The organism is Paenibacillus alba (genome assembly GCF_013204855.1).
Classification (GTDB): Bacteria; Bacillota; Bacilli; order Paenibacillales; family NBRC-103111; genus Paenibacillus_E; species Paenibacillus_E alba.
In genome coordinates, this window is sequence record NZ_JABMKZ010000049.1 from 1 (window position 1) to 46,031 (window position 46,031).

Genomic DNA, 46,031 nt, shown 5'->3' on the forward strand with positions numbered 1-46,031 from the left:
GGCGGAAAACAGGGTAAAAGCAGCATGAGAGGGAACTGTGGTCCGCTATTTAGGCGAAAAGCGTTGATTCTGAGCGGAAAATGCTCAATTAGCGGATCGTAGTTCACTTTGGAGTGAGATTGGCGGTTTTCAGCCATATAGCGGATCACAGTTCCTTTTGAGACTAGGTAATGACCACTGAGAGTGGTGGATGACCAAGATGAGCCTCCCCAAAAGGGAGGCTCAAAGGTGTGTCGTCTATTTAGTGTCTTCAGCAGCCCTATTCTTTGCGCTTATAAAACAACCGAGAGATCCCAACCCCGATCGCTCCAAGTCCGATAAACAGAACAGCACGGATCGCTGTAGATACATCAGGCAGGTCGATGAAGATGATTTTGAGTAAAGTAATGAATAAGAAAATGATGCCGACCAGTCGGGCTTTGGGCTTGTGAATCAGATGACCTATGACGATGAGGAGTATCGCATAAACAGCCCAAACCGCGGAAAGGACCGAATGCTGGTAGTCAAAGTCAAGTGAGCGAGTCAGCGCATTCGTCAACTGTGTGAGATAAACAAGAAGAAGGACTAACGCCAACCATACGAGCGACAGGCTGAGTTGAACCCGGACAAGTCCTTGCTGAACTTTGAAGCGGAAGTAAGCGTACATACCGAAGATAGAGGCTACAAGGATAAGCCACGCCAAAGATTCCTCGGACAACACGTCATGCAAGGGATGAGCGAATACAAACAGCATGCCGATGAAAAAGGTAATCGCACCACTGATTTGCTGCAGCTTGCTTCGGAAGGCGACCCCAAGGCATAACGCGAATGCGCCTTCGACCACAATAGCGGAGCCTGCTTCATTCCCATGAAGCACATAAATGATCCAGAGCAGGGCACTGAACGTTGCGATGGATGCCTGTACGGAAAAGGCATTCTTTTGCCGATGAAGCCAGAAGGACGTACTGCCATAAAGCAAGAACCCAATGACCAGCAGCCATTCATAGACGTTACTATGGTTAGAGCTGCCGTAAAGCCCGTATGACCAGGTAGCAAGTAAGCTGAAACTTAAGAACAGCAGGATTCGCTGGCCAATTCGCGGTTCCTTGGCGCGGACTACGGAGATCGTAAAGATCAGCAAGTGCTGCAGAATAACGATCGTTAGAAGGGCTGCACGGTCATTGGTCCCATAGTCAAATAGGGCAATAATCAGCAATGGAAGATGCAGAACCCAAAATGCGGTAAAATAAGCACCGCGAAACGAGTAGCGTAATGACAACACCATCATGGACATCGAAAATAATCCCTCATAGCCAGCGAAAACCCATATATGGGGGTTGATGGAGTCAACGAGGAAGGGAACCAGATACCCGGCAAGCAGGGTGATGATCATGAGTGCTTGTGAGCGATGGCGGACAGCAGAGTAGACACTAAGCGCAATTGTGATGATGTACAAAATAAAAGCCCAGTTTGATGGAATTAATTCGTAAAGCATATGGGCGGCGAACAAGGATAAAATCAGAACTCCCATAGCTCCGCCTAGGAGTACTTGCCCGAGCGCGGCATGCTTATGGCGAATTTGCTTTTCTCCTTGCCAAATCATGAAGCACGCTGCTGCAACACCAAGCATGCAACGCACAGGTTCTGTAAGGATGCCAGCACTCACGGCGGCGGTGAAACCCCAGAGGACGCCTAGCAGGAAGACGACGATGAAGATGCGTGGCAGCCATACACGGGCAATCAAATGCTCCCAATCCCTTGGAGGCACGGTTTTCTTAACCGCTGGGCGAACCTCCTGTGGAGGGGGTTGTATGTGCGGTGGTACTGGCTCTGAAAGTGGCGGTGTTCGTTCAGCTTGATTGGGCTCCGGTATGGTGTGATTCGGTTGATTTCGGAGCAGCTCGCCTACTTGTCGTTCGAGTTCCTTGACTTTCTTTTCCAACTCAGCAACACGTGATGTTAATTCCATAAAGCCTCCTTCTGCCATTGCTTGATATAAGGAATGTTTTTCCATTAGCTCTATGTTAACATGACTTGCTTCCTTCGTGGGAGGAATATGAGAAATAGACAAGAAGGACAACTATGCTACAATAGGCTTAAAGAACATGAGGAGTTGACCTGAGTACATGAGTGGGCAAGTAAACGAGCAAGAGCTTTTACAATTTATTGTTGCGAAAGTGAAGTTAGACCCGAAGCAAGTTCAACTGGTTTTGAAACACGAAAAAGCATTTATTGCCAAGGCGGAGGCAAGTGCCAAGGGACAAGCGGATATCGACAGCGATGAGCTGATTGATCATATTTTGAGCAGACCTGATGTGAAATTGACAGAACTTGATGTCGATACGATTTTGGAAGTAGAGATGGATTATTTAATGAAAAATGGCTTTGCCGGCTATATCGATTGAGTTGATGCCAAAAAAACCTCCAAACCACTGCTCAAGTGGGGAAGGAGGTTTTTCATTTTATCCTTTCACAGCGCCAATCATGACGCCTTTGACGAAATACTTTTGCACGAACGGGTACAAGATCAAGATCGGCACGGAAGCTACCATGATGGTCGCATATTTCAGCGTTTCCCCGATCTGGAATTGCTCGGCCGCATTCGCGCCTGCTGACATGCCGTCCGTATTGTTGGCAATCAGAATTTCGCGCAGCGTAAGCTGGAGCGGGTAGAGCTCGCGATCTCGCAAGAAGATGGAAGCATAGAACCAGCCATTCCATTTCTCCACAGCATAATACAGAATCATCACCGCAATGACAGGCATGGAGAGAGGGATAATAATTCGAAACAGGATGACCAAGTGGTTGGCGCCATCTATTTTGGCAGATTCCTCCAAGCTTTCGGGAACGGCCATGAATGCGGTACGCATAATGATCAGATTGAAAGTGTTAATGGTAAAAGGGAAGATGGTCGCCCATAGGGAGTCAAGCAAGCCGACGCCTTTGACCACGAGATAGAGCGGAATCAGTCCCCCGCTGAAGAACATCGTCAAGACGACCATGAAGATAAAGACGCGGTTCCACATCACATTTTTACGCGAAAGCACATAAGCCCCCAAGGACGTGACAACCAGATTCGTGATGACGCCAAATACGAGAATAAAAAGTGTATTCTGATAGCCTTTCAGAATGGCGGGATTATGAAACACGCTTTTGTAAGCTTCCAAACTAAAGCCCAGTGGCTTGAATAGAAATCCTTTGTGCGTAATCAAGAGGCTGCCGTCACTTAGTGAGGCAAAGGTGACATACAGGAGCGGGTATAAGGTAATGACGACGAGCAGCAGTAGTAAGATATGAATAATCGTAACGAATATTTTATCGGATGGACTTGTTCTCACTTCAGCACCTCCTTTCCTACCATAAACTGTTTTCGCTGACGCGTTTGCTTATTTTATTGGCCGTAACGAGCAAGGCAAGATTAATAACCGAGTTGAACAAGCCAACTGCCGAGCTGTAGCTCCACCCGAATTCAAGCAGCCCTTTCCGATACACAAAGGAGGAGATGACATCTGCGGTATCATACGTGCTGGGATTATAGAGCAGAATAATTTTCTCGAAGCCCACGTTTAATAAATTCCCCATCCGCAGGATGAACATGATCGCAATCGTAGGCAAAATGCCGGGCAATGTGATATGCCAAATCTGTTTCCACCTGTTGGCGCCGTCAATTTTGGACGCTTCATATTGCTCCTGATCGATACTCATCAAGGCAGCTAAATAAATAATGGATTCCCACCCGATCTTCTGCCAAATCTCAGATAAAATATAGATCGTACGGAACATTTCCGGCTTTTGCAGCATGGCTGTATCATTAAAACCGACATGCGTGAGTAGGTTGTTGATCAAACCGCCGCTGTTCGTGAAGTCCTTCACCATCCCGGCAATGACGATAAGTGAAATGAAATAAGGCATATAGGTAACCGTTTGAACAAAACGCTGAAACTTTTTATTGGCAAGCTCATTAATCATAATGGCCAAAATAATCGGAGCAGGAAATTCAAAGCATAGCGAGTAAAGGGAGATAATGACGGTATTCTTGAGAATTCGCCAGAAATAGTAGCTGCTAAAAAATTCCTGGAAATGCTGGAAGCCAACCCATTCGCTGCCTAGAATACCCTTGTTAGGCGTATATTCTTTAAAGGCGATCAGAGCCCCGTACATGGGGGCATAATGGAAGATCAAGTAATAAGCCACTACAGGAACCATCATCAAATATAAATATTTATTCAGCAAAAAATCGCGCCTAAAGCGTGTCGGGAAGGTAGCTTCAGTTCCTTTACGCATATAATCTCTCCTTTCGCCGCTTCGGTTTCTTCCTAAAGAGGGAGAGCGGACGCCCTCCCTATGCCTTCGTTATCTTTTGTTATAACGATCCAGTGAAGCCTTTTTAATTTCGAGCGCTCGGCTCAGCTTCACGGATTTAAATTTTTCTAAATATTTATCAAAGCTGTCGACCGGTTCTGTGCCTAAAATGATTTTGAGTGTCATCTCGTCCACTAAGGTATTGAGATCGGTCATAATTTTGGCAAGCTCCGTACTTTCTTCCGGTGTAGCTGTGATTGGAGGCAGCTTGTGCTTATCCACGTCTGTCTTCTGCCAAGTCGACACGGCATCCCGCTGTGTTTGCAAAGCTAAATACTGCTCGATATAGCGTTTATCCTGCACGAAAGGACCGTTGTAATTTCCACGGATATAGAGAGACAAGGCTTGAGCCGGTGCGAGCTTATCCGGATTTTTCATGAGCAGATCGGTGTATTTCGGATAGCCGTTTTCCATTTTATAAGAAACGCCCTCGGTGCCGAAGTTGAAGTACATGTGCCCTTCATCCGAATAGCCGTAGTCCAGCAGCTTTGTTGCTGTATCAATGTTTTTGGAAGAGGCAGTGATCGCGACGGAACCGCCGGGAGCGTTAGCCGGGTCCTTCTGACTGTACATGGCGATATCGCCTTTTTTTAGAACCGGATACGGAGCGCCGATCAACACCGCTTTAGGATCTTTGGCTACAACAAGCGGCTGCCACTTCCCGATGCCACCGCCGGCATTCTGAACAGTAACGCCTGTTGCTCCAGAGGCGATATTGGCATCCAAAGCTTTGCTGTCCGCTGTCGCGAAATTTTTATCAATAAGACCTTCTTCGTACCATTTGTGGAAAGTAGCGAGGAAGTCTTTGTAGCCTTTTTCAGCTGGTCCAAATTTAATCGTGCCGTTATCAATGAAGAAATCACGCGTCACGCCAAAAGCGCTGGCAAAGGCGCCGTTGACAAGCTCATTAAAGGGTCTTGGAACGCTTACAACGGAGAAGCCGGCCGTCGCTCCTTTTTTCTCCTTGAAAGCTTTGAGCGTTGTATACCAATCATCAATGGTCTCAGGAACGGGAAGTCCAAGCTCATCCAGCCAATCCTTGCGAACAATAGGGCCTTGGAACACACGGAGATAGTCATCGCCACGGATGAACGGGAACGCATAATAACTGCCGTTATCGGTCTTCACTTGTTTATCTACTTCCGGATGTTCTTTGAGGTATTTCTTGAGATTTGGCGCAAATTTATCAATCGTATCATTTAATTTGAGAATATAACCGTCTTTGATCGCTTTCTCCGGTCCGCCTGGGAAGGCGCTTTGCCAATCAAATTCAATCATATCTGGCAAGTCGCCGGATGCGAGCATCACGTTAAGCGCCTGAGCCGCTTGATTCGTTGGAGGCGCGATGAACTTTAGATTTACGCCGGTTTTCTTTTGCCAGTCCTGAAAAAAAGGAATATCCGTATGAGCTGATTTCACCCCTACCACATTGCCTGTGAGCTCTCCCCAATACGTTAAGGTTTTGTCTGATTTGATCGGATAAGTGACAGCTGCACTTGGCGCTGTTGTTCCACCGGAGGTAGCTTTGGGACTGGCAGTATTGACAGCAGTTGGGGGATTAGATGTACAAGCGACTGTTAAGCTTCCCATTAAGGATGTTGCCACCAGCACTGTGAACATGTTTCTTTTGTTCTTAATCATACGTTGACCTCCTAAGAGTTTTCGTTGGGGTAGGGTGCTTGATGTCTTACCCTAACTATATGGTAACGCTTACAATTTCACTATCTGCAAAATATCCAATTACCTCGTGATTTCTGTTTCTATGTTCTACAAAATATCCAATTTCGTCTTGAAAAAAGCCAATTCCAGCGTGAAAAACCATTCATTGGGCTCATTTTGAAGGGCAGCCCGAAGGCTGCCCCGTAAATTATTTATCTGCCAGTTCCTTATATTTGCCTGGCGTGATGCCTTCGACTTTTTTGAAAACACGAATAAAGGCATTAATATCATTAAAACCTACCCCATAAGCGGCATCTCCGACAGATTGCTCCTGCTGCCTGAGCAGCTGCTTCGACTTGTTGATTCTCACTTTGTTAATGCGGTCGAGCAGCCCTTCTCCGGCATAATCCTTAAAGAGCTTGGACAAATAAGTGGCTTTACGGTCAAAATGGCTGCCGATCATCGTAACGTTCAAATTGGCATCGGTATAATTGTGTTCAATGAAAGTGGACACTTCCTCGACTAGCTGCTGCATCGCCTTTTGCCGTGTTTGCGAAATGGTAATTTGCCGCTTGGCTGCTGTATACGTACAGACTTGCGCAAGCATATCATTCAGCTGCTTTTGCATCTCTTGAACAGTTTTACTGCCAAGCAAGCGATCTATGAGTTGCGGGTTGCGAATAAAAAAGCTCTCTTGAATATCGCCCGTTTCGCTGATGCTTTTCATCATCGTAGTGATCAGGCCTAGCATGAGGCATTTGGCCAGAGAAACAGAGATATCGCGGCATTCAAAATTTCGGTGCATGATATCCGATAAAATCTGCTGTGCTTCGGCCAGCTCTCCAAGCTTGAGCGTATACAGAAATTGTTGTTCAACCTGCTGGGGATAATCATACCCCGTATTCGTTTCACTAATGATAGTGGTCTGCAAATCGTCATAAGCGAGAATTTCACGTCCCCCCATAACCATCTTGAAGGCCATGGAATCAAGTGCTTCAAGGAAAGCCTGTGGAATATCGGCCAGTTGTTCATGGATGCTGCTTATCGCAATGGTAAGATGAATGTTGTATGTCGCTGAAAGGAAAGTCTGTGCTTCTTCGGCAATACGAAGCAGTTCCTCTTTGGAACTCCTCCCATTGTCGGTGGTTAGATTGACTAAACAAGCTAAGGTATCGTCAATTTCCGCTGCATAGCCCCGGTGCTGCCCAGCCAATAGCTCCTCTACCACATTCATCACAATGAACTGAAGAAATTTCCAGGATTCTTCTTCCGACAAATGAGTGATCCGTTCCGTGAACGTCTCGTTTTTATCCACAACGAACAGCATAACGGCATAATCAAGCCGATCTAGCTTCATTTCGAACGTTGTTAAAGCTTCATGTATCGGAATCTGACTGTTCAGTTTGCCTTTGAGCAGCTTTTCAATAAAGTGGGAGCGGACAATTCGGCGCTGCTGCTCCATTTTCGTTTTGGAATCGGCGACTTCAATCAAGGTTCTGTCTACGGCTTCTTGGATGAAATGAAATTCATTGAATCGCTGATGAGACGCGTTGTTCTGTTTCATAGAGAAGGCGTGAACAAGGCGGCGTACAGGATTATAATTCCTTCGCAAAAAGATATACGTCAGAATGCCTCCCCCAAGCAAGCTAATCGCCATGCTGATATAGGTCAGATTGCGGACATGCGCCGCTTTTTGCCAATAAATTGTGCTGGGCATGATCGAAACGTACTTTAATTTGGAACGCGGGGATTGGATATTGAAAACTTCATATTTCTCACCATCTGAACCGGTGTAATAGAACTGGGCTTTATTGGCTAATTGTTCAAAAGGGAAACCAGAAGGCAGCTTACTCGTTGAATTGGAGGCAAGAATTTGATTTTCTTCGTTGAGAATGAGGACATGACCTTTGTTGAAAATTTCCATATTCTGAATGGCGCCAAGAATACGTGATTGATCCACCATAATGACATTAGTGGCTACAGGATTATCATGCTCCGTTGGATAAGTGCTGATATATGCGACCGTTTTGAGCAGCTTATTTTCACTGCCGATGCGGTACATGGGAATGAAGCCTTTGAAATTGCTGCGATTGAGTGTGGATTGCCACGAAGTGTAGCTAAACTCATCACTTTTGTGCAACGTATCGTAAGCAAAGCTGCTTGTTCGAACGGTAGCAGGAAGAATCACTGATTGATCCTTATTCAGATAGACATAGAAGGAATCAATGAGTGGGTAAGAGGTTTGATATAGGGTGAGGCTGCGGGCAATCTGGTACAGATCATACCTGTATTCTTTGGGATAAGCGTCATATTTATTGGAATAGAGCAGCTCCTGCATGTTCACATTCCAAGTCAGTTCGAAATTCAGCTGCTCCATCGCTTTGAATTGGTTGTCCATAACTTCGCGTACTTGCTTCAATAAGGAATCATTCGCTTGTTGAATTTCTTCCTTCAGCGTTCGATTCGATTCCACATATAATAATAAGCCAATGGCTACGGGTAAAAGGAGAATGACGATATAGGAGATCATCCAGGGTAAGACAATACTTTGTCTATTGATGATGACTTTATTCCGCATGACAGGTAACCCCCTTATAACCGTTACAAGAAAATGAGCTTAAAGCTTCGAAATGAATGCGCTGTCATACTATTGTATGGCCTTTCCATCGTTGAAGTCAACGACGGAAAGAACCATTCTAACTGGATTCATCGACAGGTTTAAAGCGATTTTTGCCGAAAAAGAAATAAAATAAATAGGAAATAAGAGAGTAGACGACAGCTGTGATACAGAAAGCATACGCATAGCCATAGTAAGAGCCGTAACGGAACACGAGGCCTGTACTCACCGGAGAAGCAAGAAACCAGCCCAGATTAAATACGGCTTCGCCTGAACTGGAGGCTAGTCCGCGGAGCGAACGGTGAACATAACTCATTTTAATCGAATTGTAAAAAGGGTTGGCTGCGTTCATTAAAGCTTGTCTGAACAAGTAACCGCCTGACGATAGGTAGAAGTTAGCTGAGAAAGCCGTCAGCAGCAGGAATGGGATTGAGCTTAGCTGCAAATAAACGACAGATTTCACTTCCCCATAGCGCTTAACGATCATAGGCCCAATGAGAAAAGCGATAGCCGTAGCCCCTTGTCCTAATGCCACCACGATACCGATTGCTGATTTCGACGCTTCAAACCGATCCTCAAAGTAGACATTCAAATAAGGAACGACCATTCCGCCAGCTGTTGAGGACAAAAGCCCCAGCAAGCAAAAAATACCAATGACTTGAATCGACGTTTTGTGGGAACTCCACAGCTCTTTAACGTGCAGCTTTTCGCGTTTTGGCTGAATTTCCTGTTCGCTTTTGTCAAAAAGAGCCATTGGAATGACGCCAAGCGCGGCGATCCCAACGCCAATCAGCAAGGTATATCGCAAGCTGTGTATTTCGTCAAACCCAATCATGAATTGAAAAAAATCGCAAAGCACACCGCCAAGTGCAATGCCGATGACATTCGCAAGCATGACCAGCGCCATATTGAAGCTGAACAAGTGAACCCGCTGCTGGGGTGTAGAGTTGTTCGCCATAAAAGGCAAAATCGTTGCAGAGACCACAGCAAGAGCCATACCGCCGAAGAAAGCGCTGACGAGCATCCCCTGTTGGCCTTCAATTAAGGAGCGTGCCGTCAATGCGGCTAAAGTGAAAATAAGTCCAAACGTAATGACGCGCTTCGGTCCGAGCCGATCGTTCATAATACCCGCCGGTATTAGAATGAGTGCGGAGGCAAGAGCTGTCATGCCAACGATACTTCCTACGGTCGTCTGCTCATAGCCCAAACTTTTCACATAGAGATTATAAACGAGACCAAACATGCCCAAACCTAAATTCCAAACAAAATTAAACCAAAAGAATAGCAAAATATTGCGGCTGTACCCGCTAAATTGCGTCTTCCACTCCTGAAGTAAATGTGTCATGAGTTGTTCCTGCCTTTGGATTCTGTGTCTAATTTGTAACCGCCTTATCCATTCTACCACCGGTAAATAATTTTGAACACGGGAAAGACTTGATATTCGAACTGATCTGTATAATAATAAGTAGTCTAATCTACGAAACAGGGAGAACATAACTGAAATGTCTACATCAACGAGTGCCGTGACGGAAGAACAGAAGCCAGAAGTCGAACAAATTGAGATTTGGAAATGTAAGGAGACGGATTGTAAAGCATGGGTTCGCAAAGAATTCGTTACGGAAGCTTTACCGTCTTGTCCATTATGTAAAAATCCGATGGTGCGCAGCTATAAGCATGTGCCTGTGGCGGCTAAAAAAGGAAACAAAAAGTTTTTAGTAGGAAAAAAACGGTTCTAAGTTGATTTTTTCCAAGCATACATAGACCAAAGCATCTTCGACCTAACTTGAAGAGTGATGCTTTTGGTCTTTTTTTTATGGCAATAATCCTTGGGGGCAAGCATACGCTGATAGAGAGGGGGAGTGTCTATGCAAAAGTGGCCCGAACTTAATCTAAGCGACGATGCCAGCAAGCTGCTCGTGGAGCTGAGGGACAGGAAAAATAAATGGGACAAGCTCAAAGCCACCCAGCCCATCTATGCCATATTGACGGCAGTGTTCATTCTCTATTTTGTCATTACCTTCTATCGGAAAGTGCTGCTGCCCTCTGGCGGCAATGCGCTGTCCATTCTCGATTTGGTCATCTCCAACTCGCTTCTCTCCGGCTCGCTGCTGGCTTGTATATCGCTTTTTCTGTTCACAAGGAATCGTGTCATGCAAATTGAAAAAGCGAAGACGAAATATGAAAATTTGCGCATCGAAACGATCGAAAAGCTGGACACGTCCTGGCTCAAGGATGTAAAGTCGGAAGCAAGGGATCAGATTTCAAGCTTTTTATATGACGAGTATGATATTAATATTGTGTTTAAGAGCTAGAGATGGGAGACAAATTGATGACTAAGATGAACTATGAATGCGGCTTTATCGAGGTTTTGAATATTCCTTGGGAGAAAATGCAGGCTCATTCACTAAGCGAAGTTGTGACAGGCCAGAAGCTTAGACTTGCGACGCAATTCCGAGCATGTTGGACGAAGGAAGCCTTGCATGTTCGTTTCGAATGCGAGGATGATCATGTGGTGGCGACGATGGAACGTCGGGACGATCCGCTTTATTTGGAAGATGTCGTTGAGGTGTTCATCGATACCGTCGGTACGGGCAGTGTCTACTATGAGTTCGAGGTGAGTCCTCGGAACGTAGTCTTTGACGCGCTGATCCACAACGATTTGGTTGGGGACAAAAAGGTTGATGTGTCATGGGATGCGCCAGGCTTCCATACGGAGGTATGGCTGCGAGAGGATGGCTGGCGGATTTACGATCTGCGCTTCTCTTTTGCGGATCTGGGACAGGCTACGCCAAGTCCTGGTGCTGAGTGGGGCTGGAACCTTTATCGGATTGATGACGATGTGGAAGGGCAGCGCCACTATGCCGCGTGGTCTCCAACGGGTGAAGTCAACTTTCATATTCCTCAGCGATTTGGAACGCTGACATTTGTGAAGGGATAACAGGGTAAACAGCATCGTTAGCGAATGCGCGCTACCCCTTTAAAGGCTGAATCGCGGCTTAGTGATTTCGAAAAGCCTGCAAAAGTGCAGGAATTTTCGACCAAATCGTGTGAAAACATGAGAAAGCCTGCGATTATGCAGGCTTTTTAAGCTATTTCCCCCTGGAATCGAAAAATGGTCCCAAAAGGATGCATAATCGCAGGCTTTTCCCTATTTCCCCCACTTCCGAGACAAAAAGGATGCATAATTGCAGGAATTATGCGGAATATACGGACCGGCCTGAGGCCATCTGCCAGCGTGAGCTAACTCATGCGATTCAAGCGACTCATGCGACCAAGCGGATTCAAGCTACTCAAGCGGCTCAAGCGACTCAAGCAACTCAAGCAACTACACAAGCTACCCCAGCCAACTCAAGCTATTGAAGCAACCCAAGCAACCCAAGCAACCCAAGCAACCCAAGCAACCCAAGCAACCCAAGCGGCCCAACCGCTGCGCAAGTGTGGAAAAAGGCGTTTTTGGATAGGTTCAAAAATCCAAAATGATTTCTGGGACAGCCGCTTATCGGCCTTGCTGGCGGCAAAATATGATCTGCTTATTCGCCCTGATGAAGGACATCGGCCACCTGCTGCCAAGCCCAGTCCAGTTCCTCTCTAGTAATCGTCAATGGAGGGGCAAGACGTATAATATGCTCGTGAGTTTCTTTGCATAGAAGCCCCTTAGCCTTTAAGGCTTCACAGTAGGGACGAGCGGCAACTGTAAGATCAATACCGATGAACAGACCGCGGCCGCGCACTTCAGCGATAAGAGGAAGCTTGATCTCCTGCAGCCGCTTCAGGAAATAAGTGCCAAGCTCATCTGAACGCTCTGCCAGCCGTTCGTTCTCAAGCACTTCGAGTGCTGCGATGGCGACGGCGCAGCCGAGCGGATTGCCTCCGAACGTTGAGCCGTGCGAGCCAGGCTCGAAAACTTCAAGAACCTGCCGATCACCGGCGACGGCTGATATGGGAAACACCCCGCCGCCAAGCGCTTTGCCCATGATGTACAGGTCCGGCGTTACGCCTTCCCAATCGCTGGCAAAGCGGCGGCCAGTGCGGCCGAAACCTGTTTGGATTTCGTCCGCTACGAACAGGACATTATTCGCTTGGCATAGCTCATAGCAGGACCGCAGGTAGCCTTCCTGCGGAATAACAATGCCGGCCTCGCCTTGTATAGGCTCGAACAGAAACGCAGCCGTATTGGGCCCTATGGCAGCTCTAAGAGCCTCGACATCACCATAGGGGATGATGCGGAAACCTGGCGTAAACGGCCCGAAGCCTCGTTGATATTCAGGTGACGAAGAGAAGGAAGTGATCGTCACAGTCCGACCGTGGAAATTCCCCGTGCAAACGATAATTTCAGCTTGGTCGGCTTCGATGCCTTTCACCTCGTAGCCCCATCGGCGGACAGCCTTGATTGCTGTTTCAACGGCTTCGGCTCCTGTATTCATGGGAAGAATCATCGGTTTTCCCGTATAAAGGGCTAATTTTTCATAGAATGCTCCTAATGTCTCACTGTGGAAAGCTCTGGATGTCAAGGTAACCTTCTCGGCCTGTTCATACAGCGCCTTGAGAATATGGGGGTGGCGATGTCCTTGATTCAAAGCGGAATATGCGCTTAGCATATCCATATAGCGGTTGCCTTCCGGATCCTCGACCCAAACGCCTTCAGCTTTCGAAATTACAATCGGTAACGGGTTGTAGTTGTGCGCTCCGTATTTTTCGGTTTGGTTGATAATGATCGAACTCTTCGTGTCCATAACCTATTCCTCCTTCGACAGATTATTTGGGTGGCGGGAAGCTGGGAAGTAACCTGATCACAACATAAGCGTATAATGCATTGTATTCCGCACGTACAATCAGTGCCATTAACCTTCTATTTTGGGAATTTCATATAAAAAAATTGGAACGCATATCCTCGGCAATTAAGCTAAAAATAACCCATGTTCATAGCTTTAGCTGCTGCCACTATTGGTATTCGTCCCAAAAAAATAATTACTCCGCGAGCTGTCCGCATACGAAAGTTGAGACTAACAATTGAAAAATATAACAGATGATGTTAGATTTGAAGAGTCAACAAGAGAAGTATACTTTATCCAGACAAAGGAACGGTGTGTACGATGACATCTCGCATTGAGAAAGATTTTTTAGGTGAAAAGCAAGTTCCGGCCGAGGCTTATTATGGCATTCAAACGATGCGTGCCGTAGAGAACTTCCCCATTACCGGTGTGAAAATTCACGCAGAACTCATCACGGCACTTGCCGAAGTAAAGAGAGCGGCTGCACTGGCCAACATGGATACGCACATGCTCCCTCGGAAAATTGGCGAACAGCTCGTCAAAGCGGCTGAAGAAGTGCGGGAAGGTCAGTTGCTTGACGAGTTTATCGTTGATTCCATTCAAGGCGGAGCAGGTACCTCGATTAATATGAACATGAACGAAGTGCTGTCCAATCGGACTTTAGAGCTTCTGGGCGAGGAAAAAGGCAATTATTTTCACTGTAATCCGAACAATCACGTGAACATGTCGCAATCCACCAACGACGTTATTCCTACAGCCATCAAAATTGCGGCTTATCGGTTATCCGAGCAGTTGATAGAGGCACTCAGTTCATTGCAAAGCGCTTTCGCGCGTAAGGAAACGGAATTTGATGATGTTATAAAAATGGGGCGTACCCACCTCCAGGATGCTGTTCCGATTCGGCTGGGGCAAGAATTTGGCGCTTATGCGCGTGTTTTGCAGCGTGATGTTAATCGGATTCGACAGGCATCACTAGGGCTTCTCACTGTGAATATGGGGGCAACTGCCGTAGGAACGGGGCTCAATGCCAAGCCGGAGTATGTAGAGCGAGTCATGTTTCATCTGAAAGGACAAGTCGGCATTCCGATCGTACTGGCGGAGCATTTGGTTGATGGCACTCAGAATATGGATGCCTATACGGAGCTTTCCGCATCGCTCAAAGTATGCGCGGTTAATCTTTCGAAGATCTGCAACGATATTCGAATGATGGCTTCAGGCCCGCGCGCGGGTCTAGGCGAGCTCAAGCTGCCGCCAAGACAACCGGGGTCATCCATCATGCCGGGGAAAGTGAACCCGGTAATGCCCGAGGTTGTGAATCAAGTGGCGTTCCAAGTCATCGGAAACGACCACACGATTTGTTTGGCATGTGAAGCGGGACAATTCGAGCTTAACGTCATGGGGCCTGTTCTTGCTTTCAATCTGCTGCAATCGCTGAAAATACTGCGGAACGCAGCTGGCGTCTTCGAGCGCTTCGCCATCGAAGGCTTGGAGGCCGACCGTGAACGCTGCGCGAACTATGTGGAGCAAAGCTTCGGCATTGTCACGGCGTTGAATCCGCATCTCGGCTACGAGGTCGCCGCGCAGTTGGTCAAAGAAGCGGTGCGCACCGGTATGACGCTCAAAGAGCTGATTCTGGAGCGCGGGCTGCTCACCCAAGAGGAGATCGAAGAGATCCTTAATCCAATTCAAATGACCACGCCAGGCATTGCTGGAGAAAGACTGCTGCAGCTAACAGACTAAGCGCATACACTCATATCAAAAGAGCTGCCTCACAAAGGTTAATCACCTAGAGGGCAGCTCTTTTTTTATCTTATATTTAACGGATTCCCGAACCCTCACTCCAACCATACCTTTATTCATTTATGATGGAGTTTTTATTGTTGCCAAAAAACATTTGCTCCCATAAGCCTTCGTGTTTATACACTTCCTTCACGCCATCTTTTTCATGAGTCAAACGAACTTCGCCAAGAATACGAGTGTAGGTAGGACTGAGTCCTATTAGTTTGGCGACGGTGGCTTTAAAACGAGCTACTTTGCCCAAAAGACTTACCGAGACGATATCTCTTTTTCTTATAAATTCAACCGTATAGGTCTCTGTCTTGGAAATGGGTTGTTTGTAAATTAAATGGTTATCCATAAATTTCTTGGTTGTGGGATGTTCAATGGTATCTTCTCTTGTAATTTGGGTAAGGGATTGATCGTCTGTTAATATTTCACCATCTTTAGCAATCATGAAGACGGGAAGCCGTTTATAATGATATTTTTTCTCCGCAATAATATCACAAGCAATGATGTCAAAGCCCGCCACTTTTGCCCGTCCCCAATACCAGTGATTCATCAGTTTATCCATGCCGATATTTCCCCAGTTATGGTCATGATAGCCGGTTCCTTTTAGTTGGGTTGTTGTGTCCCCAATGGTTAAAGAAGCCTCAATAGCGGAGGAAGGCTGGGCGACAAACCACGCAAAGAAATGCTCATCCTGATCGCCATAGAACCAGTGTCCTGTGTCGGGTCGCCACATAGGCAACTTTGAAGTCATTGCAGCGTGGTAGATAACATTGCCTTGTTCAAAATGCAAGATGTATTGACCATCTATATATTTCAGATAGGAGTTGCCTATGTTGACGTCACATATGTCTTTTTTTGCGTTGATGTCAGCTCCTTTGGATTGTTGAAAAGACTGTAAGGTTTTTGTGCCATCGGGATGCGTGATATCAATATCAACGGTAGGTTGTGCAGGACCGGGAACGTCAAAGTAATTTTTGGTATAAAAAATAGTGACGATCGTCGTTCCATCTTCAAATTCGGCATCCGTGTACCACCATTCATATGAACCTTCACGACCATTGGTTCGCATACCATCTTCTCTAGGCCGCGGCTGCTTAGGACTAATATTTAATTTATTATAGTCAGAATCTGAATTAGCAAGTCTAGCACTTTTAATGGTTTTTCCCATTTGGTTAACCTCCATAAGTTTAGAATTATGCTCGTTACATCTGTCATAAAATTGACATGTGTAATTGTTGTGACTATAGTATATTTATGAAGTGTGACAGGTGTCAACGTTTTTGAAAAAGTATGACAAATTGGAGGAAGTGTCATGTATTCAGGTACAAATCCGTCAGCTATCAGATCACAGAAATGGATTAGAGACTCGTTATTGCAATTGCTTGAGGAAAAGCCATATAAGAAAATTTCGATAAAAGAGATAAGTGATAAGAGCGATCTTGCTCGACAAACGTTCTATCAATTGTTCGATTCCAAAGAAGAAATCATAGAGTACCACTTGGATAGTTTATTTCAGGAATACCTTTTGGAAGTACAAAATCTTGAGGTTGCGACTACCGTGGAGTTAGCCCGAATATATTTTGTATTCTTTCAGAACAATGGAGAATTCATAAATCAGCTGATCCAAAATGACTTAATCCATATTTTGAATCAAAAGTTCTTTTTTTACTTAGGAGAAATTCATACTGTACTTCATCACACACTAAACATAACAGAATATGCATCAGCCTTTATTTCATCAGGTTTGGTAGGCATCCTCGTTTATTGGTTTAAGCAAAATAGGCAAATGCCGATTGACCAGCTGGCGGTATTGATTAGCGATATTCTTAGTCCATTTCCTAATTCCAAAGGTGAGTCGGGAGGTGTTGCGGCTTTCGCTTGCAACGTAGCGGCAGAGGAAGCCAAAAAAAGGAGCTAAGCAGTGCAAGCCGCTTAGCTCCTTTTCTATTATTGAGACAGGTTATTTTACCAATATCAGTGGTGCTGATCGGATCTTGCGTTTGTTCCTAGGCCATTGATGATGAAGTAGAAGGTTGCATAAACCATCAAAACTACAAGGCCCACCACGAAACAGAAGAGGACGGATTCTCTGCTCAAGGTCATGCGCAAAACACCCCAAATGTTAGTGTCCAACAAGGCATCCCAGCTGTTCAAACGATATTCTCTTCCTAATAGAATCCCATACCCGCACAGGAGTGAAGTCACTCCGATTCCGATCCAGGACAGGAAAGCATTGAACATTCTTCTGGCGATAAGATGCATGATGTACATAGAACTGCAGCCCAGCAAGAGGCCATTCCAGGCAAATAAAAAGATCGTATAGAAATCATACCAATAGCGATAAGTGAGATTACCGTTCTGTGCATACGTATGTTTCATAATCGTTAAGTGGATAAAATCCGTTAACACATAAGGCGAGTTGGGGAGAAACAACAACCATCCAAGCGCGAATACCAACAAGAGGATGACTTGCAAAATCGTAGATTTTTGCTTGTGGATATAAGAGGCTGCCAGAGCAAGCAGATAAGGAATCCAAGCAAGAAATAGATTCCAGATCAGAAATTCATAGTACGTTTGATCCTTGAAAAATTCGTATACGCCTACTGTAATGATCGAAAATAAACCTAAAAATATAAACAAGTATCTGTTATTCAAAGTTTTCATCATAGACTCCAAAGTGTAATTATTTCTATTTGCTAGTGTAATTCTCTCTATAGTTTACCTGTATTTTCCATATCTAGCAAGCCGAAAAAATCCCCCGATGTGCGGGGGACTATAATCTTATAGAATCTGCTTGCCTAACAAGGAGCTAATTAAGCCTACAGCCAAATGAGACGTTTTATTATTATCATCCAGCAGCGGATTTACTTCGACGAATTCAGCGGAAGTTATAATGCCTGCTTCAGCAAGCATCTCTACAGCCAAATGAGCTTCGCGGAAATGAAGCCCGCCTTTGACCGTTGTTCCCGTACCCGGAGCTTCCAATGGATCAAGAGAATCTACATCATAACTAAGATGAACGCCGTCTGTTTTGGTACTTATATAATCAATGGCTTCCTGCATCACATGTGCCATGCCTTTGCGATCAATATCATACATGGTGAAACATTTGATTCCGAGGGAACGAATGAGTTTCTTCTCGCCTTCATCCAATGAGCGCGATCCGATGAGGACGATATTTTCGGGTTTGAGTTTAGGCTGCTTGTTATGGATCTCCGTTAATAGCGGATGTCCCATGCCTAGACTAACGGCTAACGACATCCCGTGGATATTGCCCGAAGGGCTCGTTTCTGCTGTATTCAGATCCGAGTGAGCATCAATCCAGATGACGCCCAAATTGTCGTAATGCTCGGATAATCCAGCAATCGTTCCAATAGCTATGCTATGATCGCCACCTAGAATAAGTGGGAAATGTCCTTGCTGAACGACCTTGGAAACTTCTTTCGCCAGCCTTGTGTTCACCTGAACCACTTCTGCCAAATACTTGAGATTGGCATGATCCACATCAGCGGCTAAAGGAGCGGCTTGGTCATCAGGCAGCTTAATTTCACCCGTATGCTCGGCAGTGATGCCCATCTGCTGTAAACCGCGCAACAATCCAGCTTGCAGGATGGTTTTGGGTCCTTTACTGGCTCCGCGTCGGCCTGCCCCTAGATCAAATGGCACGCTAATCGCACTAATTTTCGGTATGGTACTCATACGATCAACTCCTCTTGACTAAGATTCCCAGTAAACAAAAATTCATGCTGTCTTATCGCTATTAGATTACCAGCTTTTTCGTGTGTACGTATATGGTTCAGTATATGAAAGCCTGCTTGCATTGGTTATCTGAATTCAATTTGTTTTTGTGACAGCCAACCTGGTGCCGATATGTTATACTATTATGAGAATGATTATCATTGGTTCGGTGAAGGTGGGATTTGACTTGAATAGCGATTTAAATCAAGAAGCGTATCTAGCAGGAACCTTGCTGGAGCTGAGCAAACTTGAAGTGATCACCTATACAGCTAATTGGAAATTTGAAGTAGAAAAGGCTGATAAACATACATTGCTTTTTTTCGTAAAAACAAGAGGGCAGCTTCTTATGAATCAGGAAGAAATCCCGATTTATGGAAAAACGCTTTGTTTGCTGCTGCCTGGAATGAGCGCCCAGACGTTGAATTTGTCGGGCAATGAACACAGCTTGATCTATCAGCTTGAATTCGAATTATTTCGCATAGGGGAGAAAACGAATTTGCGCAAGGTCTTTGACCGTGTGCTTGATTTCCCGGTGCAGGGCTTGCTGCAAGCAGATTTGCTGCTGTTTCAACGTAAAATACAATTGCTTGCATCCGCTTATGGCGTATCAACTGTTAGAGAACATTTGCGTCAGCAATATGTCTATGAATTGCTGGAGCTGATTCTTAAGGAACAACCGCCAGTGATTACAGCGCCTAAGGATGCGGATGCCTCGATCCAGTTGACCATTCAATATATGCAGGACGCTTATGCAACAGATTTGAATTTGGACAAGCTTGCAGAGCTTGCAGGGATGCATCCAGCTTACTATTCGCAGCGTTTCAAGCAAAAGATGAATAAAACGCCGATTGAATTTCTAACCCAAGTCCGTATGAACAAGGCGAAGGAAATATTGCTTGTATCAACGCCGAAGATTAGAGATTTAGCCGGACTTGTCGGATATCGCGATGAATTTTATTTCAGTCGTCGATTCAAGGAGAATGCTGGTTCTGCGCCTACGCAATATGCCAATGAGCCTTTGACGAGTATCGTCTCTTTGTCTTATCCCTATACAGATCACTTGCAAACGTTAGGCATTGTTCCAACGGCCGCGCAATTTCATCGGGCACCTTATTTGCCTGTGAATGCAACCTCCTTATCGCTGCCTCTTCATGCCAAGGATGCTTGGGAAATCGGAAGACAGGCCTTCCTGGAAGTCAAGCCAAGTCTAATTATATGCAAAGATAATGTTGTTCTGAAAGCGAGAGAGCATATCAGTGACATTGCACCCATTATTTCGATTCCGTGGGCGACGCAGGATGTATTCGACCATCTGGAAGCAATCGGGCAGCTTGTGGGCCGTAGAGAAGCTGCGAAGGAATGGATGGAACGTCATGCATATAAATCGGAGCTGGCCCGGAAGCGGGTTCAGAAAACGCTCGGAAGCCCATCTTTAACGATTTGCAGAATGACACGCAGTGGTTTGAGAGTATATGGTGCCCGGAATGTGGGACATATCTTCTATCGCTCTTTGGAATTAACGCCACCGGATCGACTGGCCCATGAGATGAGTCAGCACCGTGCGGGCACGAATTTCAATTGGTTGTCGGTTAACCCAGAGGACATGAATCAGTATGAGTCGGACTTTATTCTTTTCTTCACTTCATCTGAACAAGCGGCGTGTCAACTGCGGCAGCAGCTGCGGACAGATCCAGTTTGGCTGCGTCTGTCGACGATCAGACAGGGGCGTTACTTTCTTTTGCCATGGGAAGAATGGATGGTGTATGCGCCTCAAGCGATTCAGCAGCTTCTGGAGAAAGCGGTATCGTTGTTGTCGAACGCGTCGTTATCGAATCGCCATAACTAGATCCAAAAATAATCCAAGGATAATATCTTTGAATATGTCATGGACGAAATCGTGAGAGATTTCTATAATTACTTTATTGATAATGATTATCAATATTAATGAGAGGTACGGATTCTATCCATGAAGTTGAGTCGTGCAAACATGAATGGTCTTACTAATGGAGGGATAGGTCTCCTAACGATCATCGCTTTACTGTTCATAATGTTCATCGCGATTTCTTACGGGGCTAAGGATTTGACGCTGAGTACCGTATGGTCTGCGGTTTTTCATTATAATTCAGAGCTGACTACACATCAGATCATTCATGAATTACGTCTGCCTCGGGTTCTCGGTGCGGCGATTATCGGAGCAGGCTTCGCGGTAGCAGGCACTTTGATGCAAGGCATTACGCGCAATCCGTTGGCAGATTCGGGAATCCTCGGGATTAATGCGGGGGCAACGTTCATGGTTGCTTTAAGCTTCGCTTTCTTCCCTGATATGCCTTATTCCATGCTGATGTTGGTTTCATTCCTTGGCGCTGTGCTCAGTACGGCATTTATTTTCTTGCTGGGTGCTTCTACGCCAGGCGGTTTAACGCCTCTAAGGCTGACCCTTGCTGGATCGGTGGTAGCTGCTCTGCTTCATTCTCTTAGCTCAGGCATTGCTATCTATTATAACCTGAACCAAGATCTTGCTTTTTGGTATGCGGGCGGGGTGGCCGGAGTGAAATGGCAGCATCTGAAGCTGCTTGTCCCGATGATTCTACTGGGTATCGTAGGTGCTGTGCTGATCAGCCGTTCTGTTTCCTTGATTTCTTTGGGGGAAGAGGTTTCGGCCGGTTTGGGGGTCAAAACAAGGCGGATTCGCCTGCTGGGCATCATATTGGCCGTTATTCTTGCAGGTGTCGGGGTGTCTGCTGTAGGATCCATAGGTTTCGTAGGGCTTGTTATCCCGCATATCGCAAGAAGGATTGTAGGCGTGGATTATCGTTATATTATCCCGTTATCCGGATTGTTAGGAGCTGTTTTGCTGGTGCTGGCTGACTTGGGAGCACGCATGGTTCATCCTCCCAAGGAACTGGCGATTAGCTTGATGGTCGCGTTGGTTGGCGTACCTTTCTTTCTGTATTTGGCTCGGAAAGAAAGGAGGGGATTGTAAGTGTTTTCCCACAAACAGCTTGAACGCAGGAACAAAAGCATCATTGTTGGCATTTGCCTGCTGCTAATGAGCGTGGCGGTCGTTATGATCAGCCTGAATACAGGTTCCATTCGGTTATCGCCGCTGGAAGTATGGCAGACGTTCCTAGGGCAGGGAAGCCCGGATAGTCAGTTGGTTTTGTTTGAATATCGTTTGCCCCGAATTCTTATTACGATGCTCGCCGGCCTTGGTCTTGGCGTATCCGGTGCCATTCTGCAAGGCATTACCCGCAACGGTCTCGCAGATCCTGGAATTCTTGGCCTTCATGCAGGAGCTGCTTTTGGTTTAATAGTTTTCGTTAGCTTCTTTCATTCCATGAAAGGGATGCCATCGCTGCTTATTCCCATCTTTGCCTTTGCTGGCGGCATCCTAACGGCTATTCTGATCGTGATGTTGGCATTTGACCGTCAAAAGGGGATTATCCCCATACGGCTAATTCTTGTAGGTATTGCAATTGCCGCAGGGTTTGGTGCGGTAACGCTCTTCCTCTCCTTGCGCTTGGATGAAGCCACGTACAGCTTTACCTCCAGATGGCTGCTTGGCAACGTGTGGGGAAGAGATTGGGTTCATGTTTATGCGCTTGTGCCATGGATTGTTGTTTTCTTTCCGTATGTTTTCTCCAAATGGAAGGTTCTGAACGCCTTTTCGCTGGGTGATGAGGTTACATCAGGCATGGGGGTTGCTGTCAATCGCGAAAGGCTGATGCTTCTCATGAGCGCAGTCGCTTTATCCTGTGCGAGTGTGGCCATGGCCGGAGGCATTGGCTTCATGGGGCTGGTCGCGCCGCATCTGGCAAGGCGTCTGGTCGGTCCGATGCATCAGTATTTGCTGCCAACGGCCGGTCTGATCGGATTAGTCATCTTAGTCGCAGCGGATACGATCGGTCGTTCGATCTTTCAGCCGAATGCGATACCGGCAGGCGTGGTCGTAGCGGCAGTTGGGGCGCCGTATTTCTTATATTTATTAGTCAGATCCAAATAAAGATGCAGAGGGGTTTTATTGTGAAAAAGAAAAACATAGCATTGACGGGTATTATCAGCTCCTTATTTCTACTGGCTGCTTGCGGGCAGGCTGCGGCACCGAAACAAGCAGCTACGCAAGCACCGGCAGCATCAGCCTCGCCAGCCGTAACAAGCACGGCAAAACCTGTGGAGAAAGAGCCTCGTGTGGCCTCCATGTCGATTCATTTGACGAATGATCTGCTTGCACTGGGCATTACGCCTGTCGGTTCTGTGATGGGGGGAGATCTCAAAGCATTTCTTCCGCATGTTGCCGATCGCCTGCAGAACACCAAAAAGCTGGGTGTCGTAGTTGAGCCTGATATGGAAGCCTTGCTGGCATTGAAGCCGGACGTGATTTACTTGGATCAACAGTATGCGGGCAAAGATGTTTCCAAATATGAAAAAATCGCCAAATCAGAAGTGTTTAATCTGGATGAAGGCACATGGCGCGACCATTTGAAGAAAATCGGCAAACTGGTCAACCGCGAACAGCAAGCAGATACGTACATCAAGGATTACGAGACACAGGTGACGAAAGTAAAAGGTCTCATTAACGCCAAAATCGGAGACGGCAAAGTAATGGCGATCCGTGTGACGGCCAAGGAACTGCGTGTCATGGGAATGAAGCGACCACTGGGACCGATTCTGTTTACGGATTTGGGCTTGAAGCCTGCCAACGGTGTTGAGAAGATTGATAAAGCGTACGAAACGATTTCACAAGAGGTTCTTCCTGACTATGATGCGGATGCGATTTTCGTCATAGTGAACAACGAGGATTCGGCTAAAAAGCTGTTTGAGCAATTGTCCGCCAATCCGATTTGGAAAGGACTTAAAGCCGTTAAAGCGGGTCATATTTATCCGATTGCCGATCAACCTTGGCTTGATTATTCAGCCATCGGCAATAAGATGTCGCTTGATGCCGCTGAAAAGCTGTTTGCCAAATAAATAACGCTTTTTTTCTACATAGCAAGAGGCTGCCCTTGAAGTCAATGACTTCGGAGCAGCCTCTTTGTGGTATTAAAATGCCCAGTTTCCTTTGCGGAAGATGGGCTCAATACGGCCATCTGCATGTTCACCGTCAATATCCATGTCAGCGGAGCCGATCATGAAGTCAACGTGAATCAGACTATCGTTAAGCCCTGCTTGAATTTGCTCCTCTTTGGTCAGGGAAGTTCCACCCTCAATACAGGTAGGGAAAGCTCTGCCCAAAGCCAAATGATTCGAAGCATTCTCATCATACAGCGTATTAAAGAAGATCAAATTAGAACTAGAAATCGGTGAAACATGCGGCACAAGTGCGATTTCTCCCAAGTAATGCGCGCCATCATCAATTTCAATCATTGCTTTAAGCGATTCAAACCCTTCTTCAGCCGTGTAATCGAGGATGCGCCCGTTTTCAAAGGTGAGTGAGAAATTGTTAATCAATTTGCCTTGATAGCTTAATGGTTTAGTACTGCGCACGACGCCTTGGGTTCCCAAGCGATGCGGTGAAAGGAAAACTTCCTCTGTTGGAATATTAGGATTGAAATCAAAATCTCCCCTTCCGTTCGTTGCGGAACCGCCACGCCATATATGGTGGGGAGGAAGCTCAACGGTGAGTTCTGTCCCTGGAGCGCGGTAATGAATCTTATGGAAGTTCTTCGCGTTCAGCTGCTCTCTTTTGCTGCGTAGAACAGCATTATGCTCGTGCCACGTTTGCACAGGGTCAGCCTGATCTACACGTGTTGCATGGAAGATCGCCTCCCATAAAGCATGAATAGCTGCTTCCCCATCCAGATGAGGGAACACTTTTTGTGCCCAAGCTTCGGATGGAGCGGCAACGATGGACCATGTCATCGTATAAGCGGACATATGCTCTCGCCATTTGAGCAATTTCGGGCCAGCCGCTTTGGAGTTTGCCGAAATGCGAGCAGGATCAATATCCTTGAGCAGCTCTGGGTTATCCGCATCAATCCATAAATAGGCGCCGTTATTTTCGGCTAGTTCGGTAAGTCCCTGAGCTCTCCAGGAGGGATACTCGTCGAAAGCTTCATCTGGCGCGCAGGCATATCTGATTTGGGTAGAAACTTCATCCTGCCATTCTATATGTACATGTTTGGCTCCGGCTTCATAGGCTTTGCGTGAGATAAGACGCACAAGATCAGGGTGGAGAATAGGGGCGTTGATCCATAGCGTTTGACCGGATTGGATGTTCAGGGCAACGCGGACGATAAGCTCCGCATATTGATTAAGATGATGTTCAAAAGTCATAGGAATCCTCCTCTTTTTGTTATCTTGCTAGCAGTTTATCCTGCAATTAACCAACTGTCAAATAAATTTTACCGTTGATTTTTCATAAAAGTACTTGGGGTCATCCCATGCCATTTGCGGAATTGATTCGTGAAGTGATTATAGTTTTGGAAACCGACATCATAACATACCTCCGAAGCGCTTCGGCCGTTATGCTCCAGCATCAGAACCGCTTGTTGGATGCGCATCCGATTCAGTGTATCGATAATGGAATAGCCTGTGCCGGCTTTGAAGAGATGGGACAATCTCGAAGGAGAGAGCCCGACAGACCGCGCTAAATCCTCAATTCGAATCGGTTCGCGCATGAATCGCGAGAGCAAATGAAGGACTTCCTCAATCCGTGGGTCCATTTTGCGTCTGGTTTTCTGCGCCATGAGGAGCAGTATCTCCCTTAACGAGCTGCTGCACAGTTCAAACCAATATTCGCCGCGCTCGCGGGAATCTGCCAATATGCGGTTGAAGGCCTGAGAAACACGATCTCGAATGGATTCATGCTCAAAAGTCAGATAAAACTGATCTTCCTGAGGAAGCAGACTGGTTTCTGTGAAAATGGGAGGGAAATGCGCCCAGAGGAACTCCCAGGTATGGGCTGGCTGCGTGCCATAATGATGCGGGCTACCCGGAGCCAACAGGATCAGGTCTCCTGCTTTGCATGTTTGCACCTCACCGTCTCGCTGGACATAACCTTCCCCTGCCAGTGTAAACATGACCAACCAATCACTCCGGCCTTGAGGCCGTTTGACGACATACGTATCTGGTTCATGATAATGTCCTGCAAACAATTCGTTAAATTCATATTCCAACGTCATCTTGTTTGGGTTCCTTTCGAGTCTATGGTGAGAACTTAACCTTAGTATATCAAGAAACAGCAGGATTGTATGACTATTTAGCAACATTCTTACTTCTATGCAAGCTATGAATTCGATATGCTGAAGTCAGGAAATACATGATGATCCAGGAGGGAAAGAACATGCCGCAATCACAGTTCAGGTTGACGAAGCAACAGAAGCAGCATTTTGATACAGAAGGTTATGTCATCGTGAAAGGGCTATTCTCAGAGCATAATCTGAAGGAGATCGATGAAACCTTTGAGGCAATGAGCCACCAGATCATACCTGGCTATTTCGAGCCTGACCTCCATTCGGACCTTGCAGATCCATTGAAGCGATATCCCCGTGTCATGCATCCGCATAGGTTTAGCGAGACGGCGAAGTCCTACATGCTGCATCAACCTATTATGGAAGTGCTAGCAGATTTGTATGAGGAAGAGGCGTTGGCTGCGCAAAGCATGTTTTATTACAAACCGCCGGGTTCCCGCGGGCAAGCGCTTCATCAGGATAACTTCTATCTACAGGTGGAGCCGGGCAACTGCATAGCAGCATGGACCGCCATCGACCCAGCCGATGAGGAGAATGGAGGTTTGCTCGTAGTTCCCAAAACGAATACACTCGACCTATCCTGTCCGGATCTGGCCGATGCGAAGGAGTCGTTTACGACACATTATGTGAAGCCGCCTAAGGATGAGAAGGCAATGCCAGTCATCATGGAGCGAGGCGACGTGCTCTTTTTCAACGGCAATCTGATTCATGGCTCTTATCGGAATAAAACGAAGGACCGCTTCCGCCGGGCATTCATTTGTCATTACGCCAACGCGTCAGCAACGCATATTGGCAATCACTATCGTCCTTTGTACCGGCAGAACGGCCAGCCCGTCTCGCTTGAGGTAAATCCGAACGGTGGTCCGTGCGGCGAAGAGTTTGAGAATGTTTATCCGCATTAATTCGGTAATAAAAAAGATGAGAAGGATCGTAGCTAAGGCCGATGGAGTGGCTGGTGTACGGTCTTTTTTTGCGCAATAAAAGAAGAATTGTTTTACATAGTATGGAATGATTTCAATTGTTTACAATAGGGGAGGGGTGATAATCATGATGGTCGGATGGATTGTTGGCCTACTGCTCCTCTCGCAGCAGAATGTGGCTCCGGATCGAATAACAATCGATGAAAAAAGTGGACAAATCATTGCCAATGTAGAAAGGGGGGCTTACTCGATTAATTATGTGGATGTTCCTCTGATTGACAATGAACGATTGCATCAGCTGACAGATGAAGTGACGAAGAAGATATTTCGCAAGCCTAAGAATGCCATCATCAACGATGCAGGAGCGATTGTTAAAGAAGTAGCAGGCGTGCAGCTGAACCAAAAGGCGTTTGTGGAGTCATTTTATAAGCATTTTTATGGCGAAGGTCCTATGACCTTTGAAGTTCCGCAGAAGCCGATATATCCTAAGGTGGACAGTGAGCTGTTAGCGAGCATTCGCGTAAATCCGATTGGTTACTATGTGACCTATTTTAATTCAAATAATCACCATCGCTACAATAACATTAAGCTTGCGACCCAAGCGATTAATAATTATGTTGTTCAACCTAATGAAACTTTTTCGTTTAACAGAGTTGTTGGCGAACGAACCCGGGGGAGAGGTTATATGTCGGCGAAGGTCATTGTAAGGGGTGAATTTTCGGAAGGAATCGGCGGCGGGATTTGCCAGATTTCATCTACCTTATACAACGCGGCTGACCGTGCCGGTCTGACCATCGTAGAACGTTTCTCGCACAGCAGATCGGTTCCCTACGTGCCATCGGGCAGGGATGCTACTGTAAACTGGGGAGGACCTGATTTCAGCTTCAAAAATAATTATAATCAACCGATCTTGATTAGGGCGCATGCGATGCCGGGACGCGTCTATGTAAGCCTGTTGTCCTCGGACAGCATTAACCACAAGCCGCGGCATGTGCCAAGCGCTTCTGAATCTTTGCCGGAAGAGATTAACGCTGGAACCGATGTCGGACAACCCGTGCCCTAAGATGCATATTTCACATGCTTGCAGGCAAAGGTCAATATATGCACATATTTGTAAAAATAAAAGCAAAAAATCGCAAGATTTCCGGCTAACCTTTCGCTAGAATAGAGGCAGATCATTCAGCTTGAGAAGGGTGGAAATCAGCTTCATGAAAACATTTTTGGATGAGAACTTTTTGCTTACGAACGATACGGCTGTTCATTTATTCCATGAATTTGCCAAAGATTTACCCATTATTGACTACCACTGTCATTTAAGTCCTAAGGAAATTTATGAAAATAAACAATTCAGCAACATAACCGAAGCTTGGCTGTACGGCGATCACTACAAGTGGAGAATGATGCGTGCCAATGGCGTAGAAGAGACGAAGGTTACGGGAGAGGCTAGTGATTACGATCGTTTTGCTGCATGGGCCGCGACACTTCCGATGGCAATTGGCAACCCGCTGTATCATTGGTCCCATATGGAGCTTCAAACGTATTTTGGCGTTTATGACTTAATTAACGAGCAGAATGCCCCTGTGATTTGGGAAAAAGTAAATGCCAAGCTGGCTGAAGGCGGCTCGCGTGCGAGAGACTTGATCACCAATTCCAAAGTAACGGTTATCTGTACGACTGATGATCCGGTGGATTCCTTGGAATATCACATCAAAATCAAAGAAATCAAAGATTTCGACACGCAAGTATTGCCGTCTTTCCGTCCTGATAAAGCGCTTGAAATCAACCGGGCGACTTTCTTGCCATGGATCAGCCAATTGGAGAAATCCGCGGGCATCACGATCAGCTCCTATGATGATCTGTTGGCGGGACTTGAAAGCAGAGCCGAATTTTTTGCTTCTGTTGGCTGCAAAGTATCTGACCATGCCTTGGATTATGTTCCTTTTGCGACTGCGACCAAAGAAGAAGTGGATGAGATCTTCAAAGCCGGATTGGCAGGCAAGGCTGTCAGCTTGGAAGACGAGAAGAAATATAAAGCGTTTACCTTGCTGTTCCTAGGCGGCATCTACAAAAGGTTGGATTGGGCGATGCAATACCATATCAATGCTTCCCGGAACAATAACGGACAAGCGTTCGCTAAGCTGGGTCCGGATACGGGCTTTGACTCGATCAATGACAGTCCGGTTGCCAGCGCTCTTACAGGCTTGCTGTCATCTCTGGCGGTTGCGGATTCGCTGCCGAGAACGATTTTGTATTCGCTGAATGCACGCGATAATGAAATTCTGGCTTCTTTGATGGGCAGCTTCCAAGGCGATGGCATCCCAGGCAAAATCCAGCTCGGCGCGGCATGGTGGTTTAACGATACCAGAGACGGCATGGTGCAGCAGATGAAATCGCTGGGGAACTTCGGCTTGCTCGGCCGTTTCGTAGGGATGCTGACAGACTCCCGCAGCTTCTTGTCCTACACGCGACACGAATATTTCCGCAGAATCCTCTGCAACATGTTCGGCGAGTGGGTTGAAGCGGGTGAATTCCCGAATGACGAGCAACTGCTGAAACAGCTGGTTCAAGGGATTTCCTATCATAACGCGAAGCAATATTTTGGATTTTAAGATAAGCTAACCTCTGTGCTTGCGCTGAGGCTGCTGAAATCGTTGATTTCAGTGGCTTTGGCGTAGGGTGGAGGTTTTTTGTTTTTTTGGTGGGGATGAGAGTGTGGGTGGGAGGAGTGGAAGTGGAAGTGGATGTAGATGTAGAAGTAAAAGTAGAGAGAAGAAGTAGAAGTAGAAGTAGAAGTAGAAGTAGAAGTAGAAGTAGAAGTAGAAGTAGAAGTAGAAGGGGAGGAGGTTTAAAAGTGACCAATTTGTTGGACGTTCATGCAGAATGGACGGGAAAGAGGAGTTGAGAGTGGTGAGTTCTAAATGAAAAGGAACTATGATCCGCTAATTGGCGGGAACTGGGGTAAAAGCAGCATGAAAGGGAACTGAGATACGCTATTGAAGTGGAAACTGCTGATTACGGCTGGGAAATGGTGGATTAGCGGATCATAGTTCCCTTTGGAGTGAATTTAGGCGGTTTTCAGCCATATAGGGGATCATAGTTCCCTTTGGGCTATGCGGTGACACAGAACTTAGTGTGAAAAGGGCGTAGGGTGGGTTTTTTTTTGTTTTTTGGTGGGGATGGGAGTGTGGGTGGGAGTAGGAGTGGAAGTGGATGTAGATGTAGAAGTAGAAGTAGAAGGGGAGGAGGTTTAAAAGTGACCAATTTGTTGGACGTTCATGCAGAATGGACGGGAAAGAGGAGGTGAGAGTGGTGAGTTGTAAATGAAAAGGAACTATGATCCGCTAATTGGCGGGAACTGGGGTACGCTATATAAGCGGAAAATGCTGATTTCGGCTGGAAAATGGTGAATTAGCGGATCGTAGTTCCCTTTGGAGTGAAATTAGGCGGATTTTAGCCATATAGCGGATTCTAGTTCCCTTTGGGCTATTGGATGACACAGTGAGCGGTGGATGACCAAGCTGAGTGGATTGCGGAAACCGTGACTAGTTTGATGAAAAACTATGGTCCCTTAATTGGCGGGAGAGGGCGGCAGCATTCCTTCGCGTAGTCCTCCCCGTCATCTCACGGCACGTGCCGCATCAGCTTTCGTCATTCTCCGCGTAGTCCTCCCCGCCATCTCACAGCATATGACACATCAGCCTTCGACATTCGCAGCGTCCCCCCGCCCCGCCACCTCACAGCACATGCCGCATCAGCTTCCGGCACTCAAGCGGCGTCTGCGAGGTGACTTGCTTGAACACGCGGCCGAAGTGGGCGACGCTGTCGAAGCCGGATTGCTCGGCGATGTGGATGACTTTGAGCTTCGTTTCACGCAGCAGACGCTGCGCTTCGCGGATGCGCACGTTGTTCAAGTATTCAACGAACGAGAAGCCGGTTGTTTCCTTGAACGAGCGGCAGAAGTAGCTTGGGCTGATATAAAAGGTTTCGGAAATCGAGGCGAGTGTCAGCCGATTGCGAAACTCCTCATTGATGTAGGAGACAATTTCGTACATTTTGGGATTGTGTGGTTGTGGTTGTTCGTCCACTAGATTTAGTTTGTCTGTGAGCCGCGAGCAGATAATCAGCAATTGCGTAAATAAGGCTTTGCTGTTAAGCTGCCAACCGCTTTGTTCTTGCTGCTGCTCTCGCAAAATATGAAAAAGCAAATTCTCCACAACGGTGCGATTCGTGCCCGAGAGGGAGAAGACATGATGGTTCTGCTGAAAAAGAACGAGCAGTTGTTCAGCGGCATCTTCGCCAATGGATCGAATGAAGCGATCATCAAAGCTTAGTAGAATGCGTTCGTGCGGTGCTGCATCGACATTTCGAGTTTTGTGAAGCACGTTTTTATCGATGCAAACGAGGCCGCCTTCTTGAATATAATAAGAGCGGTCTTGTATAAAATAGTGGCGTTTCCCGCTGAGTAAATAATAAATTTCATAGGTATCATGGAAATGATTCACGTTCATGGAGAAAGCATGATCTCTGCGAAGTCGTTCAATCGCGAATTGCTGCAAGGCTAGCCACCTCTTGTCTCAATTAAATCTGTTCCTTTTATTATAGCAAGATATGCAAGGAAAGAAACTATAAAGGTAATATTTGAATAGAAACACAGCAAATATTGTATTACTCTTGAAGTAGGACATATTCACATTCGAGAGGGGTACTAACGGAATGAAAAAACGTTATGCAGTAGTCGGCACAGGTGGAAGAGCGGAGTTTTTCTATGGAGCGATTGTGAAAGATTTTCAAGAAACGTCCGAATTGGTTGCGATTTGCGATATTAACCAAACGAGAATGAATTATACCAACCAACTATTGGTTGATAAATATGAGTACAATGCGGTACCAACTTATAAAGCAGATCAATTCGAGGAAATGATTCGCAACGAGAAGCCTGATTATGTCATTGTGACATCAGTGGATCGGACACATCATACTTACATTATCAAGGCGATGGAGCTTGGTTGTGATGTCATCTCCGAAAAACCGATGACGGTAGATGAAGAGAAATGCCAAGAAATTCTCGATGCAATTAAACGTACGGGACGCCAGCTTCGCGTGACGTTCAATTACCGTTATGCTCCGCACAATACGAAAATTCGCGAGCTGATTATGGATGGAGCCATTGGGGATGTTCATTCGGTACATTTCGAGTGGCTGCTGAACACAGAGCATGGCGCTGATTATTTCCGCAGATGGCACCGTGATAAGCGCAATGGCGGCGGGTTGCTGGTACACAAGTCGACGCATCATTTCGATCTCGTTAACTTCTGGCTCGGCACGCGTCCTGACACGGTATTTGCGATGGGAGGCCTCATGTTCTATGGCAGAGAAAATGCAGAGAAACGCGGCGAAACGAAGTTCTATCAACGGGCTACGGGGAATGAGAATGCCAAGGATGATCCGTTTGCGCTGCATTTGGATACGAATAAGCATCTAAAAGGGATGTATTTGGATGCGGAACACGAAGACGGCTACCAACGCGATCAAAGCGTTTTCGGCGATGGGATCAGCATTGAAGACACGATGGGGGTTATGGTTCGCTACAAAAATAAAGCTATTCTCACTTATTCTTTGAATGCCTACATGCCATGGGAAGGCTTCAATGTCATGATCAATGGCAGCAAGGGCCGTATTGAATTGCGGGTAGTGGAGAAATCGTACGTGAATTCCGGCGGGGACAAAGCGGACGAAGGCGCATTGAAAACCAAATCAATCAAGGTATTCCCGATGTTCGCAGCTCCATACGAAGTGGAGATTGAAGAGCTTGCTGGGGGACATGGGGGTGGTGATCCGATCTTGCTGCGCGACATTTTTGATAAGGCGTCCGATGACCGCTTTGCCAGAGCAGCCTCCCATGTGGATGGTGCGATGTCCATTCTGACTGGCATAGCAGGGAACATTTCATTGCGTACGGGACAGCCTGTTGCGGTAGATAAATTGGTCACTTTTTAATAAAGGTTGGAGGCGAGCGGCATGTGGAATCCGGATGCTATCATGGAGAACCTTTATAACACGTATGCCGGCAAGCGGCTTCAAGAGCAAGAATATGAAACGGCTGCTTCGTATAAGCTGCGGTTAAAGGCACAATTGACTGGCTCGCTGACGCTTCGAGAAGGACAGGATGATCTACATCCTGTCCTTCTTGAACGTATAGAGCTCAGTGATCATATTCGTGAGCGAATTGAATTTGGAACTTACATGGGCTTTCGAGTTCCTGCTTATGTATTGATTCCACTAGGTTTGAAGGAAAAGAGAGCTGCTGTGCTGGCCTTGCATGGTCATGGGTTCGGGAGCAGGCAAATCGTAGGATTGAATGCGGATGGCACTGAGCATACAGGCAAACCGGACATTCATGGCAATTATGCGCTGGAACTCGTTAGGCGCGGCTTCATCGTGATTGCTCCTGAGATGATAGGCTTCGGGGATCGAAGGCTAGCTGAGGATCAGAAAGACGGAAAAGTAGGGAACTCTTCCTGCCAAACCCTAGCATCACATTTGCTGTTATACGGGATATCGTTAGCGGCATTGCGCGTTCAGGAAGCGAGGCGAGCGCTCGACTACGTGTTGTCTCGTGAAGATGTGGACAGCGGCAGCGTTGGCTGTTTTGGTTTCTCGGGAGGCGGACTTATCGCCGCCTACACAGCAGCTATCGATGAACGAGTGAAAGCGACGGTTCTGTGCGCCTTTGCCAATACATTCAAAGGCAGCATTATGCCTATTCGCCATTGCATCGACAATTACTTACCGGGTGTTTTGGCATACGCGGAGCTGCCTGAATTAATTGGTTTGATAGCTCCTCGTCCCTTGTTTATCGCTTCTGGCAAACAGGATCCTATTTTTCCTGTAGAAACGGTAGAAGTTGCTGTAGCGTATTTAAGGGAATTGTATATGCAAAGTGGTGCGGAAGACCGATTGCATGTTCATCTCTATGATGGGGTTCATGAAGTGGATGGGAGTCAGGCTTATCCTTGGTTGGTTGAGGCGCTTGTAGAGGCTTCTAAACAGGCGTGATGTTAGAAACTGTTATCTGTTCCATTTAGTTTTAAGGTGTCGTACTTGCGGATTTCTTCACGCCAGGAGAGAAATCCATTCTCCATGGCGCGGATCAGCATTTCTGCGGTCGCAACATTCGTAGCAAGAGGAATCCTCTGAACATCACATAGGCGAAGCAAGGCAGAAATATCTGGTTCGTGGCCAAGCGCTGACAGCGGGTCGCGAAAAAAGATCAGTAAATCAATATCATCCATCGCAATCATTGCTCCGATTTGTTGATCTCCTCCAAGTGGCCCTGAGCGCAAGCCGGTCACCTCTAGTTTGGCAGCCTCACTGATTCTTCTCCCTGTCGTTCCTGTTGCAAATAGCGTATGCTTTTGGAAGATATGTTTGTAAGCAATAACGAAGTCTACGATTAAGTTTTTGTGAATGTCATGAGCAACCAATGCGATATTCATTTACTCTCCACTCCTTTATTGTATGTTATGTATTCTTACATAAAATTGTTGTTGAATTCAGAATATCCTAAATTTCAAATGAATTCAATCATTATTTTGGAATATTTAATCATCTTCAAAATATTATGTCATGTTTTCGAACATTAAGATAACGCAAAGTGAGCTAATCAAGCAGTTTACAGCTCGTTTCCTTCCTTTATATAGGGAGCTAACTATGTTAATCTGTAAGAAGTGTCAACAAGGCGGTGGTCATCACTTGAAGCGAATTTTGATTACAGGGTACAAAGCATCTGAATTGGGCATTTTTTCATTAAAGCATCCGGGAATTCCGATTATCAAAAAAGCGATCCAGAAGAAGCTCATTGCTCTTGTCGAGGAAGGTTTGGAATGGGTCGTTGTTAGTGGGGGTTGGGGTGTTGAGTTGTGGGCGGCTGAGGCCGTGCTTGAACTTAGAACGAATACATGTCCGGAGCTGAAATTAGCGATTATTACGCCTTTTCTAGAGCAGGAAGAGAAATGGAGCGACGATAAGAAGAATTGCTATACGAGTGTGATTGAGCGTGCTAATTATGTGAACAGCATAACGAAGACCAAATATGAAGGTCCCTGGCAGTTTAAGGAACGCGACAAGTTTCTGCTGCGCAACTCGGATGGCATCCTGCTTGTCTATGATGAAGATACAGAGGGTTCTCCAAGATTTATGAAACAGCAAGCTGCGCAATTGGCGGCCAATCACGCTTATCCGATCTTAACCATCAATGCGTATGATTTGCAAAATATAGCGGAAGACGAACAAGGGGAGCAGCACGGGGAAGAAGATTTGAGCGGAGATCAATGGGAAGATCTAGATACGTATAAGGATAATACAGATTTCGAGGAAATCTAAATATGGAAAGCCAGATCCGATGCGGATTTGGCTTTTTTTTGAGCCTAGTGCGTTAAGAAAATCTTAAGAATTGTCCCCACAATCTGTTAAGATTCAGCACCTATACTAAGTCTCATGATAGCTATCAACATTTTGATTGTATTTATCAGATCAACTTGATACGTTTAAGGATATCCGCAAAACACGGTACATAGGGTTATAACTAGTTTTGACTTACAAAACAAATATAAAGGAGGGTACCTTGGATGGCAATACCTACAATACTCCTTGTTGACGACGAGAAAGAAATCATAGATATGCTGGCCATTTACTTGAAAAATGAAGGTTATCAGCTGCTTCGAGCGTCTGATGGCATGGAAGCCCTGCAGGTTCTTCAGAAGGAAGAGGTAGATCTGATCGTCCTCGACATCATGATGCCGAAAATGGATGGGATCGAGGCTTGCTTCAAAATCCGCGAGCAAAAAAATATGCCGATCATCATGCTCTCTGCCAAAAGCCAGGACATGGATAAAATCTGGGGCTTAAGCTCTGGTGCTGACGATTACATGAGCAAACCATTTAATCCCTTGGAGCTGATCGCTCGAATTAAATCTCAACTGCGCCGTTACACTAGGCTTAATGTGCCGCATGTGAACAAGGACCATGAGCTCGAAGTGGATGATCTGACGATCAATACACAGACGCATGAAGTCAAGCTGGAAGGCAAAGAAATTAAGCTAACCCCTAGGGAATTCGCCATTCTTGAGCTGCTTGTCCGCAATCGTGGGATGGTATGGAGCTCGGAAAAACTGTACGAAACTATCTGGAAAGAAGCCTACTATGACTCCGATAATACGGTCATGGTGCATATTCGCAAAATTCGTGAAAAAATTGAACCAAATCCAAGAAACCCGAGATTTATAAAAACGGTTTGGGGGGTTGGCTACAAAGTTGAATAATAGAACCGATATCGATCCCTACGCTAAGCTGAACCGATTTCCATTTCGCTTTTTCCCTTTTAACCTGCTTCGAAAGCTGATTATTTTGGTTCGGACGCTGTATAAGATTAGCATAGGCCATGTGAATCGAAGCGTACGAATGCAGTTGATGCTAACCTTTGCTATCTGTTTGTTGGCGGGATCACTGACGTATGGCATCTCCTCCAAATTGTTCGGAGAAATGCGACGGGAGGCGGTTATTGACTATAAGTACGGAATTGAACGAATCGATAGTGAAGCCCGCAGCTTGGTTAGTGAACTATCGTTCCTCCAAAAACAAAGAGAGCAACCCAATAGCGAAAGTTCGGGAGGCAGGCCGGAGTTTTTCGAAGATCATGTAAACCGAATGAATGATCAAAAGTTCAAGGTTCTAATAACGGATCTGGAAGGTCGAGTTGTCTTTCGAAGCCAAAATGCTGCGGAAACAAATGTCGAAATTCACAATGTGATAGGCAACGCGATGAATGCTCGTACGGATCAGGATTATGGCCGAAAAGAATTTTCCAGTTTTTACCCTGTCAACTATCTGGGGCAAAAATCATACCTGATTGTCTCCGGCATCCCGGAACCGCACATTACGTATCAGAGGGGGGAAAGCCCGCTGTCCTTGCTGAGCGCTGTGGCTGTTTTTATCCTTTTGTTCTACTTCATAACGCAAAAGAAAATGCGCCACATTGAGGAGTTGGCTGGTGGTCTGCGCATCATTGCAACGGGGAATTTGGATTACCGTGTCGTTGAACGCAGTCAAGATGAGCTTGGTTCCCTAGCTCGGGATCTGAACTTCATGGTAGAGGATTTGCAGAAAAGGATTGAAGAGGAAAGAAGGAGCGAACGTTTGAAGCGTGAGCTGATTACTAATGTTTCTCATGATTTACGTACACCGCTGACGCTCATCATGGGTTACTTGCGACTGCTGCATGATAAGGGCTACGAAACACCTGAGCAGGCGTCTGGCTATATTAGTATTGCTTATCATAAGTCCGAAAAGCTGAAGCTGCTCATCGATGACTTATTCGAGTACACGAAATTATCCAATCGCGATGAGCCTCTTTATCGTGAAGGTGTTGCAATCAACGAGTTATTAGACCAATTGCTTGAGGAGTTTGTCACACCGGCTGAGGAGCAGCAGCTAACGATCATTCGCACGATCCCGAAGGAGAAGCTGCTGGTTCGTATCGATGTGGATAAGATGATTCGTGTCTTCGAGAATCTTCTGGGTAATTCGCTGAAATACAGCTTGAAGCCGGGAGCGATTACTGTCAGTCTGCGCCATGATTATCGGTATGTCACCCTGCAAGTTAGCAATCAAGCAGAGTTGCTTAGCGATGATGCCTTGCATCAGTTATTCGATCGGTTTTATCGGGTGGACGCTTCGCGTTCTTCCAATACCGGAGGGTCGGGCCTAGGGCTCGCCATCGCCAAAAGTATTGTGGAGTCGCACGAAGGCGCCATTTGGGCCGAGCAAAGCGGCGGACAGATTCATTTTTTCGTAAAATTAAAGCTTGTGTAATGGATTTAGGAAAATGACGCTTAAAGGGGCTTTGCTATGAGACGATGGATGGTATGCCTGATGCTAGTATGCTTATTAGGAATGATAGGGTGCTCAAAGCCTATCGAATTTACCGGGAAAACGGAAGATTGGCGGGTGGAATGCACAGTAAATCCATCCGAAAATGCCAAGGAATATGCGATCACGTATATTGGAAAAGACAGTCAGTCCGTTAAAAATGTCAGTTACTCTTTTATGCATAGTGGAAATTTTAATCAAAGTGGCACTAGCGAAACGAGCTCGAAAAATTTGAAAATAACCGGAAAGTCTATCAAAGAAACGCCTTATGTTGAGGAAGATAGCTTTACACTTCAAATCAAATGGAATGGTAAGGAGGACACGATACCTGTAGTGAAAAAAGGTTAGCATCCTGCATATGCACACACAGCCGATTATTGCCCCTAAGGTAGAATCGGCTTTATTGTCATGCGTTTTTTTAGGCGTCCAATGAGGGGAGGAGTAGAAAAGTTGACGAAGCTAACGGAGTTTTCGATGAAGAATGTTGCGGCTGTATGTATCGTGATTTGGCTGTTGATTGCAGGGGGCTGTTATGCTGCGAGGAACTTGAAGGTAGAGAGTATGCCGGATATCTCTTATCCGATTGTTATTATTTCGACTGATTATACAGCTCCGCCCAAGGATGTCATGGAGCTGGTCACCAAACCATTGGAGAAAGCAGTAGCAGGAATGCAAGGGCTCAAGAATGTGAGCTCCAGTTCGCAGGATAATTACTCGCAAATTGTTATTCAACTAGAGCAAGGCAAGAAACCTGATGATGTTAAAAAAGATGTGGAAAGCTTGATTGCCAATGTGCGGCTTCCGCAGGGGTCTGAGAAGCCTAAGGTATTAACGGCGGGTTTCGCTTCCGAACCTATCTATCATTTGGCGCTTTATGCTGAAGAAGGAACGAACCAAACGGAGCTGGATCAAGCTTTTAAAGATATGATTTTACCTGGATTAGAGGGTATTAGAGGTGTTGACCATGTAGATTCATTTGGCAATCGGGAAGCAGTGCTTACAATTAAATTGGATGGTGCAGCAATGAACCGATACGGCCTTACGCCACGAGAGGTATCCGGCTTTATTCAAGGAGCGCTCGTGTCCAGTCCGGCTGGCACGGTTGATTTTAATGGCAATCATCAGATGCTTAGGGTAAAAGGACAGCTGGATTCTATTTACAGTCTGGATCATATGAAAATAGGAACGCCTGAAGGCGACACGCTTCTGCTTAAGCAAATCGCCAAAGTGGAAGCGATCAGCGAATCCGCCAATACGGCCAGACTAGATGGCAAACCGGCGATCACGGTGTTGCTATACAAGACGAAGGATGCGAATACAGTAGAATTCGCTGGAGAAGTGGATAAACAAATATCATCTTGGCAAAAGTCATTGAAAGGAGTGAAGTTTCATCTTGTACTGAATGGTGCGACGTCCGTGAAGGAATCTATTCATGGCATGGTACAAGAAGGTGGGCTAGGGGCGCTGCTCGCTTCGCTGATGATCTTAATCTTTTTGCGGAATGTGAAAATGACCTTCATTGTACTGGTCTCCATTCCGCTTTCAATTCTGGTTACGCTGCTATTTATGAACCCGTTCGGTATTTCTTTGAACATTATGACGCTCGGTGGGATGGCGATTGCCATTGGACGGGTTGTTGATGACAGCATCGTCGTTATTGAAAATATATACAGCCAGATGGAAAAGGCGCAGGAACGCAGCGAATCGGTTATCAAGCTGGCTACGCAGCAAGTTGCCTCGGCGATTACTTCGTCAACCCTTACAACGGTTGGTGTTTTCGCACCGATTGGATTCGTGAGCGGCATAGTCGGCGAAGTATTCCGTCCGTTTGCGCTGACTTTGATTTGTGCGCTTTTGTCTTCGCTGCTCGTTGCCCTAACAGTCATTCCGATGCTGGCGAAGCTGATGGTGCTTAAAGGAAATAGCATTCCGCATCAGAATGAGAAGCAAGCGACTTTGTTCATGCTTCGCTATCAAAAAATGTTAGAGTGGTCTTTAACTAACCGCATAAAGACGTTGTTGTTTGCGGCGATATTGTTCGTTCTTTCCATTGTGGTTACTGTGCCGCATCTGGCAACGTCGTTTATGCCGGCCAACGCGTCAGAGAGGCAAATGGTTTTTACGATTCAGATGCCACGCGGCACATCGCAGGAAATGATGAATGCACAGTCCAAAGAAATCGAAACGTTATTGCAGGATGCCAGGAATGCCTCGGGTCAACCCATCTTTAGCTACAACGAATCGATCATGGGGGCTGATTGGGCAGATATTTACACGGAATCGAGTACGTATGCAGATGCTAAACTGGCTTTTAAACAATATAAGGGAAAAATTGCCGAGCTTCTTCCCAAAGATGCCAAAGTGAGCGGTAAAGTATTCGCTTTTGGACCTGGCACAGGAAGCGGCGTAGACTTCTCCTACTTATTAACAGGAGATGATCAGCTGTATTTGCAGCTGGCTGCTCAGCAGATTGAAAATAAACTGAGCGAGTTCCCCGAGCTTACTGAGATTAAAAACAGCCTAAGCGAAATAAAGACAGAAGTTGAGATTACCGTTGATGAAGGCAAGGCAATGTTGTACGGCTTCACAGCGGCCCAAGTTCTGGAGAACGTGAACAGTTGGATAAAAGAAGAAAAGTTGGGTGATCTCACATTTAATCACATCACTTATGCGACCAAGGTGATGCTCGATAACAAATATAAAGATTCGATGGATAAGCTAGGCGGCTATATGCTTAAGTCAGCCAATGGCAAGCGTGTGCAAATCAATGAGATTGCCAAAATAAAGCAAATCAACGCTCCGGTCTCCATTAGTCGGGAGATGCAGTCGCAGGTACTGACGGTGACAGCTCAAATCGACAGTGCCGATAAAGGCGGAATTAGTAAAAAAATATCAACGGAGTTAGCCAAGATTGAGCTCCCTTTGGGCGTAAGCCGCGAAGTGAAGGGGGTATCGGGTGATATTAATAAAAGCTTCATGGAAATGTTCATGGCCATGGGAGCGTCGATTTTTATCGTGTATTTGGTTATGGTGATCGCATTTGGGAATGCGAGTGCACCGTTCGCGATTCTATTCTGCTTGCCGCTTGCTGCAATCGGGGGGTTATTGGGCCTCTTTGTTACCGGGGAATCACTCAACGTCACTTCCTTGATCGGGTTTCTAATGCTAATCGGTATCGTCGTCACGAATGCCATTGTTCTTATCGACAGGGTCCAGCAACTGGTTCAGCAGGGTCATCCACTGCGTCAATCGTTGATTGAGGCGGGGATGACACGCTTGAGGCCAATCATAATGACCGCAGGTGCGACCATTATGGCTTTGATGCCGTTAGCACTAGGTCTATCAAAGGGGACGATCGTCTCCAAAGGCTTGGCGGTCGTTGTTATTGGGGGCTTAAGCACATCAACACTGCTCACGCTCGTTGTTGTCCCCATTATGTATGAATGGATATATGCCATTAAAATGCGTCGCAGGATTGGATGAGAAATGAAATAAGGCCAATCTCCTAGAAGGTGATGCATTTCTCCCTTGTGAGACTGCCTTTTTGGCAGTCTCGGCTAACAAAAGCAGGGATGCAGCCTATTTCGGTGGTTGAGCCTGCCTTTTCGGCAGGCTCAGAGCGGGTGGGCTGCTTTTTCGCTTGTGAGCCTGCCATTTTGGCAGTCTCGGCTAACAAAAGTAGGGATGAGGCCTTCTTTGGTGGTTGAGCCTGCTTTTTCGGCAGGCTCAGAGGGGGTAGGCTGCTTTTTTGCTTTTGAGCGTGCCATTTTGGCAGTCTCGGCTAACAAAAGTAGGGAAGCAGCCTTCTTTGGTGGTTGAGCCTGCTTTTTGGCTTTTGAGCGTGCCATTTTGGCAGTCTCGGCTAACAAAAGCAGGGATGCAGACTTCTTTGGTGGTTGAGCCTGCCTTTTCGGCAGGCTCAGAGGGGGGGGGCTGCAATTCTCGCTCCGAGGCTGCCTTTTTGGCAGGCTCAGAGCGGGTTCGATGCTTTCTCCTTCTGAGACGGCCTCGGATTTTCAGTGGCCGCGATGTTCCCTGATGGTTTTTCTTAATCCTGCGGGGCAGGACACACCATCTGGGCATTCTCCGTTCCATACAATTCGGGAGCTTCCACGAGATTGTGCAAGGGAACTTCCTTTTCGTCATGAGGTTGATCCAAAGGGTAGATTCTAGCCGTTTCATTGTTCGTATCGACATGTTGAATGTAGATCGGGACTCCGTTGTAAGTCACGTGTGCCATCGTTGACGAGGTGGCAATTTCTTGTGCGCGCTGATTATTCATAAGTGTGTGGCCTCCTAATGAGAAGTAGTGACATTATTTGCATTTATTCCAAGAAGTATGTGTGCTGAATTATATGTCATATAACGTGACGCGAAACAGAGGGATTTAATTTTGGGTGAGATCAACTTGTTCCCCGAAACAAATTTAAGGAGAGAATTTGGTTCGATATACAAATATCGCGCTGAATTATGTTAGATATATTGACGTATATGACGAATGGAGATTACGATCAGGGTAAAAACAAGCGACGATCCTTCTTTGATAAAAGCTGATTTCAAGAAAGATTTCTGAAGACAACAGGGGTGAACGGAATGGCTAACCACTTGGATTTGATCATTCGCGGCGGCTCCATCGTTCTCAGAGATGAAGTCCGCATGCTGGATATAGGTGTTAAGAACGGCAAGATCGTGGCATTGGGTGAACAGATTGGAAAGGATGCCGAGACGATCGTGGATGCACGAGGCATGACGATGATGGCAGGCATGATAGATGTTCATGTTCATTTGAATGAACCGGGACTTGGGGATTGGGAAGGCTTCGCTTCGGGCTCGGCAGCTTTGGCGGCGGGCGGATGTACGACCTACATGGATATGCCTCTAAACGGCGTTTCACCAACCGATGCGCTTGCGGTCATGCAGCAAAAGCTGGCAACAGCGGAGGCGCAGTCTCACGTGGACTATGCCATCTGGGGCGGCCTCGTTCCTGACCATCTGGATGACTTGGAAGCCCTGCATGCAGCGGGGGTTGTTGGGTTCAAAGCGTTCATGTCTTCACCTGGCGCCCCGGGGGAGGAGGCTTTCCGGGAGGTGGACGATCTCACCTTGTGGGAAGGGATGAAGCGGATTGCCCACTTGAATCGTGTACTTGCTATTCACCCCGAAAGTGAATCGCAGGTCTCGCAATTAGGAAGAATTCGTCAAGTAGAAGGAGCGGTTTCTGCCAAGGATTACTCCTCTTCAAGACCGATCCTGGCCGAGTTGGAGGCAGTGAACCGCGCTTTGTTTTATGCTGAGCAGACCGGATGCCCGTTGCATTTCGTTCATATTAGCAGCCCGGCAGCGATTATGGTCATTGCCAAAGCCAAAGAAAGAGGCGTTAATGTCACAGTGGAAACGTGTCCGCACTATTTGGCATTAACTAAGATGAATTTGGAAAATATTGGTCCAAAAGCCAAATGCGCGCCTCCGCAGCAGAGCAAGGAGGAGCAGGATATGCTCTGGCATGTGCTTCGGCTAGGCTATATTGATATGATATCGTCGGATCATTCCCCCTGTCCGGGAGATTTGAAATTGTCAGACAACTATTTTGAAGCATGGGGAGGCATAGCTGGGGCGCAAAGCTCACTGGAATTGATGCTGGATGAAGGTCATCTGAAGCGCAAAATCCCGCTAACACAACTGACCGAAATGTTGTCCTACGCACCGGCCAAACGGTTTGGACTGCATCCACGGAAAGGCGAAATTCGAGTAGGGGCTGATGCCGATCTCGTCATGATTCAGCTGGATAAGGCTTATGAATTGACAGAGGAGCAGCTTCTTGATCGGCATAGACAAAGCCCCTATGTGGGGAAGACCTTCTCCTGCAAAGTCGTAGCCACATGGAGCAATGGGAATCTTGTTTATGAGGAATCAAGCGGCGTACGGCCTGTGAAGATGGGGAATTGGCTGAGCGGCAGCGAGCTAGTTGATGGCTCCGCTTGATTCAGGCAGCATAGCCATGAAGGTGCTGAGTGAGCTGCTCACGAAGGCATCTTTTCGGGTAATGAATTCCGTATGGATATGACGATAGTGATCAGGTATTTCAAAAGTACGGATCAAACCGTCCGCTTCATGCTTATGAACGACAGCTTTGGGCATCAGGGAGATGCCGAGTCCCGCAGAAACGCCACCAATAATGGCTTCCAGCATACCGAATTCCATCATGGTGGGCTGCGTGTTGCCGATGGATTGAAGCCACTGTTCCAACACATCCCGATAGGAGCAGCCTGCGCTGAAAACAAGGATGGGCTTCGCCAGAGCTTCTGTAAGATCGGCCACATGAGGGCCAGCTGCAATGACTAATTCCTCTTCAAAGGCAGGAATGGATACCAGCTCGGGATGCGTGCACGAGCAGCCAATGAACGCGCCATCCAATTCATAATGGAGTACTTTTTCAATTAAAAATTGCGAGTGGCCTGTTGTTAGAGAGAGCTGAACATTGGAATGCTGCTCGTAGTAGCAAGCAAGCAGTTTAGGCAGTCGGACGGCTGCAGCAGTTTGCGTAGATCCAATCAGGAGCGGGCCGCTAGGTTCCCCGGAAGATGAAAGGGCGAGGAACGCTTCATCCAGCAATCCGACGATTTTATCCGCATAGGCCAGCAATGTTTTGCCGCTTGAAGTTAATGACATGCCACGGTTATGACGGTAAAAAAGCACGGTTTGCAGTTCCGATTCAAGCTGTCTGATCCGAGCTGTGATGTTGGATTGGACATAACCGAGCCGCTGAGCAGCCTTGGTGACGGAGCCTTCACGAGCGACCATTTGAAAAACGCGCAAATCTGGGCTTTCCATTTTTGCAACCCCCTTGTAGGTAAAATCCTTGCTATCATTCATTATGATATCTAACATCATTAACAATCATTATACATAATAGAAGTCCTCCCTTACAATTAGCTTACTGCTAGTGAATGGAGGTTTTTTTCGGTGAACAAATTCAAATATATTTGCCTTATTCTGGTTACCACCTTTGTTATGGGAGTTGCGTTTCCCGTAGGGAAAATCGGCATGCTGTACGCGACGCCTTTTTTTCTGATGGGGATCCGCTTCGTGCTCGCAGGAGGCTTGTTGGCTCTGTTGGTTGCCAAAAAGCCGCGACCACGAGGCGGCAGACAGTGGTTGAAATCAGCCCTAATCGGCCTCTTTCAATCTGCGGGTGTGATGGGCTGTGCTTACTACAGCATGCATTGGATCACCTCAAGCGAGTCTTCGATCATTACTTGCACGAACCCGCTGATCGTCATCATTCTCGGGACTATCTTAACTGGAGCCAAGTACCGCGGCCGTCAATGGCTTGGTGTTGCGGTAGGTTTTGTTGGTGTCGCGATGACCTTTGGGCTCCAAATGAACTTCCAAATCGGCACGTTCATCGGCTTCGCAGGTGCGGTTTGCTTCGCGGCAGCTACCCTTCTCATCAAGCGGTGGGGCGCTGAGTTCGACATGACGGTCCTGGCAGCTTACCAAATGCTTGCTGGAGGAATTGTTTTACTTCTATTAAGCGCGTTTACGGAACATGCCTACTTTACGTTTACGGGTGCCTCTGTGTTAGCCGTGCTGTGGCTGGTCATTATGGGCTCCATCGTGCAATTTTCGCTCTGGTTTTATTTGCTTAGGAACGGGGACCCGGCCAAAACGAGCGCCTTTTTGTTTCTTGTTCCGTTATTTGGCGTCCTTTCCAGTTGGCTGCTGCTGGGAGAGCGAATCGCCTGGTATGTTTCGGCGGGCGGGGCTTTTATCTGTTTGGGCATCTTTTTGGTGAATTGGGAAGGCAGTTCGCGTGCGGCTGCAAATTTGGCAAATCATCCATCAGGCGTGTAGGATCACATTATCACAACGGCAAGTACTGTTTATTCAGTGCTTGTCGTTTTTTTGTTGTGAATATTAAGGGGCGGTCATGGCTTTGCAGCGATTAGAAGTCTTTTGTGCAATTAGACTTAACAGTGGACACAACGAATTGGGAAATTAGATAATAGACCTATCCAAATTACGAGGTGTCCGAGATGAGTGAATTCCGCCAACGGTACAATCAAAAGTTTAAAGAGGA

General features: G+C 46.5%; 38 protein-coding genes and 1 pseudogene. 23 read left to right on the forward strand and 16 right to left on the reverse strand.

Translation table 11 applies throughout. The features are described 5' to 3' along the window. Positions 1–259: 259 nt before the first annotated feature. Positions 260–1,948, reverse strand: a complete 1,689-nt coding sequence (locus HQN90_RS34015; protein ID WP_173227325.1) for a DUF2339 domain-containing protein — start codon at positions 1,946–1,948, stop codon at positions 260–262. Between the two features lie 157 nt (positions 1,949–2,105). On the opposite strand from HQN90_RS34015, the gene HQN90_RS34020 reads away from it, so the two are divergent. Further along, complete coding sequence (locus tag HQN90_RS34020) at positions 2,106–2,384, forward strand: hypothetical protein (RefSeq protein ID WP_173227326.1); 279 nt, start codon at positions 2,106–2,108, stop codon at positions 2,382–2,384. A gap of 57 nt (positions 2,385–2,441) precedes the next feature. Here HQN90_RS34020 and HQN90_RS34025 read toward each other — a convergent pair whose 3' ends face one another. The 5 genes from HQN90_RS34025 to HQN90_RS34045 all read right to left on the reverse strand — a co-directional run bounded on the left by HQN90_RS34025 (position 2,442) and on the right by HQN90_RS34045 (position 10,112). Continuing rightward, a complete protein-coding gene (locus tag HQN90_RS34025) occupies positions 2,442–3,317 on the reverse strand; it encodes an ABC transporter permease subunit (protein ID WP_173227327.1) in 876 nt (291 codons plus the stop codon). A 16-nt stretch (positions 3,318–3,333) separates the two neighbouring features. Beyond that, entirely contained in the window at positions 3,334–4,263 is a 930-nt protein-coding gene (locus HQN90_RS34030) for an ABC transporter permease (RefSeq protein WP_173227328.1), read from the reverse strand. Positions 4,264–4,332: 69 nt separating this feature from the next. Then, positions 4,333–5,982: an extracellular solute-binding protein gene (locus HQN90_RS34035; protein ID WP_246362969.1), complete on the reverse strand. Its 1,650-nt coding sequence runs from the start codon at positions 5,980–5,982 to the stop codon at positions 4,333–4,335. A gap of 226 nt (positions 5,983–6,208) precedes the next feature. Continuing rightward, positions 6,209–8,578 (reverse strand): helix-turn-helix domain-containing protein, encoded by a 2,370-nt coding sequence (locus tag HQN90_RS34040; protein ID WP_173227329.1) that lies wholly within the window; start codon positions 8,576–8,578, stop codon positions 6,209–6,211. Between the two features lie 118 nt (positions 8,579–8,696). After that, positions 8,697–10,112, reverse strand: coding sequence for an MFS transporter (locus HQN90_RS34045; RefSeq protein WP_476739329.1), 1,416 nt, complete (start codon positions 10,110–10,112; stop codon positions 8,697–8,699). Between the two features lie 7 nt (positions 10,113–10,119). Between HQN90_RS34045 and HQN90_RS34050 the strand changes: the two genes are divergently transcribed. From HQN90_RS34050 to HQN90_RS34065, 4 genes are all read left to right on the forward strand, one after another. Next, positions 10,120–10,353 (forward strand): cold-inducible protein YdjO-related protein, encoded by a 234-nt coding sequence (locus HQN90_RS34050; protein ID WP_079418734.1) that lies wholly within the window; start codon positions 10,120–10,122, stop codon positions 10,351–10,353. 129 nt (positions 10,354–10,482) lie between these two features. Continuing rightward, on the forward strand, positions 10,483–10,929 hold the full coding sequence (locus HQN90_RS34055; RefSeq protein ID WP_173227331.1) for a DUF2663 family protein: 447 nt from the start codon (positions 10,483–10,485) through the stop codon (positions 10,927–10,929). A gap of 17 nt (positions 10,930–10,946) precedes the next feature. Beyond that, complete coding sequence (locus HQN90_RS34060) at positions 10,947–11,555, forward strand: carbohydrate-binding family 9-like protein (protein ID WP_173227332.1); 609 nt, start codon at positions 10,947–10,949, stop codon at positions 11,553–11,555. A 239-nt stretch (positions 11,556–11,794) separates the two neighbouring features. Continuing rightward, entirely contained in the window at positions 11,795–11,977 is a 183-nt protein-coding gene (locus tag HQN90_RS34065; RefSeq protein ID WP_173227324.1) for a hypothetical protein, read from the forward strand. Between the two features lie 170 nt (positions 11,978–12,147). On the opposite strand, the gene HQN90_RS34070 is transcribed toward HQN90_RS34065, so the two are convergent. Beyond that, the gene (locus HQN90_RS34070; RefSeq protein ID WP_173227333.1) at positions 12,148–13,350 is read right to left on the reverse strand and encodes an ornithine--oxo-acid transaminase; all 1,203 of its coding nucleotides are present in this window, start codon (positions 13,348–13,350) and stop codon (positions 12,148–12,150) included. A 360-nt stretch (positions 13,351–13,710) separates the two neighbouring features. On the opposite strand from HQN90_RS34070, the gene aspA reads away from it, so the two are divergent. After that, positions 13,711–15,129, forward strand: a complete 1,419-nt coding sequence (gene aspA / locus HQN90_RS34075) for an aspartate ammonia-lyase (protein WP_173227334.1) — start codon at positions 13,711–13,713, stop codon at positions 15,127–15,129. A gap of 112 nt (positions 15,130–15,241) precedes the next feature. On the opposite strand, the gene HQN90_RS34080 is transcribed toward aspA, so the two are convergent. After that, positions 15,242–16,345: a lipocalin-like domain-containing protein gene (locus HQN90_RS34080; protein WP_173227335.1), complete on the reverse strand. Its 1,104-nt coding sequence runs from the start codon at positions 16,343–16,345 to the stop codon at positions 15,242–15,244. A gap of 144 nt (positions 16,346–16,489) precedes the next feature. On the opposite strand from HQN90_RS34080, the gene HQN90_RS34085 reads away from it, so the two are divergent. Beyond that, positions 16,490–17,095 carry a TetR/AcrR family transcriptional regulator gene (locus HQN90_RS34085; RefSeq protein ID WP_173227336.1) on the forward strand — a complete coding sequence of 202 codons (606 nt, stop codon included), beginning with the start codon at positions 16,490–16,492 and terminating at the stop codon, positions 17,093–17,095. A 56-nt stretch (positions 17,096–17,151) separates the two neighbouring features. On the opposite strand, the gene HQN90_RS34090 is transcribed toward HQN90_RS34085, so the two are convergent. Together HQN90_RS34090 and rocF are read right to left on the reverse strand one after the other, a co-directional pair. Continuing rightward, the gene (locus tag HQN90_RS34090; RefSeq protein ID WP_173227337.1) at positions 17,152–17,844 is read right to left on the reverse strand and encodes a DUF1361 domain-containing protein; all 693 of its coding nucleotides are present in this window, start codon (positions 17,842–17,844) and stop codon (positions 17,152–17,154) included. A 114-nt stretch (positions 17,845–17,958) separates the two neighbouring features. Further along, on the reverse strand, positions 17,959–18,876 hold the full coding sequence (gene rocF, locus HQN90_RS34095) for an arginase (protein ID WP_173227338.1): 918 nt from the start codon (positions 18,874–18,876) through the stop codon (positions 17,959–17,961). A gap of 226 nt (positions 18,877–19,102) precedes the next feature. Here rocF and HQN90_RS34100 point away from each other — a divergent pair, with 226 nt between their 5' ends. The 4 genes from HQN90_RS34100 (at position 19,103) to HQN90_RS34115 (ending at position 23,883) form a co-directional block, all read left to right on the forward strand. Continuing rightward, entirely contained in the window at positions 19,103–20,761 is a 1,659-nt protein-coding gene (locus tag HQN90_RS34100; protein WP_173227339.1) for an AraC family transcriptional regulator, read from the forward strand. A gap of 141 nt (positions 20,762–20,902) precedes the next feature. Then, positions 20,903–21,898, forward strand: a complete 996-nt coding sequence (locus HQN90_RS34105) for a FecCD family ABC transporter permease (protein ID WP_246362970.1) — start codon at positions 20,903–20,905, stop codon at positions 21,896–21,898. A 66-nt stretch (positions 21,899–21,964) separates the two neighbouring features. Further along, positions 21,965–22,918, forward strand: a complete 954-nt coding sequence (locus HQN90_RS34110) for a FecCD family ABC transporter permease (protein ID WP_173227361.1) — start codon at positions 21,965–21,967, stop codon at positions 22,916–22,918. A 2-nt stretch (positions 22,919–22,920) separates the two neighbouring features. Further along, on the forward strand, positions 22,921–23,883 hold the full coding sequence (locus tag HQN90_RS34115; protein WP_173227341.1) for an iron-hydroxamate ABC transporter substrate-binding protein: 963 nt from the start codon (positions 22,921–22,923) through the stop codon (positions 23,881–23,883). A gap of 72 nt (positions 23,884–23,955) precedes the next feature. Here the strand turns inward: HQN90_RS34115 and HQN90_RS34120 are convergent, their stop codons facing one another. Together HQN90_RS34120 and HQN90_RS34125 are read right to left on the reverse strand one after the other, a co-directional pair. Then, positions 23,956–25,188: an aminopeptidase gene (locus tag HQN90_RS34120; protein ID WP_173227342.1), complete on the reverse strand. Its 1,233-nt coding sequence runs from the start codon at positions 25,186–25,188 to the stop codon at positions 23,956–23,958. Positions 25,189–25,256: 68 nt separating this feature from the next. Next, positions 25,257–26,036: a helix-turn-helix domain-containing protein gene (locus tag HQN90_RS34125; protein WP_173227343.1), complete on the reverse strand. Its 780-nt coding sequence runs from the start codon at positions 26,034–26,036 to the stop codon at positions 25,257–25,259. Positions 26,037–26,197: 161 nt separating this feature from the next. On the opposite strand from HQN90_RS34125, the gene HQN90_RS34130 reads away from it, so the two are divergent. The 3 genes from HQN90_RS34130 to uxaC all read left to right on the forward strand — a co-directional run bounded on the left by HQN90_RS34130 (position 26,198) and on the right by uxaC (position 29,634). Beyond that, positions 26,198–27,007, forward strand: coding sequence for a phytanoyl-CoA dioxygenase family protein (locus HQN90_RS34130; RefSeq protein ID WP_173227344.1), 810 nt, complete (start codon positions 26,198–26,200; stop codon positions 27,005–27,007). A 145-nt stretch (positions 27,008–27,152) separates the two neighbouring features. Next, positions 27,153–28,088, forward strand: coding sequence for a VanW family protein (locus HQN90_RS34135; protein WP_173227345.1), 936 nt, complete (start codon positions 27,153–27,155; stop codon positions 28,086–28,088). Positions 28,089–28,233: 145 nt separating this feature from the next. Continuing rightward, positions 28,234–29,634, forward strand: a complete 1,401-nt coding sequence (gene uxaC / locus HQN90_RS34140) for a glucuronate isomerase (protein ID WP_173227346.1) — start codon at positions 28,234–28,236, stop codon at positions 29,632–29,634. Between the two features lie 1,125 nt (positions 29,635–30,759). Here the strand turns inward: uxaC and HQN90_RS34145 are convergent. After that, entirely contained in the window at positions 30,760–31,581 is an 822-nt protein-coding gene (locus HQN90_RS34145; protein ID WP_173227347.1) for an AraC family transcriptional regulator, read from the reverse strand. 157 nt (positions 31,582–31,738) lie between these two features. On the opposite strand from HQN90_RS34145, the gene HQN90_RS34150 reads away from it, so the two are divergent. Further along, positions 31,739–33,022 (forward strand): Gfo/Idh/MocA family protein, encoded by a 1,284-nt coding sequence (locus tag HQN90_RS34150; RefSeq protein WP_173227348.1) that lies wholly within the window; start codon positions 31,739–31,741, stop codon positions 33,020–33,022. 21 nt (positions 33,023–33,043) lie between these two features. Next, on the forward strand, positions 33,044–34,081 hold the full coding sequence (locus tag HQN90_RS34155) for a dienelactone hydrolase family protein (RefSeq protein ID WP_173227349.1): 1,038 nt from the start codon (positions 33,044–33,046) through the stop codon (positions 34,079–34,081). 2 nt (positions 34,082–34,083) lie between these two features. Here the strand turns inward: HQN90_RS34155 and HQN90_RS34160 are convergent, their stop codons facing one another. Next, on the reverse strand, positions 34,084–34,521 hold the full coding sequence (locus HQN90_RS34160) for a methylglyoxal synthase (protein WP_173227350.1): 438 nt from the start codon (positions 34,519–34,521) through the stop codon (positions 34,084–34,086). Between the two features lie 256 nt (positions 34,522–34,777). On the opposite strand from HQN90_RS34160, the gene HQN90_RS34165 reads away from it, so the two are divergent. The 5 genes from HQN90_RS34165 to HQN90_RS34185 all read left to right on the forward strand — a co-directional run bounded on the left by HQN90_RS34165 (position 34,778) and on the right by HQN90_RS34185 (position 41,434). After that, positions 34,778–35,407, forward strand: coding sequence for an SLOG family protein (locus HQN90_RS34165; RefSeq protein WP_246362971.1), 630 nt, complete (start codon positions 34,778–34,780; stop codon positions 35,405–35,407). 245 nt (positions 35,408–35,652) lie between these two features. Next, positions 35,653–36,345, forward strand: coding sequence for a response regulator transcription factor (locus HQN90_RS34170; protein WP_173227352.1), 693 nt, complete (start codon positions 35,653–35,655; stop codon positions 36,343–36,345). Then, positions 36,338–37,894, forward strand: coding sequence for a sensor histidine kinase (locus tag HQN90_RS34175; protein WP_173227353.1), 1,557 nt, complete (start codon positions 36,338–36,340; stop codon positions 37,892–37,894). Before HQN90_RS34170 ends, HQN90_RS34175 begins: the two co-directional genes overlap by 8 nt. 36 nt (positions 37,895–37,930) lie before the next feature. Then, complete coding sequence (locus tag HQN90_RS34180; protein ID WP_173227354.1) at positions 37,931–38,299, forward strand: hypothetical protein; 369 nt, start codon at positions 37,931–37,933, stop codon at positions 38,297–38,299. A gap of 102 nt (positions 38,300–38,401) precedes the next feature. Continuing rightward, positions 38,402–41,434: an efflux RND transporter permease subunit gene (locus HQN90_RS34185; RefSeq protein WP_173227355.1), complete on the forward strand. Its 3,033-nt coding sequence runs from the start codon at positions 38,402–38,404 to the stop codon at positions 41,432–41,434. A gap of 625 nt (positions 41,435–42,059) precedes the next feature. Here HQN90_RS34185 and HQN90_RS34190 read toward each other — a convergent pair. Then, a pseudogene (locus tag HQN90_RS34190) lies at positions 42,060–42,233 on the reverse strand (small acid-soluble spore protein H); the annotation flags it as partial. Between the two features lie 311 nt (positions 42,234–42,544). Between HQN90_RS34190 and allB the strand changes: the two are divergent. Then, positions 42,545–43,933, forward strand: a complete 1,389-nt coding sequence (gene allB, locus HQN90_RS34195; RefSeq protein WP_173227357.1) for an allantoinase AllB — start codon at positions 42,545–42,547, stop codon at positions 43,931–43,933. On the opposite strand, the gene HQN90_RS34200 is transcribed toward allB, so the two are convergent. Beyond that, the gene (locus HQN90_RS34200) at positions 43,913–44,782 is read right to left on the reverse strand and encodes a LysR family transcriptional regulator (RefSeq protein WP_173227358.1); all 870 of its coding nucleotides are present in this window, start codon (positions 44,780–44,782) and stop codon (positions 43,913–43,915) included. The two genes, allB and HQN90_RS34200, sit on opposite strands and share 21 nt — an antisense overlap. Positions 44,783–44,914: 132 nt before the next feature. Here HQN90_RS34200 and HQN90_RS34205 point away from each other — a divergent pair, with 132 nt between their 5' ends. Further along, the gene (locus HQN90_RS34205) at positions 44,915–45,805 is read left to right on the forward strand and encodes an EamA family transporter (protein WP_173227359.1); all 891 of its coding nucleotides are present in this window, start codon (positions 44,915–44,917) and stop codon (positions 45,803–45,805) included. Positions 45,806–46,031 lie beyond the last annotated feature (226 nt).

Excerpts from the sequence above, each read along its gene's own strand:
- HQN90_RS34130 (WP_173227344.1), top strand. The coding sequence starts at position 26,198 with ATGCCGCAATCACAGTTCAGGTTGACGAAGCAACAGAAGCAGCATTTT.
- HQN90_RS34105 (WP_246362970.1), top strand. The coding sequence starts at position 20,903 with ATGAATGGTCTTACTAATGGAGGGATAGGTCTCCTAACGATCATCGCT.
- rocF (WP_173227338.1), bottom strand. The coding sequence starts at position 18,876 with ATGAGTACCATACCGAAAATTAGTGCGATTAGCGTGCCATTTGATCTA.
- HQN90_RS34055 (WP_173227331.1), top strand. The coding sequence starts at position 10,483 with ATGCAAAAGTGGCCCGAACTTAATCTAAGCGACGATGCCAGCAAGCTG.
- HQN90_RS34065 (WP_173227324.1), top strand. The coding sequence starts at position 11,795 with ATGCATAATTGCAGGAATTATGCGGAATATACGGACCGGCCTGAGGCC.
- HQN90_RS34170 (WP_173227352.1), top strand. The coding sequence starts at position 35,653 with ATGGCAATACCTACAATACTCCTTGTTGACGACGAGAAAGAAATCATA.
- HQN90_RS34050 (WP_079418734.1), top strand. The coding sequence starts at position 10,120 with ATGTCTACATCAACGAGTGCCGTGACGGAAGAACAGAAGCCAGAAGTC.
- HQN90_RS34150 (WP_173227348.1), top strand. The coding sequence starts at position 31,739 with ATGAAAAAACGTTATGCAGTAGTCGGCACAGGTGGAAGAGCGGAGTTT.
- allB (WP_173227357.1), top strand. The coding sequence starts at position 42,545 with ATGGCTAACCACTTGGATTTGATCATTCGCGGCGGCTCCATCGTTCTC.
- HQN90_RS34090 (WP_173227337.1), bottom strand. The coding sequence starts at position 17,844 with ATGATGAAAACTTTGAATAACAGATACTTGTTTATATTTTTAGGTTTA.
- HQN90_RS34040 (WP_173227329.1), bottom strand. The coding sequence starts at position 8,578 with ATGCGGAATAAAGTCATCATCAATAGACAAAGTATTGTCTTACCCTGG.
- HQN90_RS34155 (WP_173227349.1), top strand. The coding sequence starts at position 33,044 with ATGTGGAATCCGGATGCTATCATGGAGAACCTTTATAACACGTATGCC.
- HQN90_RS34180 (WP_173227354.1), top strand. The coding sequence starts at position 37,931 with ATGAGACGATGGATGGTATGCCTGATGCTAGTATGCTTATTAGGAATG.
- HQN90_RS34045 (WP_476739329.1), bottom strand. The coding sequence starts at position 10,112 with ATGTTCTCCCTGTTTCGTAGATTAGACTACTTATTATTATACAGATCA.
- HQN90_RS34120 (WP_173227342.1), bottom strand. The coding sequence starts at position 25,188 with ATGACTTTTGAACATCATCTTAATCAATATGCGGAGCTTATCGTCCGC.
- HQN90_RS34020 (WP_173227326.1), top strand. The coding sequence starts at position 2,106 with ATGAGTGGGCAAGTAAACGAGCAAGAGCTTTTACAATTTATTGTTGCG.
- HQN90_RS34015 (WP_173227325.1), bottom strand. The coding sequence starts at position 1,948 with ATGGAATTAACATCACGTGTTGCTGAGTTGGAAAAGAAAGTCAAGGAA.
- HQN90_RS34135 (WP_173227345.1), top strand. The coding sequence starts at position 27,153 with ATGATGGTCGGATGGATTGTTGGCCTACTGCTCCTCTCGCAGCAGAAT.
- HQN90_RS34110 (WP_173227361.1), top strand. The coding sequence starts at position 21,965 with ATGAGCGTGGCGGTCGTTATGATCAGCCTGAATACAGGTTCCATTCGG.
- HQN90_RS34200 (WP_173227358.1), bottom strand. The coding sequence starts at position 44,782 with ATGGAAAGCCCAGATTTGCGCGTTTTTCAAATGGTCGCTCGTGAAGGC.
- HQN90_RS34060 (WP_173227332.1), top strand. The coding sequence starts at position 10,947 with ATGACTAAGATGAACTATGAATGCGGCTTTATCGAGGTTTTGAATATT.
- HQN90_RS34160 (WP_173227350.1), bottom strand. The coding sequence starts at position 34,521 with ATGAATATCGCATTGGTTGCTCATGACATTCACAAAAACTTAATCGTA.
- HQN90_RS34035 (WP_246362969.1), bottom strand. The coding sequence starts at position 5,982 with ATGATTAAGAACAAAAGAAACATGTTCACAGTGCTGGTGGCAACATCC.
- HQN90_RS34080 (WP_173227335.1), bottom strand. The coding sequence starts at position 16,345 with ATGGGAAAAACCATTAAAAGTGCTAGACTTGCTAATTCAGATTCTGAC.
- HQN90_RS34085 (WP_173227336.1), top strand. The coding sequence starts at position 16,490 with ATGTATTCAGGTACAAATCCGTCAGCTATCAGATCACAGAAATGGATT.
- HQN90_RS34030 (WP_173227328.1), bottom strand. The coding sequence starts at position 4,263 with ATGCGTAAAGGAACTGAAGCTACCTTCCCGACACGCTTTAGGCGCGAT.
- aspA (WP_173227334.1), top strand. The coding sequence starts at position 13,711 with ATGACATCTCGCATTGAGAAAGATTTTTTAGGTGAAAAGCAAGTTCCG.
- HQN90_RS34125 (WP_173227343.1), bottom strand. The coding sequence starts at position 26,036 with ATGACGTTGGAATATGAATTTAACGAATTGTTTGCAGGACATTATCAT.
- uxaC (WP_173227346.1), top strand. The coding sequence starts at position 28,234 with ATGAAAACATTTTTGGATGAGAACTTTTTGCTTACGAACGATACGGCT.
- HQN90_RS34070 (WP_173227333.1), bottom strand. The coding sequence starts at position 13,350 with ATGGACACGAAGAGTTCGATCATTATCAACCAAACCGAAAAATACGGA.
- HQN90_RS34115 (WP_173227341.1), top strand. The coding sequence starts at position 22,921 with ATGCAGAGGGGTTTTATTGTGAAAAAGAAAAACATAGCATTGACGGGT.